At 63.4% G+C, this 56,855-nt stretch carries 48 protein-coding genes, 1 tRNA gene and 3 pseudogenes (1 of these 52 cut by a window edge); 16 read left to right on the top strand and 36 right to left on the bottom strand.

What is annotated here, in order from left to right; genetic code table 11:
• Positions 1-180: 180 nt before the first annotated feature.
• Complete coding sequence (locus NKJ32_RS08515) at positions 181-1,170, top strand: glutathione S-transferase family protein (protein WP_352757403.1); 990 nt, start codon at positions 181-183, stop codon at positions 1,168-1,170.
• A gap of 10 nt (positions 1,171-1,180) precedes the next feature.
• Here the strand turns inward: NKJ32_RS08515 and NKJ32_RS08520 are convergent, their stop codons facing one another.
• Positions 1,181-1,654 carry a hypothetical protein gene (locus tag NKJ32_RS08520; RefSeq protein ID WP_352645103.1) on the bottom strand — a complete coding sequence of 158 codons (474 nt, stop codon included), beginning with the start codon at positions 1,652-1,654 and terminating at the stop codon, positions 1,181-1,183.
• Between the two features lie 91 nt (positions 1,655-1,745).
• Entirely contained in the window at positions 1,746-2,246 is a 501-nt protein-coding gene (locus NKJ32_RS08525; RefSeq protein WP_352568046.1) for an NUDIX domain-containing protein, read from the bottom strand.
• 53 nt (positions 2,247-2,299) lie between these two features.
• Between NKJ32_RS08525 and NKJ32_RS08530 the strand changes: the two genes are divergently transcribed.
• Entirely contained in the window at positions 2,300-3,244 is a 945-nt protein-coding gene (locus tag NKJ32_RS08530; RefSeq protein WP_352645246.1) for a metallophosphoesterase family protein, read from the top strand.
• 76 nt (positions 3,245-3,320) lie between these two features.
• Here the strand turns inward: NKJ32_RS08530 and NKJ32_RS08535 are convergent, their stop codons facing one another.
• From NKJ32_RS08535 to leuA, 4 genes and pseudogenes are all read right to left on the bottom strand, one after another.
• A complete protein-coding gene (locus tag NKJ32_RS08535; RefSeq protein ID WP_352620484.1) occupies positions 3,321-3,938 on the bottom strand; it encodes a hypothetical protein in 618 nt (205 codons plus the stop codon).
• A gap of 134 nt (positions 3,939-4,072) precedes the next feature.
• Positions 4,073-4,875, bottom strand: a pseudogene (locus NKJ32_RS08540) (alpha/beta fold hydrolase).
• A gap of 226 nt (positions 4,876-5,101) precedes the next feature.
• On the bottom strand, positions 5,102-6,889 hold the full coding sequence (locus tag NKJ32_RS08545; protein WP_352645101.1) for a tetratricopeptide repeat protein: 1,788 nt from the start codon (positions 6,887-6,889) through the stop codon (positions 5,102-5,104).
• Positions 6,890-7,031: 142 nt separating this feature from the next.
• Positions 7,032-8,768, bottom strand: coding sequence for a 2-isopropylmalate synthase (gene leuA, locus NKJ32_RS08550; protein WP_352568042.1), 1,737 nt, complete (start codon positions 8,766-8,768; stop codon positions 7,032-7,034).
• A gap of 810 nt (positions 8,769-9,578) precedes the next feature.
• On the opposite strand from leuA, the gene NKJ32_RS08555 reads away from it, so the two are divergent.
• Positions 9,579-10,745 (top strand): ATP-grasp domain-containing protein, encoded by a 1,167-nt coding sequence (locus tag NKJ32_RS08555; protein WP_352568041.1) that lies wholly within the window; start codon positions 9,579-9,581, stop codon positions 10,743-10,745.
• A gap of 4 nt (positions 10,746-10,749) precedes the next feature.
• A complete protein-coding gene (locus NKJ32_RS08560) occupies positions 10,750-11,526 on the top strand; it encodes an esterase family protein (RefSeq protein ID WP_352568040.1) in 777 nt (258 codons plus the stop codon).
• A 30-nt stretch (positions 11,527-11,556) separates the two neighbouring features.
• Here the strand turns inward: NKJ32_RS08560 and NKJ32_RS08565 are convergent.
• A pseudogene (locus tag NKJ32_RS08565) lies at positions 11,557-11,676 on the bottom strand (IS5/IS1182 family transposase); the annotation flags it as partial.
• Positions 11,677-11,754: 78 nt separating this feature from the next.
• Between NKJ32_RS08565 and NKJ32_RS08570 the strand changes: the two are divergent.
• Together NKJ32_RS08570 and NKJ32_RS08575 are read left to right on the top strand one after the other, a co-directional pair.
• Positions 11,755-11,840: transfer RNA gene (locus NKJ32_RS08570), tRNA-OTHER, on the top strand.
• A 204-nt stretch (positions 11,841-12,044) separates the two neighbouring features.
• Positions 12,045-13,121 (top strand): siderophore-interacting protein, encoded by a 1,077-nt coding sequence (locus NKJ32_RS08575; protein WP_352568039.1) that lies wholly within the window; start codon positions 12,045-12,047, stop codon positions 13,119-13,121.
• A gap of 257 nt (positions 13,122-13,378) precedes the next feature.
• Here the strand turns inward: NKJ32_RS08575 and NKJ32_RS08580 are convergent, their stop codons facing one another.
• The 6 genes from NKJ32_RS08580 to NKJ32_RS08605 all read right to left on the bottom strand — a co-directional run bounded on the left by NKJ32_RS08580 (position 13,379) and on the right by NKJ32_RS08605 (position 20,013).
• Positions 13,379-14,593 carry an MFS transporter gene (locus tag NKJ32_RS08580; protein ID WP_352568038.1) on the bottom strand — a complete coding sequence of 405 codons (1,215 nt, stop codon included), beginning with the start codon at positions 14,591-14,593 and terminating at the stop codon, positions 13,379-13,381.
• Complete coding sequence (locus tag NKJ32_RS08585; protein ID WP_352827341.1) at positions 14,593-16,680, bottom strand: TonB-dependent siderophore receptor; 2,088 nt, start codon at positions 16,678-16,680, stop codon at positions 14,593-14,595. Before NKJ32_RS08585 ends, NKJ32_RS08580 begins: the two co-directional genes overlap by 1 nt.
• Before the next feature lie 186 nt (positions 16,681-16,866).
• Complete coding sequence (locus tag NKJ32_RS08590) at positions 16,867-17,955, bottom strand: AbrB family transcriptional regulator (RefSeq protein WP_352568036.1); 1,089 nt, start codon at positions 17,953-17,955, stop codon at positions 16,867-16,869.
• Positions 17,956-18,227: 272 nt separating this feature from the next.
• Positions 18,228-18,536, bottom strand: coding sequence for a putative quinol monooxygenase (locus tag NKJ32_RS08595; protein WP_352450553.1), 309 nt, complete (start codon positions 18,534-18,536; stop codon positions 18,228-18,230).
• A gap of 49 nt (positions 18,537-18,585) precedes the next feature.
• Complete coding sequence (locus NKJ32_RS08600; RefSeq protein ID WP_352568035.1) at positions 18,586-19,383, bottom strand: SDR family NAD(P)-dependent oxidoreductase; 798 nt, start codon at positions 19,381-19,383, stop codon at positions 18,586-18,588.
• Positions 19,384-19,554: 171 nt separating this feature from the next.
• The gene (locus NKJ32_RS08605) at positions 19,555-20,013 is read right to left on the bottom strand and encodes a DsrE family protein (protein WP_352456435.1); all 459 of its coding nucleotides are present in this window, start codon (positions 20,011-20,013) and stop codon (positions 19,555-19,557) included.
• A 101-nt stretch (positions 20,014-20,114) separates the two neighbouring features.
• Between NKJ32_RS08605 and NKJ32_RS08610 the strand changes: the two genes are divergently transcribed.
• Positions 20,115-21,197, top strand: coding sequence for a hypothetical protein (locus NKJ32_RS08610; RefSeq protein WP_352568034.1), 1,083 nt, complete (start codon positions 20,115-20,117; stop codon positions 21,195-21,197).
• Positions 21,198-21,427: 230 nt separating this feature from the next.
• Here NKJ32_RS08610 and NKJ32_RS08615 read toward each other — a convergent pair whose 3' ends face one another.
• Complete coding sequence (locus tag NKJ32_RS08615) at positions 21,428-22,357, bottom strand: cation diffusion facilitator family transporter (protein WP_502894484.1); 930 nt, start codon at positions 22,355-22,357, stop codon at positions 21,428-21,430.
• 32 nt (positions 22,358-22,389) lie between these two features.
• Complete coding sequence (locus NKJ32_RS08620; protein WP_352568033.1) at positions 22,390-24,579, bottom strand: anthranilate synthase; 2,190 nt, start codon at positions 24,577-24,579, stop codon at positions 22,390-22,392.
• Between the two features lie 320 nt (positions 24,580-24,899).
• Here NKJ32_RS08620 and NKJ32_RS08625 point away from each other — a divergent pair.
• A pseudogene (locus NKJ32_RS08625) lies at positions 24,900-25,669 on the top strand (isocitrate lyase/PEP mutase family protein).
• A 14-nt stretch (positions 25,670-25,683) separates the two neighbouring features.
• Here the strand turns inward: NKJ32_RS08625 and NKJ32_RS08630 are convergent.
• The 3 genes from NKJ32_RS08630 to NKJ32_RS08640 all read right to left on the bottom strand — a co-directional run bounded on the left by NKJ32_RS08630 (position 25,684) and on the right by NKJ32_RS08640 (position 28,669).
• Positions 25,684-26,733 (bottom strand): M14 family metallopeptidase, encoded by a 1,050-nt coding sequence (locus NKJ32_RS08630; RefSeq protein ID WP_352568030.1) that lies wholly within the window; start codon positions 26,731-26,733, stop codon positions 25,684-25,686.
• A 101-nt stretch (positions 26,734-26,834) separates the two neighbouring features.
• Entirely contained in the window at positions 26,835-28,211 is a 1,377-nt protein-coding gene (locus tag NKJ32_RS08635) for an FAD-containing oxidoreductase (RefSeq protein ID WP_352568029.1), read from the bottom strand.
• Entirely contained in the window at positions 28,208-28,669 is a 462-nt protein-coding gene (locus NKJ32_RS08640; protein ID WP_023679520.1) for a membrane protein, read from the bottom strand. The genes NKJ32_RS08635 and NKJ32_RS08640 overlap by 4 nt, the downstream gene beginning before the upstream one ends.
• 147 nt (positions 28,670-28,816) lie before the next feature.
• On the opposite strand from NKJ32_RS08640, the gene NKJ32_RS08645 reads away from it, so the two are divergent.
• On the top strand, positions 28,817-29,374 hold the full coding sequence (locus NKJ32_RS08645) for a sugar O-acetyltransferase (protein ID WP_023679519.1): 558 nt from the start codon (positions 28,817-28,819) through the stop codon (positions 29,372-29,374).
• Positions 29,375-29,432: 58 nt separating this feature from the next.
• Here the strand turns inward: NKJ32_RS08645 and NKJ32_RS08650 are convergent, their stop codons facing one another.
• The 3 genes from NKJ32_RS08650 to NKJ32_RS08660 all read right to left on the bottom strand — a co-directional run bounded on the left by NKJ32_RS08650 (position 29,433) and on the right by NKJ32_RS08660 (position 31,595).
• Positions 29,433-29,942 (bottom strand): RES family NAD+ phosphorylase, encoded by a 510-nt coding sequence (locus NKJ32_RS08650; RefSeq protein WP_023679518.1) that lies wholly within the window; start codon positions 29,940-29,942, stop codon positions 29,433-29,435.
• On the bottom strand, positions 29,939-30,418 hold the full coding sequence (gene parS / locus NKJ32_RS08655; RefSeq protein WP_352638288.1) for a type II RES/Xre toxin-antitoxin system antitoxin: 480 nt from the start codon (positions 30,416-30,418) through the stop codon (positions 29,939-29,941). Before parS ends, NKJ32_RS08650 begins: the two co-directional genes overlap by 4 nt.
• A gap of 187 nt (positions 30,419-30,605) precedes the next feature.
• Positions 30,606-31,595, bottom strand: a complete 990-nt coding sequence (locus NKJ32_RS08660; RefSeq protein ID WP_352690594.1) for a helix-turn-helix domain-containing protein — start codon at positions 31,593-31,595, stop codon at positions 30,606-30,608.
• Positions 31,596-31,722: 127 nt separating this feature from the next.
• Here NKJ32_RS08660 and NKJ32_RS08665 point away from each other — a divergent pair, with 127 nt between their 5' ends.
• Positions 31,723-32,370, top strand: a complete 648-nt coding sequence (locus tag NKJ32_RS08665; protein ID WP_023679515.1) for a cysteine hydrolase family protein — start codon at positions 31,723-31,725, stop codon at positions 32,368-32,370.
• A gap of 77 nt (positions 32,371-32,447) precedes the next feature.
• Here NKJ32_RS08665 and NKJ32_RS08670 read toward each other — a convergent pair whose 3' ends face one another.
• The 9 genes from NKJ32_RS08670 to NKJ32_RS08710 all read right to left on the bottom strand — a co-directional run bounded on the left by NKJ32_RS08670 (position 32,448) and on the right by NKJ32_RS08710 (position 43,091).
• The gene (locus NKJ32_RS08670) at positions 32,448-34,127 is read right to left on the bottom strand and encodes a formate--tetrahydrofolate ligase (protein WP_023679514.1); all 1,680 of its coding nucleotides are present in this window, start codon (positions 34,125-34,127) and stop codon (positions 32,448-32,450) included.
• Between the two features lie 307 nt (positions 34,128-34,434).
• Positions 34,435-35,559, bottom strand: coding sequence for a DUF2333 family protein (locus tag NKJ32_RS08675; protein ID WP_023679513.1), 1,125 nt, complete (start codon positions 35,557-35,559; stop codon positions 34,435-34,437).
• Positions 35,560-35,574: 15 nt separating this feature from the next.
• Positions 35,575-36,879: a DUF6638 family protein gene (locus NKJ32_RS08680; protein WP_352575756.1), complete on the bottom strand. Its 1,305-nt coding sequence runs from the start codon at positions 36,877-36,879 to the stop codon at positions 35,575-35,577.
• A 109-nt stretch (positions 36,880-36,988) separates the two neighbouring features.
• Positions 36,989-37,405: an endonuclease domain-containing protein gene (locus NKJ32_RS08685; RefSeq protein WP_352568022.1), complete on the bottom strand. Its 417-nt coding sequence runs from the start codon at positions 37,403-37,405 to the stop codon at positions 36,989-36,991.
• Between the two features lie 137 nt (positions 37,406-37,542).
• A complete protein-coding gene (locus NKJ32_RS08690) occupies positions 37,543-39,453 on the bottom strand; it encodes an AAA family ATPase (RefSeq protein ID WP_352706081.1) in 1,911 nt (636 codons plus the stop codon).
• A 24-nt stretch (positions 39,454-39,477) separates the two neighbouring features.
• Positions 39,478-40,623 (bottom strand): hypothetical protein, encoded by a 1,146-nt coding sequence (locus NKJ32_RS08695; RefSeq protein ID WP_023679509.1) that lies wholly within the window; start codon positions 40,621-40,623, stop codon positions 39,478-39,480.
• 35 nt (positions 40,624-40,658) lie between these two features.
• A complete protein-coding gene (locus NKJ32_RS08700; RefSeq protein WP_023679508.1) occupies positions 40,659-41,747 on the bottom strand; it encodes a hypothetical protein in 1,089 nt (362 codons plus the stop codon).
• Between the two features lie 215 nt (positions 41,748-41,962).
• A complete protein-coding gene (locus tag NKJ32_RS08705) occupies positions 41,963-42,352 on the bottom strand; it encodes a c-type cytochrome (RefSeq protein WP_023679507.1) in 390 nt (129 codons plus the stop codon).
• Positions 42,353-42,479: 127 nt separating this feature from the next.
• Positions 42,480-43,091 (bottom strand): thymidine kinase, encoded by a 612-nt coding sequence (locus NKJ32_RS08710; RefSeq protein ID WP_023679506.1) that lies wholly within the window; start codon positions 43,089-43,091, stop codon positions 42,480-42,482.
• Between the two features lie 237 nt (positions 43,092-43,328).
• On the opposite strand from NKJ32_RS08710, the gene NKJ32_RS08715 reads away from it, so the two are divergent.
• The 3 genes from NKJ32_RS08715 (at position 43,329) to choV (ending at position 46,415) form a co-directional block, all read left to right on the top strand.
• On the top strand, positions 43,329-44,264 hold the full coding sequence (locus NKJ32_RS08715; RefSeq protein WP_023679505.1) for a choline ABC transporter substrate-binding protein: 936 nt from the start codon (positions 43,329-43,331) through the stop codon (positions 44,262-44,264).
• A 118-nt stretch (positions 44,265-44,382) separates the two neighbouring features.
• Complete coding sequence (choW, locus tag NKJ32_RS08720; RefSeq protein ID WP_254819158.1) at positions 44,383-45,237, top strand: choline ABC transporter permease subunit; 855 nt, start codon at positions 44,383-44,385, stop codon at positions 45,235-45,237.
• Positions 45,234-46,415, top strand: coding sequence for a choline ABC transporter ATP-binding protein (gene choV / locus NKJ32_RS08725; protein ID WP_023679503.1), 1,182 nt, complete (start codon positions 45,234-45,236; stop codon positions 46,413-46,415). The genes choW and choV overlap by 4 nt, the downstream gene beginning before the upstream one ends.
• A 236-nt stretch (positions 46,416-46,651) precedes the next feature.
• Here the strand turns inward: choV and NKJ32_RS08730 are convergent, their stop codons facing one another.
• Together NKJ32_RS08730 and NKJ32_RS08735 are read right to left on the bottom strand one after the other, a co-directional pair.
• On the bottom strand, positions 46,652-48,061 hold the full coding sequence (locus NKJ32_RS08730; protein WP_023679502.1) for an ATP-binding protein: 1,410 nt from the start codon (positions 48,059-48,061) through the stop codon (positions 46,652-46,654).
• Positions 48,058-48,774, bottom strand: coding sequence for a response regulator (locus NKJ32_RS08735; RefSeq protein ID WP_352568020.1), 717 nt, complete (start codon positions 48,772-48,774; stop codon positions 48,058-48,060). Before NKJ32_RS08735 ends, NKJ32_RS08730 begins: the two co-directional genes overlap by 4 nt.
• 237 nt (positions 48,775-49,011) lie before the next feature.
• On the opposite strand from NKJ32_RS08735, the gene NKJ32_RS08740 reads away from it, so the two are divergent.
• The 3 genes from NKJ32_RS08740 (at position 49,012) to clpS (ending at position 50,169) form a co-directional block, all read left to right on the top strand.
• Complete coding sequence (locus NKJ32_RS08740; protein WP_023679500.1) at positions 49,012-49,356, top strand: hypothetical protein; 345 nt, start codon at positions 49,012-49,014, stop codon at positions 49,354-49,356.
• 34 nt (positions 49,357-49,390) lie between these two features.
• Positions 49,391-49,606 carry a hypothetical protein gene (locus tag NKJ32_RS08745; protein WP_352456451.1) on the top strand — a complete coding sequence of 72 codons (216 nt, stop codon included), beginning with the start codon at positions 49,391-49,393 and terminating at the stop codon, positions 49,604-49,606.
• 257 nt (positions 49,607-49,863) lie between these two features.
• On the top strand, positions 49,864-50,169 hold the full coding sequence (gene clpS, locus NKJ32_RS08750) for an ATP-dependent Clp protease adapter ClpS (RefSeq protein ID WP_023679498.1): 306 nt from the start codon (positions 49,864-49,866) through the stop codon (positions 50,167-50,169).
• Positions 50,170-50,341: 172 nt separating this feature from the next.
• Here clpS and NKJ32_RS08755 read toward each other — a convergent pair whose 3' ends face one another.
• The 4 genes in view from NKJ32_RS08755 to NKJ32_RS08770 are tightly spaced (at most 3 nt apart) and all read right to left on the bottom strand, a layout consistent with a single transcriptional unit that may run on beyond the window.
• Positions 50,342-52,429, bottom strand: coding sequence for a hypothetical protein (locus NKJ32_RS08755; RefSeq protein WP_352456452.1), 2,088 nt, complete (start codon positions 52,427-52,429; stop codon positions 50,342-50,344).
• A 3-nt stretch (positions 52,430-52,432) separates the two neighbouring features.
• Positions 52,433-55,255, bottom strand: coding sequence for a DUF4159 domain-containing protein (locus NKJ32_RS08760; protein WP_352568019.1), 2,823 nt, complete (start codon positions 55,253-55,255; stop codon positions 52,433-52,435).
• Positions 55,252-56,166, bottom strand: a complete 915-nt coding sequence (locus NKJ32_RS08765; RefSeq protein WP_352568018.1) for a DUF58 domain-containing protein — start codon at positions 56,164-56,166, stop codon at positions 55,252-55,254. Before NKJ32_RS08765 ends, NKJ32_RS08760 begins: the two co-directional genes overlap by 4 nt.
• Positions 56,166-56,855 carry the 3' portion of an AAA family ATPase gene (locus NKJ32_RS08770; RefSeq protein ID WP_023679494.1) on the bottom strand. 315 nt of this gene lie beyond the right edge of the window, so the window shows 690 of its 1,005 coding nt (coding positions 316-1,005); its start codon lies beyond the right edge, outside the window — the gene reads right to left on this strand; its stop codon occupies positions 56,166-56,168. The genes NKJ32_RS08765 and NKJ32_RS08770 overlap by 1 nt, the downstream gene beginning before the upstream one ends.

A 56,855-nucleotide genomic window follows, 5' to 3' on the forward strand; every position in this document is an offset into this window, starting at 1 on the left:
ACCGGATCATGGCAAAGTCGAACATGCGGATGTCCGCTAGCACCAATTTTCAGCCGCCGCAATCGGCCGGCGCAGCCGACCGCACTCGACGACGCAGCCGTTGACGATCTGTTCAGCGTCGGGGATTTCCGCGGCGCCGCTTGGTGCCCTACATCGGGTAGGAACTCGAAAGGATATTGCATGGGATTGCTAGTCGAAGGCCAATGGCAGGACCGCCGGTACGATAGCGGGGAGAGCGGCGGCAAGTTCGTGCGCGCGCAGTCGCAGTGGCGCGACTGGGTGACCCGCGACGGCGCGCCGGCCGAAGGGCGAAAACGCGGCTTCAAGGCCGAGCCCGGCCGCTATCACCTCTATGTCTCGCTCGCCTGCCCGTGGGCGCATCGGACGCTGATCTTTCGCGTGCTCAAAAAACTCGAGGACGTGATTTCCGTCTCGGTCGTCCATCATTTCATGGGCGCCGACGGCTGGACGTTCCTGGCCGAGGACGGCGCCACCGGCGACACGCTCTACGGCCTTGATTTCCTGCACCAGATCTACACCAGGGCCGATCCCGGCTATTCGGGCCGGGTCACCGTTCCCGTGCTGTGGGACAAACGCGAGCAGACCATCGTTTCCAACGAATCCGCCGAGATTGTCCGCATGCTCAATTCGGCGTTCGACGAATGGGGAGATGCCAGGCTCGATTTCTATCCGCAACCGCTGCGCGGTGAGATCGATGCGGTCAACGCGCTGGTCTATCCCGCGGTCAACAACGGCGTTTACCGTGCCGGCTTCGCCACCACGCAGGCGGCCTACGAGGAGGCGTTCGGCGAATTGTTCTCGGCGCTCGACATGCTGGAGGACCGTCTGTCAAGGCAGCGCTATCTCATCGGCGGCCGCATCACCGAGGCGGACTGGCGGCTGTTCACGACACTGGTCCGCTTCGACCCGGTCTATGTCGGCCATTTCAAGTGCAATCTGCGCCGCATCGCCGACTATCCGAACCTGTCGAATTACCTGCGCGATCTCTACCAGGTGCCGGGCGTCGCCGGCACGGTGAATTTGCACCACATCAAGTCGCATTATTACGGCAGCCACGAGACGATCAACCCGACGCGCATCGTGCCGGTCGGGCCAGAGCTCGACTATTCCGCGCCGCACGACCGCGCGCGCTTCAGGAAGGCTGCGTGAGACCGGCGACCTAGCGGAAGGTTTCGGAGTCCATCTTTGCCCTTCTAACGAGTTCAGCTTTCAATATGGTATTTCCAAATCGATTGGAGTAGCCGAGCGACGTTGCAAGGAACGCAACGATGCCGCCGATCATGACGGCCAGGACCGACGTCTGGGGCGGGATTGCGCGTAACAATCCCGACGGCAGAAGCACAGCCATTCCCAAAATCATTTCTATCAGGGTTGAGAAGCCGACCATTTTCCAGAATTCAGTGCGAGTAAAAAGCTGAGCATGTCGCTTTATAAAAACCAAATATGTCACGAATGCCGCAACTAATTGTATTGAGAATTGGATAAATCTTCCAATTTTTGCTAACATATATGGATCTATCGCAAGAACTATTGTAGAAATTAAGGCTACCACAGAAAATGTTATCACATAAATTCCCGTGTACAGTGATACATAGAGCGCGATTCTAAATCTATCGTTTTGGCTGTGTGGCATTTTTTCTCCTCATCGCTCAGCATTTATCTCTCTGAGAACAATGGATGCTGCCGGTCTATACCGACGCAGCCAAAGCTGTTGAAGAGATGATCTACCAGTAAGGCGATGCCGAATTCCCCTCAAAAACTTCGGCAATCCGCCGCAGCGTCGCCGGTGTCGTGCCTTCCGGCAAGCGGTCGAGCGGGAAGAAGCCGGCTTCGGCGATCTCGCGGTCGGGCAGCTTGGGTGCTGGCTGGTCGAACTCCTCGACCAGATAGAGGCCGACATGGTCGCGCCGGCTGGCGCGGTGGTTGAAATGCAGGGATTTCAGCACCGGCGGTCCGGTCAGCGCGATGTTGCCTTCCTCGAACAGTTCGCGCGTCAGCGCTTCGATCATCGTCTCGCCCAACTCGACGCCACCGCCGGGCAGGTGCCAGCCCGGGACATAGGTGTGGCGGATGAGGAAGACGGAATTGGAGCGGCGGTCGTGGATCAAGCCGCGCACGCCGAGCGTCATCGGCCGGCGCAGTACGAAGTACAGGTGAAACAGCCTTGCCCTGAAGCCCGGCCAGCCGGTCTGGCGCAGGGCTTGCTCCGGATCCGGCGTCGTCATCGTCCGCGAAACCGTGAGTGGAAAGCCGCGCGCGCCTCGCCTATGAAGAAAAGATGTTCAGGCTCGCGCATATTTCCGATGTCCATCTGGGGCCGCTTCCCGATGTAACCTATCGCGATCTCGCCTCCAAGCGCGTGGTCGGTTACGTCAATTGGCAGCGCAACCGCCGCCGCTACATGCATGATGCAGTCATCGACACCATCGTCGCCGACATGAAGGCCAGCGGGCCGGACCATCTCGCCATCACCGGTGATCTTGTCAATCTGGCGCTCGATGGTGAGATCGAGATGACCAAGCACTGGCTGGAGACGCTGGGCTCGCCCAACGACGTGTCGGTCGTGCCGGGAAACCATGACGCCTATGTGCCGGGCGCCTTCGACAAGACCTGCCGGTCGTGGGCGGCGTGGATGACCGGCGACGGCGTCAATACGCCGGTCGACCGCAACACCTTTCCCTATTTGCGCGTACGCGGCAATGTTGCGCTGGTCGGCGTCACGACGGCGCGCGCCACGGCTCCATTCATGGCCAACGGCTTCTTTCTGGAGGGCCAGGCGGAACGGCTGCGCGACATGCTCGACGCCACAGGCAAGCGCGGCCTGTTCCGGGTGATCATGATCCACCACCCGCCGGTGCGCGGCGCCGTTTCGCAGAACAAGCGGCTGTTCGGCATCTCGCGCTTCCACAAGGTTCTTCACCGGCACGGCGCCGAGCTTGTGCTGCACGGCCATTCGCATGTGCCGTCGCTCTTCTTCATCGGCGCCCGCAAGGCCAAAATCCCGGTGGTCGGGGTCGCCGCCGCCGGGCAGGCGCCCGGCAGTTCGCATGCGCCGGCGCAATACAATCTGCTCGACATCGACGGTGATAAGGACAATTGGCGGATCAGGCTGACGCGCCGCGGCCTGACCGGGCCGGCATTGCCGCCCAGCGACCTGCAGACAATGGAGCTTGGCGTCGAGGCCGAGGCGTCGATGGCTAGAGCAATTCCAGGAAAAGTGTGAAACGGTTTTCCGTCCGGAATTGCGTCAAAACAAAGAGATAGTGCGGTTCAGCGTTTCCGTGAAACGCTGAACCGCACTAGAAGCTGATTTTCATTGCAACGATGCGGTCCCAGAACAACACGAGCGAAATCGCCAGGCCGACCAGGGCGCCGGCGGCGATCAGGCCGAGGCCCGAGAAGAACGCCGACCAGCCGTTGCTGCGCCCAGGGACATGCAGCGGCGGCTCAGCCTCCGCCACCAGGGCGCGTTTAAGGCCGGCGACGGCTTGCTCGATGCCGCCTTCCATCATCCTCTGGCGTTCGACGACGCGCTCGGCGACATAGCGCGTCACCTGGTCGGCAACGACCTTCATCTCTGTCGACTCGGCGAGCACGACGCGGCCGATGCGCGTGTCCTTGAGAAAGCGATAGGTGCGGCGGTCGCGTCCCATGGCGACATGGCTGATCGCGTCGATCCACAGCCGTGGCTGCAGGCCGGACGAGACGGCGAAGTCGAAACTGTCCATATCGGTGGGTACGTCGCCGAAGACCGGCGCGAGTTCGGCGGCAAGCAGATCGAGCCGCATGCGATGCGCTTCGCGCATCTCGACGACGACGTCGTCGCGGTCGGCGAAGGCGTTCTTGACGTCGCGAATGGCATCGGACAGTTTTCGCGACTGATCGATCTGGGTGATGTTCTCGCCTGCGTCCTTCATCGGCGTTGCCTCGCGGGGTTTGGTTAACACCGAATTAACACAGCGGCCGGCAAATTGCACTTGCGAGATCGATGAGCGGGCAAGGATTCGCTGGAGCAGCACCAGTGCCGCCGCCGTGCCTGCGCGAAGACCGATCAGCTCGCCGCAGCGGCGAATCCCGGACGAAGCCGCCTGCTGCGGCGTCGCATATTGCGACGGACGGCCTCGACGATCAGGCCGGGCGCTTCCTCGACCAGCATATGGCCGGCTTCCAGCACGTGGTGCAGATGAAAATGCTTCGGCACGCCGTCCGCCTGGCTGACGGGCAGCATCGCGTCGTCGGTCCCCAAACCACCATGATTGGCATATTCAGCGTTTCCAGCCCCTCGTTCGGGATGACGCCTTGCCGATCATCCCTGGTCATGGCGGCTGCGAGCTCGACAAGTGTCCGCAACTGGCCGGGACGCTGGCGCATCTCGTTGACGAGTTCGACCCTATGCTGCGGCAGCCGGCTTTGCGGTCCCGACATGGCGGCAAGACAGGCGCGGATTTCATCCGTGCCGGCAGCGGCGGCGTAGCGACGCAGCAGCGGACCATTGATCTCAGGACCGAAACCGCCCGGCGCCAGCAGCGTCAGCGACGCCATTCTTTCGGGCTCGCTCAATGCCATCAAGGCGGCCACGGCGCCACCCATCGAATGACCGACGAGATGAGCCCGCTTTATCCCGCGAGCGGAAAGATCGGCAAGGACGGCACTGGCTGCAATCCTGGCCGGACCGCCGCCCGGAAAATCGAGCGACAGCCCATGTCCCGGCAGATCATAGGCCAGGGTCCGCGCGCCGGGCGCCAGAGACTCGGCCACATCGCGCCAGTCGTCGTGGCAGCCACCGAAACCATGCAGGAAGGCAATCGTTGTCGGGCCGGTGCCCCGTTCGGCAGCGTAAAGGGATGGGGTCATGCAAACTTTATGGCTTGGTGCCGGGATCAGTCAGGATGCCGGGGGCGGTCTTATGCGGATCAGTCTTGCGGGAGGTCAGACTTATGCGGAGATCAGTCTTATGCGGGATCAGACCTATGTGGGATCAGATTGGCCGGTTCAAATTGTGTCTGAATTGCGCTTTGGCCGTCCGGATGGCCAGTAAAATCTTCGCGATCACCTGACGTCGTGCACGCGCCGGGAGACGTCAGCTGGCGCCGCCAAGGCCGGCGGCGCGCAGGGCTTCCACCAGCCGGTTGGTCAGATCGGCGGGATATCTTCGTTCGACGAAAGTTGCGCGCGGATCGGCTGCGAATTTCGGGAATTTGGCGGTCAGTTCCTGCAGCAGCCTGCTCGCCAGCTTCTCGCGGCCGGCAGCCTTGGCGCCGATCAGCCGCGCCGCCAGATAATGCGATTTCATTTCCGTCGTTCGCAAGCCGTCGCTGGCGAGCGTGGCCTTGTTCATGTCGCCCATCATGAACTCTCCGGCGAACAGCCCGTAATCCCACCATGTCGGATGGGCGCTGGCGATGTCCACCGCGTGAGCGATGATCGGGGTGCCCTCGCTGTACCTGCCGGCGAAAACCAGCCCGTAGCCATAGGCGGCGGCCATTGCGAGATCGTAGGGATTGAGCTCATAGGCCTTGCGCATCCAGCGGATCGATTCCGCGGAATCGCCCATGCGCGAATTGAGATAACCAAGGGCGCGGTGCGCATAGGGGCTGGTCGGGCCCATCTGGATGGCGCGATGGGCAAACGTCATGGCTTTGTCGATCGTCGCGTCGGCGGGGTAGGGATAGTGGTCGGTGACCGCTTCGAGATGCAAGGAAGCGAGTTCCGAATAGACGAGCGACGACTTCGCCTCCCGGTTGGCAAGATCTTCGAGGCAGCGGTAAGCGGCTTCGTGCGTCTGGGCGTTCTGGTCGAGATAATATTTGCCGTTGAGCACCAGACACGCCGTCAGCCCGGTCTGGATGCCGCTCTGCTCGATGTAGTTGTAGATCGTGCCCGAGGCGGGAAGAGCCGAGCTCAAAATGCCGGAGATCTGGTCCTCGATGGCGGTGTTCGCGCTGTCGCCGGCGGTCAGGTTGCGTGAGAGCAGCACGCGGCCGGTCGCCACGCTTTGCAGCTCGAGCATGATATCACCGCTACGCGGCCCGGGCAGGACATCGAATACGAAGCTGGCGGCGTCGGTCACTGGATCGGGCGGGCTGTCGGCATCACGGCCGATGAAATTGATGGTATCGAAGCCGCTGAGGCCGGCGCGCAGCGATGCGGCGACACGGCGAGCCAGGTCGCTGTCGGCCTTTATGGCGATGTAGACCTGGGGGAGGTTTTCAACCGGAGGCGCTGCAATGCTGCCGGTAGCCACCGCGGTCTCGACCGCCGTGTCGCCGCCGGTCAGCAACACCACGCTACCCTGGCGAAGGATCAGCACACCCAGCATGAGAATGACCAGCGCGATCGCCAGCCAGAAGAACTGCAAATGCCGCTGCAGCGAAGGAGCAGCAGGGGCGACGGCTGGAACGCTCAGCAATGCAGCCGGATGTGCCCGGTTGCGGGCATCTTCCGGCGATCCGGGCGGGGCGGTCGCCGCCTCCTCTGTCGCCGGCTGCGGCTTGTTCTCTGCCTCAGCCTCTGCCGGCAAGCGAATGGCGTTGAGTTCGTAGGACGGAACATAGCCGCCGCGCGGAATGGCGATGCGGACCGGTTCGGCAACGCCCTCATTGGCGAAATACTGCTGCAGAAGCTCGCGCAGCCTGCCGGCCTGCACCCGCACCACCGCATCGGTCGACGGATCGAAATCGCCGTCCTTGCCGAAGACGTCCATCGCTATGGAGAAGCCCTTGAGCCTGTCGGCTTCGCCTGCCTGCTCGCGCTCGACCAGGTAGCGGAGCAGCTTGCGCGCGCGCTCGGATCGTCCGAACGTTTCGCTGGCAAGCAATCGCTCCAACGTTTCGCGCACTGCGGGGGCGGCAGGCGTGGTATGCTGCAAGTGTCGATCCCTTCGAATTCGGCACAGGTTGAGGTACAATCATATCGCGCTGGCGGCGCCTTACAAGCATGTGCTTATGGTGCGATAGCGTACCCACCGGATAAATTCCGGTGGGCCGATGGCGGGAGCCTGACCGTTTCGGCTAGCCGCGCTTTCGGCCGACGATGCGGTTGGCGGCAGAAACCACGGCTTCTAGCGAGGCGGCGACGATGTTGGTGTTGATGCCGGCGCCGAACAGCTTGCCGCCCGGATGTTCCATCTCGACATAGGAAATGGCCGAGGCATTCGAGCCGCGCTGCATGGAATGCTCGGAATAATCCAGCACCGACATCGGCACCCCGACATGGCGCGACAGCGCATCGACGAAGCCGTCGATCGGGCCGGTGCCGGTGCCTGATATGGTCACCTCCTTGCCTTTGTCGAGGATCACCGCTTCGACCACGCGCCGGCCCTTGACCTCGGTGTCGGGATAGGTGTGGTGGTCGAGGAACTTCAGCCGCGCGCCGGGCTGGTCGACATAGGTGTCGAGAAAGCGCTCGTAGATGCGCTTGACCGGCACCTCCTTGCCTTCGGCGTCGGTGATCGCCTGGATAGCCTGGCTGAACTCGATCTGCAGGTTGCGCGGCAGGTTGAGGCCGTAATCCGCATGCAGCACATAGGCGATGCCGCCCTTACCGGACTGCGAGTTGATGCGGATGATGGCTTCGTAGCTGCGGCCGACATCGGCCGGGTCGATCGGCAGATAGGGCACCTCCCAATGCGGCGTGTTGGCCTTGCGCAGCGCCTTCATGCCCTTGTTGATGGCATCCTGGTGCGAGCCGGAAAAGGCGGTGTAGACGAGCTCGCCGACATAAGGGTGGCGCTCCGGGATCTTCAGCTGGTTGGAGTATTCGTAGACGTCCTTCATGCGGTTGATGTCGGAGCAGTCGAGCCCGGGATCGACACCTTGCGTGTACATGTTGAGCGCCAGCGTGACGATGTCGACATTGCCGGTGCGCTCGCCATTGCCGAACAGCGTGCCTTCGACGCGGTCGGCGCCTGCCATCAGGCCGAGTTCGGTGGTGGCGATGCCGGTGCCGCGGTCATTGTGCGGATGCAGCGAGATCAACAGGTTCTCGCGATCGTCGAGGTTGCGGCACATCCATTCGATGCGGTCGGCATAGATGTTGGGCGTCGACATCTCGACCGTAGAGGGCAGGTTGATGATCAGCTTGTTTTCCGCCGTCGGCTTGACGATCTCGGTGACGGCGTTGCAGATCTCCAGCGCCACTTCGAGCTCGGTGCCGGTAAAGCTCTCCGGCGAATATTCGAAACGGTAGCCGCCGCCGGCTTTCGCCGCCATGTCGGTGATCATCTTGGCCGCATCTGTGGCGATGCGCTTGATCCCGGCGACGTCCTTCTCGAAGACGACGCGGCGCTGCAATTCGCTGGTCGAGTTGTAGAAATGGACGATCGGGTTGGTGGCGCCCTTCAGCGCCTCGAAGGTGCGGGTGATCAGTTCCGGCCGGCACTGCACCAGCACCTGCAGCGAGACGTCGGCGGGCACGTTGCCCTGTTCGATGCACCAGCGGGCGAAATCGAAGTCGGTCTGCGAGGCCGACGGAAAGCCGATCTCGATCTCCTTGAAGCCCATGTCGAGCAGCAGGGCGAACATGCGCGCCTTGCGTTCCTGGCCCATCGGATCGATCAGCGCCTGGTTGCCGTCGCGCAGGTCGACCGAGCACCAGATCGGCGCCTTGTCGATCACTTTCGAAGGCCAGGTGCGATCGGCAAGGCCGACGGTCGGATAGGGTTGGTATTTGCGGGCAGCGTCCGGCATGCCCCTCGCGGGCCTGGCGGTTTCCTCTACATTCAGACGGATATCTTCTCGTGCGTTCATCGTCTTTTCTCCCGGCGGCTCGCGGATCCAGCTTCAGGCAGATTGGTGGCGAGCGGCGCCTTTACCAGAATTTCGTTCGCTTGATGTGACGTGCCAATTTGTGACTGGCCAAGGAGCGTGCGCGTGAGCGGCAATTCGACCGCCGGGCGCTCCTTCAGCGAACCCGGCGATCGCCGATAAGGCCGAGAAGCAGCAGGGTCGAGGCGAGCGCGCGGACGGTCTGGCCGGCAATGCCGGTCGGACGGGACGCAAAAGAGGTGGCGCGCGGGCTCATGGCGGATTTCATACAGGAGCGGGCAAAGCGAGGCAAGTGGGAGCATTGGAGGTGGGTGAAGCTGCCGATCCAGCCTCTCAAGACCTGGGTTCCTCGCCCCGCGAAGCGGGGGAGAGGTGGCCGCCCACGGGTCTTGCCTTCGGCAAGCCCGAGGACAGGCTCCGCGGCCGGAGAGGGGGCGTTCGTAGGGCGCAGTCCCCTCTCCGTCTCGGCTTCGCCGAGCCACCTCTCCCCACTTTCGTGGGGCGAGGAACCCAAGCTGCAATGAAGGCGCGGCGCCGACATGAAGCGATTTTTCCTGATTACAGCAACTTTGTTCTTGCTTTGTGCCGGCAGCTATGCTACTAATTTGGGTATGGTGCTGACTGGCGCCGAGGACCCGCCGTCGAGGCGGGTTTTTTATTTCACGGTTTTGGCGTCACCTTTCGCGGACCCAGCCGCTCACCTGATCCAGTTGCTCTTCCCCGAGCCCGGCAAATGCGCCAGAGTCGATTGTCGGCGGGGGTGCAATGGCTCGCCGCCGGGAGGGATCGTCCATGAACTTCGTGTTCTTCTCGCCGCATTTTCCAGCCAATGGCGCCGATTTCTGCGACCGGCTGAAGAAGGCCGGCGCCACCGTGCTCGGCATTGGCGACGCGCCGTTCGATGCGCTGGACGGCAAATTGAAGGCAGCCCTTTCGGAATATTACCGCATCGACGACATGGAGGAGTACGAGCCGGTGTTCCGGGCGATCGGCCATTTCATCCACAAATGGGGCCGCGTCGACCGGTTCGAATCGCTCAACGAGCATTGGCTGGAGCTGGAAGCCAATATCCGCACCGACTTCAACATCTTCGGCACCAAGCTCGACTTCGTGAAGAATTTGAAACGCAAGAGCCGCATGCGGGCGTTCTTCCGCAAGAGCGGCGTCGAAACCATCCCGCAACGCAAGTGCTCCGACCGCGCCGGCGCCATGACCTTCATCCGCCGTGTCGGCTATCCCGTGGTGGTGAAGCCGGATTCCGGCTCCGGCGCCTCGAACACTTTCAAAATCTCCAACGCCGGCGAACTCGACAGCTTCTTCAGGGACAAGCCGGAAGGCGTCAGCTTCGTCATGGAGCAATTCATCGAAGGGCTGGTGGTGACCTATGACGGGCTGGTCAACCGCGACGGCGAGGTGGTGCTGGCCGCCAGCCACCGCTACGACCAGAGCGTCATGGAGGTGGTCAACCGCGACCGCCATATGAGCTATGTCTGTTTTCCCGAGATCAGCCGGGCGGTCGAGGAGGCCGGCAGGAAAATCCTCAAGGCGTTCGACGTGCGCGAGCGCTTCTTCCACATCGAGCTGTTCGAAACCAGGGACGACCGGGTCATCGCGCTGGAGGTCAACATGCGGCCGCCTGGCGCCTGGATGACCGATGCCATCAATTACACCTTCGATATCGATGTCTATGCCGCCTGGGCCGACATGGTGGTCAAGGACGCCGCCGGCGGCCCTTACAGGGGCAAGTATTTCACCGCCTATGCCAGCCGCAAGCGGCACCTCAACTATATGCACAGCCATGCCGACGTGCTGGCCGCCCATGGCGGCATGATCGTCCATCATCACGCCATTGAGGAGGTTTTCAGCCGCGCCATGGGAAACTACGCCTATCAGCTGCGCTCCACCGACCCGAAGGCGCTGCGCCGGGCGGTCGACTACATCCATGCGGAAAAGGCGTGAGGCGATGGACGTTTCCTACCACAAGGGTTTTGGCCGCAACCTCGGCCGCGACATGGAATACAAGCGCTACGGCCATGCCGGCCGACCCGTGGTTGTGTTCCCGACTTCGCAAGGGCGGTTCTACCAGTTCGAGGATTCCGGCGCGGTCTCGGCTCTCGCCGAGTTCGTCGACACCGGTCGCATCCAGTTGTTCACGCTGGACGGCATCGATGCGGAATCCTTCTTCGACCGCCATGCCGAGCCGGCCCATCGCATCGCCCGGCATGAAGCGTATTTCCGCTATGTGCGCGAAGAGGCGCTGCCGGAACTCCTGTCTGTCGCGGCCGAGGCCAATGGCGGGCGTACGCTGAAGCCGCTGTTTTGCGGCTGCTCGATGGGCGGATATCATTCGTCGAATTTCGTCTTCCGCTTTCCGGAGCTGGCCAGCGGCGTCATCGCGCTGTCGGGGGTTTACTCGACCCACGATTTCTTCGGCAGCGCGCTCGACGGACAGATTTTCTTCAACTCGCCGCTCGACTACCTGCCCGGTATCGTCGATCCGGGGCTGCTCGTCAGGCTGAAGGCGCTGCGGCTGATCTTCTGCTGCGGGCAGGGTGCCTGGGAGGAACGGATGCTGGCCGATACGCAGGCGCTGGAACAGATCCTGCGTGACAAGTCGATTCCGGCCTGGGTCGACTATTGGGGCGGCGATGTCGCCCATGAATGGCCGTGGTGGCACAAGCAACTGGTCTATTTCTTCGCCCGCTGGCTGGACGACGATCTGATGCACCGGCTGGATTAGGCCGTAGACTCATAAGCGCAGCCACAGTCGCCTTGAGAAGATGTCGTTCAGCACGCGGCGGTCATCCACACGCGGCACGCCTGGCGGCTTGTTGGGCAGGAGCGGCTCGATCACGCGCCACTCGAAGTCGGGCAGGTCGTATCGGCTCATGCCGACGCTGAATCGGCTCGGACGCCACAAGAGAAGCCTCGAATGGCGATCCGCGCAAATTTGCGCTACGAGGCAGGTGCCAGCGTGACGGAATTGGTAAACGTATCACCACAGTGATCCTGAGCCTCTTGGCTCAGGTGCGGGTTCGATCCCTGCCGCTGGCGACGCCCCGCTTTACGAGTTCACGACCTAGAGCATGTCGATATTTAGGTGATGCGGCCTGCAAATGGACTTCCCTTCAGCCTGATTTAAAAACATGACTATACTTATCATCTTTTAGTGGAAACAGCGGGCCGGCTGTGGCATTCCGGCGTGGCGAGGACGCCGTATGGCGAGCTCGGGTTCAAATGGCACCGAAAGGCTGAGCGATGGAGCAATTGAGTGCGCAAACCCGGATCAGCGGTGCCGTCATCCGGTCGGTGATGGACAGGCTGCGCGCCGAGCACGGCGAATCCGAGATCGATACCGGCCTTGCCGATCATTGGGAATTTCGCACGCACTACGGCTCGTTGAAAGCGACGCTCGGTGACGACAACGTGCTGATCCGCGTCGCGGCCGAGGATGAAACCTGCCTGTCCTACATGAAGATGGCGGTCGCCGGCCATTTTTCGCAACATCTCGGCACGACCAGGGGCATCGCCTGGCAGGGCGACGGCAGTGATGCCGGCACGCCGGTGTTCTTCCGCGAGATCACGGTGCTGTCCTCGACGCGGATTTCTCCGCATATGCAGCGCGTCCGCTTCACCGGCAACGATCTCGGCCGCTTTGGCCGTGGCGGCCTGCATGTGCGGCTGCTGCTGCCGCCGCGCGGCAGGCTGCCGGTGTGGCCGTCGATGGGCGCCGACGGCCTGATGGTCTGGCCGTCGGGCGAGGACGCGCTTGTCGTTCGCGTCTACACGATCCGGGCGCTGGACGCCGCAAGTGGCTGGCTGGATGTCGATTTCGTCCTCCACCCCGGTATGGATACGCCGGCGGCCGCTTTCGCCGAAAAGGCGGTTGCCGGCGAGGTCATCGGCATGATCGGACCGGGTGGGGGCGGCGTGCCCGAGGCGCAAAACCTGCTGCTGCTCGGCGACGACACCGCGCTTCCGGCGATCGGCAGGATGCTGGAGCAGCTTTCGCCGTCAACCCGCGCCGAAGCGTTCATTGAGGTCGACGGCCCGGACGACCGGATCGCGCTGGCCGCGGGCGAGACCGTTGCCGTCACCTGGCTATATCGGCATGGGCGCGAGGCTGGCACAGCCAGCCTGTTGCCGGCGGTGCTGCGGCAGCGGAGCCGGACCTCGCTTGCCGACAATCTCTATGTCTGGGCCGGATGCGAGTTCGGCGATTTCCGCGAGATCCGCAGGATCGTCCGCAAGGAATGGTGTGTGCCGCGCGACCGGCATCTGGTCACCGCCTACTGGCGCCGCGGGACGCAAGCGGCGGACGGCGGCGAAGAATAGTGCACCGCCCCTCGGGGGCAGAGGATCGCATATGGATTCTTGCGAAGAAGACCCCCACCCCTAACCCCTCCCCACAAGGGGGAGGGGAACTTTTGCGGCAGCGCCACTCAGCGGCAAACTTCGACGATTCTAGCCGAAACAGCAGCGGCATCGTCCCCCACCCCCTTGTGGGGAGGGGTTAGGGGTGGGGGTACGCGGCCTGGCAAATGCCCCAAACTTCCATATGCGATTCCCCTGCTGCACAAGGGCGGGCGGGGTCACCGGCGGTCGGATACGAAGGCGATCGCCGGGGCGGCCAGAAGCGCGACGAGGCCGGCGCCTGCGAAGAACGCGCCATAGCCGAAATACTGCGCGGCGTAGCCGGCCGCGATCCCGCCGGCCATGCTCACCAGTGCGTCCATGCACTGGAACAGCGTGAAGTCGACGCCCGCCTGTCTTGGATCTGACCAGCGCATGAACTGCGCGTAAAGCGCGACGAAACCGAGAGCCATGAAGCCGGACGAACTGAGCACCGCGATGGCCATCAAAGCGGTGGTCGAGAAGCCACCAAGAAAATCGAAGACCGAAAAGAAGAACAGCGATCCGGCCTGCAGGAAAAGCGCCAGGACGAGCACGTTGCGCGGGCCGAACCATTTGACGAGAGCGCCGCCGGCGAGTGCGGCAGCCAGGCCGACGAACATGCTGCCGACGCCGTTGACAAGTCCGACCATCGAGAGGTCGAGCCCGGCGTCGATCAGGAATGGTCCGAGCATGGCGAGTGCCGCCTTCTGGGCCAGGACATAGATGGCCGACGCTGCCAGGCCGCGCCGAATTTCGTGACGCTTCAACGCGTCGAGGAGGCTGGGAACATGCTCGCGCGTCTCCTCGCGCGCGCGGTTGGCCACGCCAAGCAGGAAGGGCAGGCCGAGCGGCAGGAGCAGCAAAGCCATCGCCCAAACGGCGATGCGCCAGCCATAAGCGTCGACCAGAAACAGAAACAGGCCGGCGCCGATGGCCGAGCCGAGATAGGCGCCGCCGACCTGCGCGGCATTGCCCCAGCCGTGGTTTTCCTTAGCCAGGCTCTGCACGGCGAAACCATCGCAGGCAATGTCGACCGTCGAGGCGGCGAAGGCGACGATGGTCAGGCAGGCCAGAACCGGCCACCAGGCCTCCGGGCCGAGCGCGCCGACGGCCCACAGCCCGGCGATGGACACGAGCCCACCGGCGGCTACGATCGTGCCGGTGCGGTTCTTGCCGACCGGCGGCAGCCGATAGCGCTCGACGGCCGGCGCCCATAGAAACTTGAGCGCCCATGGCAGCGCGATCAGCGAGACCAGGCCGATCCGGTCGAGCGGCAGGCCCTGGTCGCGCATCACCGCCGGCAGGCCCGCCCAGGTGATGCCGCCGATCACGCTCTGCGCGACATAGAGCCCGCCGATCGCCAGGACGATCGCGACAGGCGTCGATGCCCGGCTGGAAACGGCGATCGACATCAGAAGCGGTAGCGCAGGCTAGCGAACAGCGAGCGGCCCTCGTCGCGGTAGCAATAGCCGGCCGAGCAGATGGATTTTTGAGTGTCGAACAGGTTCTTGGCGTTCACCTGCAGCTTCACGCCCTCGAGTTTGGGATTGCGGTAGCCGAAATCGTAGGAGAGCGAGGCGTCGACGAAGGCGCGCGCGTCGTTCTTGAAGGTGTTGGTGTCATCGCCATAGCTCGAGCCGGCGACGCGAACGCCGCTGCCCAGCCCGAGCCCCTGCAGCGTGCCGTCCTCGAACTGGTACTGCCCCCAGAGCGACAGGATGTGATTTGGCGTCGCCGACAGTTCCTTGCCTGCGGTTCCCGTGGCGCCGCGTTCGATTTTCACGCGCAGATAGGTGTAGGAGGCGAGTATGCTGAGACCGTTGTCGAGCGAAGCGCTGGCTTCCAGCTCGACGCCGCGCGAGTTCAGGTCGAGCTGGCGCTGCTTGTTAATACCGGTCGAGGCGTCGAAGACGACGCCATCCTTCTGGTCGATGTCGAACAGAGCGGCGCTGACGGCGGCGTTATAGTCGGCAAATTCGTATTTGACGCCGATTTCCTTCTGCGTCGCAATGGTCGGACGGGCGACGCGACCGACAGGGCTGCTGACATCGTCATAGACGAAGCCGATATTGGGCGAGAACGACGTCGAATAGTTGATATAGGGCGTGATGCCCCATTCGGTCTGGTAAGACAGGCCGAGCCGGCCGGACAAGGCACTGTCGTCCTGCTTGGACTTGGTGAAGTCGGCGGCGGTCGAGGTGGTGTCGGCCCAGTCGTAGCGACCGCTGGCGAACAGGGTGAAATCGTTCCACTCCATCTGGTCATGCAGGTAGGCGCCGAGCTGGTTCATCTCCTGCCCGCCATAGTAAGGAACCGGAGCAGCCTTGATGTCGTCGACGGAGACATAGGAGATACCGCTGCCGGCGTCATAATTGGACCAGGCGTAGTCGATGCCGGCTACCGCCGTGTGCCTGACTTGGCCGGTATCGAATTCGAACTGCGCCATGTTGTCGACGACGAAGTTCTTCATGGTCTCGGTGTAGTGGCCCCAGTAGCGTTTCAGATCCGGGCCGTCCGGGTAATGGCCGCTGTACTCGATGTCGCTGTCGACGGCGCTGTAGCGAAGGTTCTGCCGGACGGTCAGCACGTCGTTGAAACGGTGCTCGAACTCGTAACCGATACGGCCGTGGGTCTGGTCGAAGTCGTTCCAGGCGGGATCGCCCTCGTAGAGGTTCGTTAGAGCGCCACCTGAATTGTAGAAGGCAGCGGTGCCGCCGGTGACGGATTTCGAATATTCCCCGAGGATGGTCAGCTTGGTGTCCTCATCCGGCTTGAAGGTGACTGCCGGCGCCAGATAGATCTTGTCGTCGGGATAACCGGGCAGGTCGGTATCGCTGGTGCGGCCGAGGCTGGTGAAGCGATAGAGGATGCTGCCGTCTTCGTTCACCGGGCCGGAAGCGTCGAGTGCGGCCTGGAAGCGATTGTGTGCGCCGAGCAGCATTTCGACTTCGCGGAACTGTTCTTCCTTGGGGCGCTTGGTGACCAGATTGACGATGCCGCCCGGACCGCTGATGCCGTAAAGCGAGGAGGCCGGACCCTTCAGGATGGTGACGCCTTCGATGCCGTAGGGCTCGGTCTTGAACCAGGCCGAGGGGCCGTTGTACTGGCGCAGCCCGTCGCGGAACATACCGTTGTAAAAGGCCTGGAAGCCGCGCAGGAAGAAGGCATCATAGCGGGTGTCGAAGCCGAAGCTGTTCGGATTGGCGCTGGCGACATAGCCGAGCGATTCGTTCAGCGTGCGTGGCTTCTGGTCCTCGATCTGCTTTTGCGTCACAACCGAAACCGCTTGCGGAATCTTGACTATCGGCGTGTCGGTCTTGGTGCCGATGCGGTCCTTCTTGGCGACGTAGCCGTCTTGCACGAGGATCTCGTCGCTCTCGGCATCGACCTCGATCTTGTTGAGAACGGTGACGCCGCCCTGGTCCTGGGCGTGAGCCGGCGCGGACAGGCCGAGCAGGGTCATGCTGCCCGGCAATGATATCCCCAGGAGCCATGTCATCGTCCGTATCCGCATCAACTCGTCTCCACTCTTCCGTACAACATTGACGGAAGGGGGCTCTCAAATCTGAGTATTTGAGTCAAGTTATTTTTTGAGCTCGTGCGCGTGCTGGCCCGATACGGTCGGCGGCAGCAAAGTGCGACCGGTTTCAGGAAAACCGGCTGCGAATCAAGGAGAGGCAAGCTGCTATGGTTTGAGGCTTCTCGCCACCAGCCGCGCCACGCTTGGGCCGACCAGAAGCACGATCAGGAAGCGTGCCGATTGCAGCGCCATGACGAAGGAGATGTCGACATGCTGCGCGGCGGCGGCGATGATGGCGACGCTGTCCATGCCGCCGGGGCTGGTTGCCAGATAGGCGGTCAGCGGATCGATGCCGAGGAGGCGGCTGATCAGGAAGGCGAGGCCGCCGCAAAAGACGATCAGGGCAATGATCGAGCCGACGATCTGCGGCAGCGCGCGGGCCGCGTGGCGCAAAATGGCCCTGGTGAAATTCAGGCCGATGCTCCAGCCGATCATCGTATAGCTCAAGGCAAGCAGCCAGGGTGGCAACTGCATGGTCACGCCGAGCCCGAGATGGATCACGGTGCCGAAAATGAAGGTGCCGAGGAAAAACGGCGACGGCAGCCGGAAAAGCTTTCCGGCGAGGCCGCCGACCAGCGCCACGCCGAATGTTGCGGCCAAGCTCTGCGGATCGACCGGCGGGAACCAGACGATGGCCGGCACCTCGATGCCTGAGGTGTCGACCCAAAGCTTGGCCACCAGGGCTGCCGTCATCGAGACGCAGATGACGCGCAGATACAGCATGAAGGCGACGAGGCGCTGGTCGGCGCCGAAGGCACCGGCCATCAGCACCATGGCGGTGGCGGCGCCCGGCGACGAGCCCCAGACCGCGGTGGTGCCGGGCAGGATGCGCCAGCGGCTAATCAGCCAGCCGAGCAGGCTGGATGCCGCGACCGTCGCCATCACGACGCCAAGGAACAGCGGCCATTCCTTGTAGAAGACGGGAAAGATATCGGCCGAGATGGAACTGGCGACCAAGCAGCCGACGACCGCCTGGGCTGAGCCGAACAGAACCCGCGGCACGCGCACCGTGGCGCCGTTGGTGCCGGCAGCGATGGCCGCCAGCATCGGTCCGATCAAGAGCGCGGCGGGCAGGGCAGCGAGTTCCAGCGCGCCGGCAAACAGCACCGAGACCACCACCAGGACCGGCCACTGCCAGGCCCTGTGGATCCGCGCCAGGTGCTCGATGGCCGGCGGGTTCGGGGAAGAATCCATAGATGGGGCTCTTAGACCGGTGGCGAAAAAATGCGAACCCCTTTTTGCGCGGAAAAGGGCTTGGGTGGTAATGGCACCAACCATCCGTAGCGATCCTTCGCGCCCCCCTCTGTCCTGCCGGACATCTCCCCCTCGAGTGGGGAGATTGGCAGCTTCGTCGACAGCGCTCTTCTTTGAAGATTGGCGAAGGCCGAAGTGACATTCAATCTCCCCACTTGAGGGGGAGATGGCCGGCAGGCCAGAGGGGGGCGCTGTCCTGCCGGCCTCTCCCTCTATCCCGCCTTCACCGCCGGCAACCCGAACCCGCCAACAGGATGCGTCTCCACCTGGAACTCGAAGCCGGCGATGATCGGCCGTGCCTTGGCGATTGCCGCCTGGACTTCGGGCAGCTGCAGCGAAGCCTTGTGGCTTTCGGCGTCGGTCCACACTTCGGTCACCCAGATCGCGTCGGCATCGGCCGGGTCGGTGGCGATGATGTAGTTCAGGCAGCCGGGCATGGCGCCGGTGCTGGCGAGCAGGATATCCATCATTGCGTCACGCTGGCCGCGCATCGCCCGCATCTTGCCGATCAGTCCGTACATTCGCTTTGCTCCGTTGAGATGACGCAACCAGGAGTATGCAGTTCGTCGCCTACGGCATCAACTGGCCGCCATTGACCTCGATCACCTGGCCGATGATGTAGCCGCTCAACAGATCGGAGGAGAGGAACAGATAGGCGCCGACGCAGTCCTCGGCGGTGCCGGCGCGGCCCTGCGGGATGGTGGCGATCATGCCTTTCATCTGGTCGTCGGTCGAGTAGCGCTCGTGGAAAGGTGTCGCGATCGTGCCGGGCGCCACCGCGTTGACGCGGATGTTGAAACCGATCAGCTCCTTGGCCATGCCGCGCGTGACGTTGGAGACGAAGGCCTTGGCCGAGCCGTAAAGGCCGGCGCCGCCACCGGCGCCGTTGCGCGCGGCGATCGAGGAGGTGTTGACGATGAAGCCGCCCTGCCGCTTCAGCCATGGGATTGCTTTGCGCGAAGCTGTCAGCACGGAACGCGCGTTGAGGTCCATCACCGCGTCGTAATGCGCCTCGGTCTGCCCGGCATAGGGCACGCGGCCGAGCATGCCGCCGGCATTGTTGACGAGGCCGTCGAGCCGGCCGAAATGTTGCGCACTGTCCTCGACGACGCGCTCGACATCGGCGGGGATCGAGAAATCGCCCTGGGCGAGGAACACGTCGCCGCCGCCGTTGCGAATGGTCGCGGCCAGGTTTTCGGCAGCCGCGCGGCTCGAATTGTAATGCAGCGCGACGCGGCATTTCTGCGCGGCGTAGGCGAGTGCGAGCGCCGCGCCGATGCCCGTCGAGGCGCCGGTGACCAGGACCGCCTTTCCGGCAAGGTCGGGGATGACCAGAGAGGGGCTGACAAGGGTGGTGGTGGCTGGCACGTCTATTCCTCCGGGGACTCTGCCTGCTCTTCGTAGGCCCTCGCAGTCCTCGCGTTCAAGTCCGTAAAAGTTTAGAGCGGTTCACCGTTTCACGGAAACGGCGAACCGCTCCCTCTTTGTCTTGACGCAATTCCGGACGGAAAACCGTTTCACACTTTTCCTGGAATTGCCTTATGGCCTGAGATAGGCGTAGCCCTGGCGTTGCAATTCGGCGAGCTTGACGACGCCGCCCCTGTCGGCTGCATGGAAGCCGTCGAGCAGGTCGGCCAGGCCGATATCCATGCCGTGCATGGTGTTGGCGCAAGCGTGCGGGCTAAGCCCATCCTGGACAAGGCCGGCGAACCGCCCGGAAATGGCGGCCGATATGCCCTTCGACTTGAAGGCGGCAAGTGCTGGGCCGTGCACGACAAGCGCGATGTCGACCTTGCCGTCGGTGCCTTCGAAGTGGTTCTTGATGTTGCCGAGCACGAAATTGACCTTGTCGAGGTCGCTGAGATGATAGGCGACCTTTTGCCTTTCCTCTTCGGCAGCCGCCGGCTTGACTTCACTAGCTGCGGCCTTGATGGGGCGCAGCCCGAAAAGCCCGGCGGCCCCGGCAAGACCGACGCGGAAAATATCGCGGCGTCGCATGGCTTCATCTCCCATTTATCCGGCCGGCGCAAATTGCGTGGCCTCGGCCTCAATCCTAGCATAAATTGAAGCCACGTCTTGTCGGGGCAGGGGGAGCCAGCATGATATCAAGGACCGTGATGGGCGCCGGAGTTGGGGTTGCCTTGCTTGCCGCCGTCGCCGGTGCTGCTTTCGCCGACGACACGCTCAAACTCACCGAGCTCAGCCCCGACGGCAAGGACGCTTGCTTCGGCCGCGTCTATGACGCCGCGCATCTCAAGTCGCATCCGCAGCAGAAGGTGACGCGCATCTTCTTCTATTACGGCCGCGATCCGGTCAGCCGGCCAAACGAGGAGCCAAGCGCCGGCATCGATTCCTCCTACAATGGCTTCATGGCGACGACGGTGCGCGGCGCCGAGGCGCCTGAATGGCTCGGCGGCTGGTGCAGTCATGAGTCGGAGGACGGCAAGACCGGCCCGATCCGCTGCGGCATGGACTGCGATCGCACCATGGCTTCGCTGAAGGTCGACGACAAAGGCCGGCTGATCGTCTCGGACGTGCAGCCCGACCTCTATCTCGACGCCGGATCGGAAGACGAGCTCGGCAAGGCGGAGTACGAAAGGCAGGCGCTGGGCAAGGACGACAACGGCTTCAGGCTCGACCCGATGCCGGCCGCCACCTGCAAGGCGGAGTTCGCGCGCATCGACCCGATCGACCCGGCCCTTGGCCCGCCATTGCGCGAGCGGCTGAAGCCGGACCAGCCCTTCTGCTACGGACGCGACTACGACGCCGCGCATCTCGGCTCGCATCCAGACCAACTGACCCAGTCGATCAGGGTGTTCCGCGGACCGGTCGAGCTGGCGTCTTTCGCCAAGGAGGGCGATCCGGCCAATTGGCCAAGCGGCGCCGATATCGCCGTTTCGGTTACCACGCGGCAGAAATCGGCCAAGGTCACGCAGGTCTACAACTGCCAGGGCGAGGGCGACCAATGGCGCTGCGCGGCGAGCGCGAAGACGGGTGCTGCCTCCTGCGATATCGCGCAAAAGGAGGTCTTCCTTCGCCGCGGCGCCAACGGCACGATGATGCTGGCCAACCCGAACAGCGGCCTGCCGATCATCGATTTGTGCTCGGCGGAGGACGACACCAGCTCCGACGACAAGGTCTACCGGCTGGAGCCGATGCCGCAGGCTGCCTGCGGGCTTTAGCAGTTCAGAGACGCGATGCCGGCGAGACAGCACCCCCCCTCTGTCCTGCCGGACATCTCCCCCTCAAGGGGGGAGATCGGCAGCTTCACCGACAGCGTTCTTCTTTGAAGATTGGCGAAAGCCAAAGCGACATCCAATCTCCACCCTTGAGGGGGAGATGTCCGGCAGGACAGAGGGGGGTGCTGTCCCGCCGATCTCAAGGTTTTGGATGGCGGCGTCCCGCCGCCACCTCACGCAAAGGGCACGGCCGTCGTGCCCTTGGGCAGTTTCGCCTCGTCGTCGGGCTCGACATGGATGATGACGCGGACGGAAGGGATCTCTGCCTGCAGCGCGTCCTCGATGCGGTCGCAGATGACGTGGCTGGCGCCGACCGACATGTCGGCGTCGACGACCAGGTGGAACTCGATGAAGGTGGCGCGGCCGGCGATGCGCGTCTTCAGGTCGTGGACCTCGAGCGCGCCCTTGCAATTGGCCGAGATGATGTCGCGTATGCGGATATGTTCCTGGGTGTCGACGGCGCGGTCCATCAGCCCGTTCATCGACGAGCCGATGACGTGCCAGCCCTGCCACAGAATGTTCAGCGCCACGATCACCGCAAGAGCTGGATCGAGAACCTGCCAGCCGGTCAGTACGGCGCCGACCAGGCCGATGAACACACCGACCGAGGTCGCCACGTCGGTCATGATGTGCCTGCCGTCGGCAACGAGAGCCGGCGATTTTTCGCTTCGGCCGGTGCGGATCAGCGTCAAGGCCCAGACGGCGTTGATGACCGTTGCGACGCCATTGACGGCAAGGCCGGTCCATGGCTGTTCCAGCGGCGCAGGATGCTGCCAGGACCACCAGACCTCATTGAGGATCAGCAAGGCGGCAAGCACGATCAGCACGCCTTCGAGGACGGCCGAGAAATACTCGGCCTTGTGGTGGCCGAACGGATGGTCCTGGTCGGCTGGCTTGTAGCTGACCTGGATCGCCCAATAGGCGGCGGCCGAGGCAATGACGTTGACGATCGATTCCAGCGCGTCCGAATAAAGCGCGACCGAACCGGTGACGTACCAGGCCACCAGCTTCAGGCCGAGCACGACGCAGGCGACGACGATCGACCAGAAGGCGAGGCTGGCGACCTTCTGCCTGGCGGCGGCTTTGATTTCTGCCGCGGTCACTGGGGAAAAGATCCCAACGCTGAGCCCTCGAATTAAGCGGCCTTTTCCTTGGCCTTGCGCGGCAGGTGCGCGACAATGTTCTCGATGATGCGCATGCCGGCATTGTGGCCGAGCGTCATGATCGACTCCGGGTGGAACTGCACTGCGGCGATCGGCTCCTTGCGGTGCTCGAAGGCCATGATGATGCCGTCCTCGGTCTCGGCGGTGACGACAAAACCATCGGGCAGCCGCACCGGATCTGCAAAGATCGAATGATAGCGGCCGACCGTCACCTCCTTGGGCAGGCCGGAGAAGATGATGCCCGGCTTCGACACGCGGATGCGCGACGGCTTGCCATGCATCGGGATGTGCAGTTGGCGCAGCTCGCCGCCATAGGCCTCGGCCAGCGCCTGCAGCCCGAGGCAGACGCCGAAGATCGGCAGGTCGCGCGCACGGGCCCGCTTGATGGTGGCGGCGCAGTCGAAGTCCTTCGGCGTGCCGGGGCCGGGCGACAGCACGACCAGGTTTGGCTTCAGCCGGTCGAAGATCTCGTCCGGCACCGGCGTGCGCACCGTCGAGACGTTGGCGCCGGTCTGGCGGAAATAGTTGGCGAGCGTATGGACGAAACTGTCCTCGTGGTCGACCAGCAGGATGTTGACGCCGTCGCCGACACGCGCGGTGCTGCGTTCGGTGCTGGCGGCATTGCCTGATTTGGCGTCGCGGATGGCGGAGAGCATGGCGGATGCCTTCAGTTCGGTTTCGGCTTCTTCTTCCTCGGGAATGCTGTCGAAGAGCAGCGTGGCGCCGGCGCGCACCTCGGCGATGCCGTCCTTGATGCGAATGGTGCGAAGCGTCAGGCCGGTGTTCATGTCACCGTTGAAATTGACCATGCCGATCGCCCCGCCATACCAGGCGCGCGGGCTCTTCTCGTTCTGCTCGATGAAGCGCATGGCCCATAATTTCGGCGCGCCGGTGACGGTGACCGCCCAGGCATGCGACAGAAAGGCGTCGAAGGCGTCCATGCCTTCGCGCAGCCGCCCCTCGATGTGGTCGACGGTGTGGATCAGGCGGGAGTACATTTCGATCTGGCGGCGGCCGATGACGCGCACCGAGCCCGGCTCGCAGACCCTCGACTTGTCGTTGCGGTCGACGTCCGAGCACATGGTGAGTTCGGATTCGTCCTTCTTCGAATTGAGCAGCTTCAGGATCTGCTCGCTGTCGGAGATGGCGTCGTCGCCGCGCTTGATGGTACCGGAGATCGGGCAGGTCTCGACGCGGCGGCCGTTGACGCGCACGAACATTTCCGGCGAGGCGCCGATCAGATATTCGCCCTCGCCGAGATTGATGAAGAAGGAATAGGGCGAAGGGTTGATGCTCTTCAGCTTGCGGGAAATCTCGGAGGGCTGGGTTTCGCAGCGTTCGTAGAACATCTGCCCCGGCACCACTTCGAACAGGTCGCCGCGCTCGAAGCTCTTCATCGCCTTGCGCACCAGCTTGGCATATTCGCCGGGCTCGTGGTCGCCGCGCGGCGGGATGCGGTCGGCGGTCCTGAACGGCTCGACGATTTCGTCGCGCGGCAGGCCTTCGGTCGAGAAGCCATCGCCGGAATAGTCGTAGCGGTCGGTCCAGGCCTTGGTCGAATAATGGTCGACGACGAGGATCTCGTCGGGCAGGAACAGCACGAGGTCGCGCTGGCTTGGCTTGCGCTCGAGCTTGTAGTCGACCGGATCGAACTGGAAGGCGAGATCGTAGCCGAAGGCGCCATAGAGGCCGAGATTGGCGTCTTCCTCGGTCTTGAACAAAGCGGTGATGGCGCGCAGCACGGTGAAGACGGAGGGAACGCGGCTGCGTTCCTCTTCGGTGAAGACACGGCCGGGCCTGGCGACCTCGAGGCGGATGAGTTTATTCGACGTCTCGGCGATCGTGACATCGTCAAGGCCGGCAAGCACCGTGCCGATCACCGGCAAAAGCACCTCGCCGCGGCGGTTCAGCGCCTCGATGCGCATGGCGCGGCCGCGTGCCGAGATCACCAGCGGCGGATCGATGATGGCGGTATCCCAGCGCGTATAGCGGCCAGGATATTCGTAATTCGAGGAGAACACGGCGCCGCGGCGCGAATTCAGGCCATCGACATAGCCGTCGATCGCCCCCTCGTAAGGCCGGTCATGGCGCTGGCGGGTAATCGCCACGCCACCCGCCGTGACGAAGCGCTCGGCGCCATTCTCCAGAATTTTCGTCGTCATTGCCGTCTCCATCAGCGTCTTTGGGGCAACGGACCCGGGAATGGCTTGAAAAAACAAATGGCCGCCCGGACATTCCGCTGCGGCCACCCTCTATTGTCACGCGAACGCGTTCGAACAGGCCGCTGTCAGCGAGCCCACCACCAAATGGTCTTGATCGAACGCATATTCATGGCGAAATCCATAGCCGCGAAAAGCGGTATGCGCAACAGGTTTGAAAGTCTGTGGGGTGGCTGCCGCTTTCGCAACCCATGGCACATGGCCAAGACCGGCAGTCCTGCCTAGACTCTGCATCAAACAGCAGGAAGACGGGAAAACATCAAATGACCCAGCAGTTCGACCGCGCACGGACGTTCCATTCCCTCCATGTCAAGGGAAACCCGATTGTCCTCTACAATGCCTGGGACCCAGGCTCCGCCAAGATCATCGAGAAAGCAGGGGCCAAGGCCATCGCCACCGGAAGCTGGCCGGTCGCGGCCGCTTTCGGATTCGCCGATGGCGAGAAAATCCCGTTGGAACTGGCGCTCGAAAACATCAAACGCATCGTTGCGGCGGTGGATGTGCCGGTAACCATGGACCTCGAGGGGGTTACGGGGTCGCTCCGGAGGTTGTCGCCCGCAGCGTGACGCTCGCCGTGCAGGCTGGAGCCGTCGGCTTTAATTTCGAGGATCAGATCGTCGGCGGCAGTGGGCTGCACGACATCGCCATACAGGTGAGGCGGATCGAAGCGGCTGCAGCGGCGGTGAAGACGTCGGGTATTCCGGCCTTCATTAACACCCGAACCGACATTTTCCTGAAGACTAAACCGAGTGCGCACGACAAGGCTCTTCTCGATCAGGCGATCGAGCGGGCGCACGCCTACGAAAGGGCCGGAGCGCATGGCTTCTTTGCGCCTGGGCTTGCCGATGAAGGCCTGATCGAGGCGCTCTGCGAGGCAACGGCATTGCCGGTCAACATCATTGCCCTGGCGCATGTGCCGCCGCGCCAGAGGCTTGCCGAACTCGGCGTCGCCCGCGTGAGCCATGGTCCGGTGCCGTACCGGCAGATGGCCGAATGGCTGGAGGCCAAGGCGCGACAGGCGATTTCGGGGTAGCCTGGCGGGGTGCGTCAGTCGTCCAGCGTTCCCGACCTTGCATCGGCGCTCGTCCCGTCGCCGACCAGCTTCAAGAGGTCTTCGCCGGCGCGGATGATGCGGCGGGAACGCCGCGTCAGGATGAGGCCAGCCTGCGGCGCCAACACTTCCGTGCGGCCGTCGGGCTCGCCGGGCGCGTGGACGATGGTGGCAAGGCGCGCACCCTTGGCGACGCGGTCGCCCGGCTTCACGTCGTAAAGGATCGCGCCCGAGCGGGGCGCCGGCATCATCTCGATGTTTTCGAGCGGCGCGACGAGCCCAACGAAGCTGCCAGGCGCGGGCAGCGCCTGGTCCTGGATGACGCCGCGCGCCACCAGCAGCCGGTAGAGCCCTTCGGCATCGGCGCCGGCGTGGGCGCCGTCGACATCGAGTATGCCGCGATATTCGACGGTGGTGGCGACGCGCCGGTCGAGGCACGCGACGTCGGCGGGAACGTTCTGATACGGCATGATCGAGGCGCCTTCGAAGGTGCCGTCGGGGTCTTCGTCCCACAGCATCACCGCATCGACGCCCATGGCCGCTGCACAATCCGCCATGGCCGGCCACAGGCTGGTGTGGACGTAAAGATAGGCGAGGCCCTCATCGTCGCAATGCAGGTCGAGCACGATGTCGTGGCCGATGGAGAGCTGCAGCAGCCGCGTTTTCAGCCGCTGGTCGACCGTGCCGTGCGCCGGCAGCAGCGTGAGGTCGGGCGCGGCGAGCCGCGGAAAGCCGCGATTGAAATTGGTGCGCGTGCCTAGATGAAAGCGGCCCTGATGGTCGCCGTAAAGATATTGCGCGCGGCCGATCGGATTAGCCCAGGGCACGATGGTCATATTGCCGGTGATGCGGCCTTCGGCTTCCGCCTTGCTGAGCATCGGCATCAGCGTGTCGATGGCGACGACGCCCGGCAATTCGCCGGCATGAAGTGCCGCCTGCAGATAGACGGAAGGCGCCGTCTTGTCCGTTCCGGCGAAGCGGAAGACGGGGAATTCGTAGGAAACGCCTTCGCTGTCGCCGGCGACGCGTTCGATGGACTTCTGCATGGGATGCCTCCGGGAGAAGAGGCGGAACACATGCCCTTTTGCCGCTGGGCTGTCGATTGGTCCAGCCGGCGCCGCCATGGGCGCACGATTCTACCCGGCCGTCACACCAGCGGCTTGAGTTCCTGGGCGATGGTCGGCAGAAGCTCCGAGACATTCGGGTGGATGTGCACGGCGCGCGCCAGCGTGCTGACCGGCGCCTTGGCATACATCAGGTCGAGCACGCAGTGCACCGCCTCGTCGCCGCCCGGGCCGAGCACCGAACAGCCGAGGATCTCGTTGGTGTCGGCATCGACCAGGATCTTCATGAAGCCTTGCGTCTCACCTTTTTCGACTGCACGGCTGACGCGGGTCATTGGCCGCTGGCCGACCAAGGCGCGGCGGCCGGATTTCCTTACCGCGGCTTCGGTCATGCCGCAGCGGCCGAGTGGTGGGTCGATATAGAGCGCATAGGCCTCGATGCGGTCGCTGACCTTGCGCGGATCGTTGTCGAGCAGGTTGGCGGCGACGATCTCGTAATCGTTGTACGAGGTGTGGGTGAAGGCGCCCTTGCCGTTGCAGTCGCCCATCGCCCAGATGCCGGGCACGCTGGTGCGCAACTGGTCGTCGACGACGATGAAGCCGCGTTTGTCGACCTCGACGCCGGCTTTGTCGAGGCCGAGATCGTCGGTGTTTGGCGTGCGGCCGAGCGCCAGCAGCACATGCGAGCCGACCGCAGCCGCCTTGCCTGGCGAGAAGGTCACGGCGATTTCGTTGCCTCGCCTGGCGAAGCGGATGTCGTCGGCGCCGAGATGGACGGCAATGGCTTCGTTTTCGAGGATCGACAAAATGGCGTCCGAGACATCCTCGTCCTCGCGACCGATCAGACGCGGGCTTTTTTCGATGACCGTGACTTCGGAACCGAAGCGGCGGAACATCTGCGCGAATTCGAGCGAGACATAGCTGCCGCCGACAACGATGAGATGGCGCGGCAGCACGTCGAGATCCATCATCGAGGAATTGGTCAGGTAAGAAATGCCGTCGATGCCGGGCAGGTCGGGCACCGAGGCGCGGCCGCCGGTGTTGAGGAATATCTTTTCGGCGCTCAGCAGATCGTCGCCGACGCGCACCGTGTTGGCGCTTACGAAGCGCGCATGGCCGCGATAGAGCGTGCATTTGTCCATGCCGGCAATCCAGTCTTCGAGATTGCCGCGGGCGTCGTTGGAGACCTTGTCCTTGCGCGCCTTGATCGCCTTGTAGTTTACGCCGACGGGACCGGATAGCGTCACCCCGTAATCCGCGGCGGAGCGGGCGAGATGCGCGGCATAAGCGCTTGCCACCATCGTTTTGGTCGGCGTGCAGCCGGTGTTGACGCAAGTGCCGCCGACCAGCTTTCGCTCGATCAGCGCCACGCTCATGCCGGCCGCATTCAGCCTGCCGGCGAGCGGTGGGCCGGCCTGCCCGGCACCGACGATAATGGCGTCGAATGTCTTTGCCGTCATGCCACCGCCGCCACGATCAGAAGCCCGCCGACGATCGCCACAGCGTCCTCGATGAAGGCGGCCGGCGGGTCCTTGCCGAAGGCGGCGGCCAGGCGTTTACGCGCCTCGGCGCCGCCCAGCGTGCCGATCACCGCGCCAACGGCGCCGGCGATCAGGCCGCCGATGATGGCGCCACCGGTGGCGCCGATCACCGCGCCGGTGAAAGCGCCCAAGACGATACGCGTGCCGAATTGCTGCGGCACCTTGCGGCTCGGCGCCGAGGGCAGCTGGTCGGTGACCAGTTCGGCGATGGCCAGGATGGTGAAGATGCCGACGGCGATCCAGTGGCCCATGAAGCTCGCCCAGGTGTCCGCGACCGGCAACCAGCCAAGCCAGGCGCCCCAGGCGACGGCGGCGGGCGCGGTCATGGCGCGAAGCCCGGCAACGATGCCAATCAGGAGTGCAAAAATGTACAGCATGATTGATCCCCTCGATGGCCGGCTTGGGACAGGTCCGAGAGGGCAAGCTACCATAGGTCCGGTATTTGACCAGAGGTGGTGTCGCCGCCGGCGCTTCCGTTTTTTCACCACTTGTGCTTTGGCAAAGTTGAAACTGGAGTTGCAGCCATGGCCGGAAGCGAACGCATGAAAATGGCGGCGGGCGAGTGGTATTGCTGCCTCGATCCGGAACTGGAGGCGTTGCGCATCACGGCGCGAGACGCGGTGTTCGAGCACAACAGCCTGCCACCCCGGCAGCGTGGCGATATCGGGCCTGGATTGCGGACGCTGCTCGGCGCTGCGGGCGAGGGCGCCCGGATCGAGGCGCAGTTCCACTGCGCCTATGGCTTCAACATCTTTCTCGGCGACCGCGTTTTTCTCAATGCCGGCTGCATCATTCTCGACACGGCGCCAGTGCGCATCGGCAAGGGAACGCTGCTCGGCCCGAATGTGCAGATCTATTGCGCCGAGCACCACAAGGAGGCTGCCGGGCGACGGACAGGGCTGGAGATCGCCAAGCCGGTCGAGATCGGCGACAATGCCTGGATCGGCGGCAGTGCCGTCATCCTCGGCGGAGTCAGGATCGGCGATGGCGCCATCGTCGGCGCCGGTGCTGTGGTGACGCGCGACGTGGCGGCGAACACCACGGTGGTCGGCAATCCGGCACGGGTAATCAGCAACAACTGAGCACCGTGCTTCTGTCGCCGGTCACGTCCTCGTTCTGATGGACATGGGGGCGGCTATGTCACTTGGCCGGAGGTGGATGCAACCGTGTGTCGAGCGCAAACGCCTCCTGGGTCTTCATGGCGTATGCCCCTCTGGCGAGGCTCGCGTCGAAGATCAGGTTCCAGCTACGCTGCGATACCGCGCTCGGAATCACCACGAACCGGTGCCGTTGCAGAAGATCGTCGCCAAACGCCTGTTGCCCGGAGCTCGGAATGCCCGGGCGCAACCAGTTGGGGTTGGGCACGGCGGCGGGGTCGACGATATGCACATCCGCGACATCGCTGACGATCGCTGCCGTCATGACATGCGCTATCGTGTCGAGCGCCCTGAAGCCCTTATGAACCGCAACCTCGAGGATCGCAGTCGACGGATCGATCGAGCAGTAGACGGCGCGCACGCCCTTGCTGTTCCAGCGTCCGCCCACCCTGTATGCGCCCTCGCCACTGTCCCATGTAGGCGCAAACGCGGCTTGATCGAGGCGCCATCCGATGAGGTCGGAGCCACCAAGCGCCGCCGGCAGCGGCGTCATGCATAAACGCCATATTCAAGCCGTTCCAGATAGTCTTCTACAAGCTCGATCCCCGCCGGCGTCGCCAGAAGGTCGATTGGACGACGCTGGTCGAGCCCAATCGCCGGGCGCTCCAGCCATTGCTCTGCCTCCGCCTGCGAACCGAACACGTCGGTCGCTTTCGACAGGATCTCCGCGAACTTCCAGGTGCGTCCGCTCTGGTCCTGACTGAGAGGCTTGGACGGAGCATCCTTGCGGCGCTGGTAGGTGCGCAGGCTCATGCCGACGGCCTTCTCCAGCGAATCGGTCTTCTGGATGAAGACGAGTTGCCCGATAAGATGGTCCAGCGCTGAAGCCGGCAGGCCGTGCAGAAGCAACTCGTGGGCATCCAAAGCGCTGCTGAGGCGCCTTGCCAGAATGCGGCTGCCGCCTAGCAATTTCGCCACCTTCTGAAGTTCATTGTTTTTTGCTGCTGGCGCAGCCTTTTCCAATGCCATCGCCACGGCGAGCCCTCTTCGCGTCATCTGTCGCTTTAATATATGACAGATGACGCAGAGCCTTTCAAGCACGACAGGATCGAGAGCAGGGCAATCGCTTCGAGAGAAAAGATAGCCTACTCGGGCCAGATGGCAGTCCAACGTCGGCACTGAAGCGATTGCCCTGGAATCGAGCGCGAGCCGAATTTCACCTCGGCATGTGCGCCACGCGCTCCTCCTGAGCACTCTTCGAGAATTCGCGCCGGTACTGCGCCGGCGAGGTTCTGAGGCGCGCTGCGAAATGCTGGCGCAGCGAGGTAGCGCTGCCGAAGCCGGCCTCGAAGGCAACCGTGTCCATCGATTTTTCCGTTGCTTCCAGCAGCCGTTGCGCCAGCTGGACGCGCTGGTCGGTCAGCCAGTCGCCGAAACTGGTGCCGATCGTTTTCTGGAAACGGCGCGTGAACGTCCGGCGGGTGAGGCCGGCGTGACCGGCAACGCTGTCCAGACTGTGCGGCTCACCCAGGGTTTTGCGCACCGCTTCGAGAGCTTGGGTGAAGCGGTCCGCATTGCCGGTCCTGGCGATGGGACGTTCGATGAATTGCGCCTGCCCGCCCTGCCTGTGCGGAGAAAGCACGATCTGCCGGGCAAGGCGAAGTGCCGCCTCCGCGCCGTAACGAGCCCGTACGACGTGCAGGCAGCAGTCGAGCCCGGCGGCGACGCCGGCGGATGTCACGACATCGCCATTGTCGATGTAGAGCACTTCCGGTTCGACGAGAATGTCGGGATAGAGTTCCTGCAGCTGATCCGCGTAGGCCCAGTGCGTCGCCGCTCGCCGCCCCGAAAGCAGTCCGGTCGCCGCAACAGCGAACGTTCCCAAGCACAGTCCGACGATCAGCGCGCCGCGCTCGTGCGCGCCAAGCAACGCGTCGATCAATGCCGCTGGAGGCGAGCTCCCGAGATCTTTCCAGCTTGGCACGATGACGATGTCGGCGTCATCGAGCGCGGAAAGCCCGTGCGGGACGCTGATGGTCAGCCTGGCATCGGTGCGGATCGGCCCGTCCTCAATCGCGCAGACCCGGAAGTCGAAGCGCGGCAGGCCGAGCTCCGTGCGATCCGCGCCGAACACGAGACACGGCACGGAGAGATGAAACGGGCTGATGCCATCGAAGGCGATGGCGGCAACGGCAGGATCGGTCATGGGAGCTCCAGCAACGGGTGAGGCCGATTGTCCCAATTCTTTCGAATAATGTCAATCGGGACACTTTTTGCAATCCGGTGCCGAGCTTATCGTCCACCCATCAATGTCCAACGGGAAAGGAAACCCCATGTCGCAACCAGCCAAAGGCAAAGCTCCACGCCGCGCCCTCATCGTCATCGATGTTCAAAACGACTATGACGGCGGCAATCTCGCCATCCAGCATCCGCCCTTCCGCGACAGCGTCGTCAATGTGGCGCGAGCGATGGATGCGGCCACCGAGGCAGGCGTCAAGGTGGTGGTCATCAAACAGTTGGCGCCGGAAACCTCACCGGTCTTCGCCAAGGGCAGCCATGGCGCCGAGTTGCACCCGGAAATCGCCAGGCGAAACCGTGACCACTACATCGAAAAGAACTTGCCCAGCGCCTTCACCGGCACGGACCTCGAGGAGTGGCTGCGCGCCAACTCTATCGATACGATCACGGTCATCGGCTACATGACGCATAATTGCGACCTGTCGACGGTCATCCACGCCGTGCATATGGGTTTTGAGGTCGAGTTCCTGTCGGACGCAACGGGGTCATTGCCGTACGCCAACAGCGCCGGCTACGCTTCGGGGGAGGAAATCCATCGCGTGGTGACGATCGTCCTGCAGTCGCGCTTCGCGGCCGTTCTCAAGACCGCCGAGTGGATCGATTGTCTGAAGACCGGCGTGGTACCCCAGCACGACACACCCTATGCCTCCAACCAGCGCGCGCTGGCGCGAAGCGCGGCTTAGGGACGAGCTCGTCGCGAAGTCGCCAAAAGGGCGCCGCAGCGTTGCGGCGCCCTTTGCCGTTCAAGCGTTGATTATCCCTAAAACAGGCCTTCGATCTGGCCCATTTCGTTCAGGAAAATCTTTTCCGAGGATGGCGCTTTGGGCAGGCCGGGCATGGTCATCACCTCGCCGCAGATGATGACGACGAAGCCGGCGCCGGCAGACAGCCTGACCTCGCGCACCGGTACGGTGTGGCCGGTCGGCGCGCCGCGCAGATTCGGATCGGTGGAGAAGGAATATTGCGTCTTGGCCATGCAGACCGGCAAATGACCGTAGCCGGCGTGCTCCCAGGCGTGGAGTTGGTCGCGCACCGATTTGTCGGCGATCGCTTCGGAACCGCGATAGATGCGCTGGACGATGGTGTTGATCTTCTCGAACAGCGGCATGGCGTCGGGATAGAGCGGGGCGAATTGCGACGCGCCGGATTCGGCCAACGCCACGACTCTTTTGGCCAGTTCCTCGATGCCGGCCGATCCCTGAGCCCAGTGCTTGCACAGGATCGCCTCTTCGCCCATCGAGGCAACGTAGTCCTTCATCGCCTGGATCTCGGCCTCTGTGTCGGAGTAGAAATGGTTGATGGCGACCACAGCCGGCACACCGAACTGACGGATGTTCTCGATGTGGCGGCCGAGATTGGCGCAGCCCTTCTTGACCGCCTCGACGTTCTCCTTGCCGAGGTCCTCCTTCTTGACGCCGCCATTCATCTTCATGGCGCGAACCGTGGCGACGATGACCGCCGCGGCGGGCCTCAGGCCGGCCTTGCGGCATTTGATGTCGAAGAACTTTTCGGCACCGAGATCGGCGCCGAAACCGGCTTCGGTGACGACGTAGTCGGCAAGCTTCAGCGCCGTCGTCGTGGCAACGACGGAGTTGCAGCCATGCGCGATGTTGGCGAAGGGGCCGCCATGCACGAACGCCGGGTTGTTCTCCAGCGTCTGCACGAGATTGGGCTGCATGGCATCCTTCAAGAGTACGGCCATGGCGCCGTCGGCCTTGAGGTCGCGCGCATAGACGGCCGACTTGTCGCGACGATAGGCGACGATGATGTCGCCGAGGCGCTTTTCCAGGTCCTTCAGGTCGGTCGACAGGCACAGGATGGCCATGACTTCCGAGGCGACTGTGATGTCGAAACCGGCCTCGCGCGGGAAACCGTTGGCGACGCCGCCGAGCGAACAGATGATCTCGCGCAGCGACCGGTCGTTCATGTCCATAACGCGGCGCCAGACGACACGGCGGGTGTCGATGCCGAGCTCGTTGCCCCAATAGATGTGGTTGTCGATCAGCGCCGACAGCAGATTATGCGCGGTGGTGATGGCGTGGAAATCGCCGGTGAAGTGGAGGTTCATGTCCTCCATCGGCACGACCTGCGCGTAGCCACCGCCGGCGGCACCGCCCTTGACGCCGAAATTCGGTCCGAGCGAAGCCTCACGGATGCAGACGATGGCCTTCTTGCCGAGGCGGTTGAGGCCATCGCCCAAGCCCACCGTCGTCGTCGTCTTGCCTTCGCCGGCCGGTGTCGGGTTGATGGCGGTGACGAGGATCAGCTTGCCATCCTTGTTGCCCTTCACCGACTTGATGAACTCGGCCGAGATCTTCGCCTTGTCGTGGCCGTAGGGCAGAAGATGTTCGCTCGGAATGCCGATCTTCTGGCCGATCTCCTGGATCTGCTTCTTCCTGGCGCCGCGCGCGATCTCGATGTCGGACTTCACTTCGGCCATGGACGACTTCCCTCTGAATTGGACGGATTTGACTAGTGTGGTCGCAAGAATAGCCCGGCATTGCAGGCGCGGGCATGTTCTACCCCTGTCGCTGCCGCGGCGTCAACTTTCATGCAACTATGTTTCCTACGAAGAAAATGCCTCTGCGGCCGGCTGCCCTGCTACAGGTTCTTTTCGCGCCGGTTGCCGCGCCGTATAGAAGCCAGAGCAGGCGCGGTTCCGCCGTCTCAAAACAGCCGCGTAATACGCGAAAAGCGACAGAAGCAACGGCGCAAATTCACCAGCGCCGGCTGTGCGGGACGATCCGCTACTGCGTCAGCACGTTGCTGATCTCGACCATGTTCGAGCGCACCCTGAGTATGTAAAACCCCATCGTCGTCAGATGTGTCGGCAACAGCCAGCCGTCCTCGCGGCCATTGGCGATGATGAAGGGCTGGATGCGCAGCGCCGAGACGAATTGCGCGTCCATCGTATCCCACAGGTTCTGCAGGTGCTTTTCCTTGATGACGTCCTCGAAGTCGGCCTGTGCGCCCTTCATCAGCCCGTAATAGGCATAGAGCTGGCCATAGGCGAACCAGAAGCGGTCGTCGGCGCGTGTGTCGAACCAGCCATTATTGTGGTTTTCGGCACGCTCCTTGAGGATCGCCGAGGTGGAACCGATATCGGACGAAATGCGGTCGATATACTGCTTGAGATTGTCGGCGCGGGCATCGAATGTCGCCTGGCAGGCTGCGAGGCGGGCGTTGAAGGAACGCAGCTTGCGCACCGCGTCGCGATAGTAGCTCGGCGTCGGCGTCTTGGGCCCGAACGGGTTCAAGCCGAAATACCAGGTTTCCTCATCGAACTGCAGATTGCCGCGGGCGTCCTGCAGGTCGGCGTCGATCTGCGAGGTGGTGCGGACGCGGCCGAGATTGTCGGCAAGCTCGGTCGCCGTGCGCCGCACCGCCTGGTTGATGCCGCGCTGGAACGACGCCTTGTTGTCCATGAACGGCGTGTGGTCCCAGTCGATGCCGAACAGGCCGAGCTTGTAGAGGATCATCGACGACACCCAGGCATTCTGGTTGACGTTGAAGTCGGTCAGGTCGGCAGCGACCTGGGCAATGGCTGAATTTCCGCAGGTCTTGGCCGTGTCGGTGCCGGCGCCGGCGGAAACCTGTTCACCGGCGGAGCTGTTGCGTTTTTCGAACGTGTATTTGTCGACGTAATTCGGGTCGAAATTGTTCCACCACTGGGTGGCGTAGAAGAAGTTGACATAGAGACCGATCAGCACGAGCACAGCCAGGCCGAGCACCGCCTTCAGGATCCAGCCGCGTTGCGTGTACCAGCGCCCCGCCCACAGGAACGGCCACAGGATCGCGCCGATGAGCAGGCCGATGCCGCGGCCAATCCACTGGAAAATCCGGGTGAAGAAATTCACGATCGGATCAAGCATGGCGATGTCACCCCCTCAGTCAGTCAAGCCGTAGAGGCGTGTGCGAAACGCCACCTTGTCCTTCAGATATGTGGTTTTCAGAACGTCCACAACATGCGATCGCCAGGCGTCGCTGAAGCCTTCATAGTCCCTGTAGAAGCCCGGCTTGTTGAAGACGTAACGCGAAACGAAGTCCTGCGGCACGAAGTCCGAGATCAGCTGGTTGGTCAGCCAGGCGTCGGGATGGTCCGGCTTGGCGCGGATGACCAGGAAGCGCTGCTGCGGGAACACGTCCTCGATCTTGAGATGGCCGAGCTGGGCGATCTCGCGCTTGGCGGCGTTGAGGAAGGGAAAATTGCCGTCCCTGGTGATCAGATCGGTATGGCCGTGGATCCAGGTCTGCAGCCAGACCTTGTCGACGTCGGTCAGATTGCGGTCGGGATCGGCGTCGCGGATCAGCGCGCGCACCACCATTTCGGCGCGATGCTCGAGATAACCGGAGGTTTCGATCCATGAGGCGCGCGGCAACTCGAGGCGGCCGGTCGAGGCGAGGAACTTGAATACCTTGTCGGCGTCGTGGATCGAAAGGTAGCTCACCTGCCATGGCCGCGAGCGGCGGAAGCCCGGCGCTGCCGGGTCGCTGATCACCGTCGTCACGTCGGGATCGACGAACACATAAAGTCCGCCGAAATGGCTGGTCCAATAGGCATTGTGGCGGAAGATCACCTGGTCCGGCACCAGCGCATTCTCGCGGATGTCGCCGCAGATCTTCGCCAGCTCGACCATGTGGGCAAGCATGGCGTTGTCGCGCCAGGCATCCGGTTCCTGCTTCAGCCGGTCGACCAGCTTGCCGAGTTCAGCGGCCTTGCCGAGCACATCCTCGGCCGACAGCACCTTGAATTCGACCTGATTGATCGACAGCAGGTCCTCGATGTCGTCGACCTTGGGGACCGAATCCTCGATCTCGCCGTAGATGACGTCCTTGATCGTCAGCGCATCGATGGCGCGCTGGTTCTTGGACATGAACTCGTACATCAGCAGCGAAGTGTTGGAGAACGCCGTGTGCACCACCGGCAGGTCGATCTGCGACGGCGTCAGGATGATGAAGCGACGGTTGACCTCGTTCGGATCGAGGTAGCTGTAGTCGCCGCATTCCTCGGCGACCTGCGGCGAGAAGCCAGTGCGATCGATCTCGAAGCTTTTCAACTTGGTCGGCTTCAAGCCGAACGCGACCATCGCCTTGTTGTAGCGCTGGATCAGGTGCGGCTCGTCGATCGTCAGCAGCCGGCCGTAGATCAGCTCGTTGTCGCGCAACAGATCGGGTTTCTTGGCGGGGCTCATGTGCGCGATACCAATGGATCTTGCGCTGGAGGATCGAGCTCCAGCGGTGACGCCCCCCTCTCCCCGTTCTTCACGGGGAGAGGGTAAGGGTGAGGGGCGGCGCGAACGGTCAAGGACATGTCTCTCCATACCCTTTGGCGGCGACAAATCGAAGATCATGCGTTTCGATATGGCGTTCGAGGCGTCCTTCGATCGCAGCCAATATTGTCTCAAGGACTGCTTCCCGGTCCTTCAATACGTCGACGTTCCAAAAGCGCAGCATGGACCAGCCATTCGAGACGATGAAGCGATCCCGGATTCGATCATATTGGCTGCCGACATGCTGACTGCCATCGACTTCGACGACCAGCTGGCAGTCTCTGCAGGCGAAATCGGCGAAGTAAGAGCCTATCGGCAACTGCCGTACGAATTTATGGCCGTTCAGTCTGCGGTCGCGCAACTCCATCCAGAGCGCGGTTTCTGCATCGTTGTCGGATTGACGCAGGCGCCTTGCGCGCTTGGTTATGTCTATTTCTGGTCCACGCATGCGCTGCCCCTCACCCTTACCCTCTCCCCGTGAAGAACGGGGAGAGGGGGGCGTCAGCTTTTGAGCCACGTCTTTCAGCGTTGCTGTGGGAGCTTATGCAGCGCACCAGGGGCAGTGGTATCCGGCGAGAAGAAACCTCACGCATTCCACAGCCCCTTTTTCTTCAACTCCTCGATCTCGCGGACGGCACGCTCCCGCAGACGGGTGTCGCGGATCATCTTGGTCACCGCCGCATCATCGGACTTGTCGGAATAGCGGAACTCGGAATCCGCGTAGCGGTTGATCTCCTGCATGACCATGTCCATCGAGAATGGCCCGCGCAGCTCCTCGATCATGGCTTTCTTGTCGTCGTAACCCTTGTGCATGAAGGCTTCCGGCTTTTCGAACCACTCGTCCGGCAATTCGATGTCCATGGCGCGCATCTTGATGGCATCGGTGACGTTCTTGATGGCGCGACCGGTAAAGCGCGGCTCGGCATCCTTGATCATATGCAGATAAGTGCCGATGTCGGCCATCGTCTTTGGCGCGCCATTCTCCTTCATGTAGCGCTCATAGACCTTCATCAACCCGTCTTCCTGTGGCTTCTCATGCTCCTCGTAAGCTTCCATCACCGCGCGCTGGATCTCTTGCGCCACATAGAGCTTGTGGTCGCCGAGCGGGATCTTGTGGTTCTTGCCGGCGAGCAGAACGAAGATGTCGATGTAGTCGTCGCGGCTCTGCGGGCCGTCGACCAGCCAGCGCGCGCCGGCGCGCTGGCGTAGCGCGTCGTCGACGTTTTCGGGATAGTTGGAGAACATGCCGAACGAGCAGTTGCCGCGCACCACGGTCGCCGCACCTCCAAAGGCGTCCATCAGGACGCCGGTGATTTCCTGCTGGCCGGCCGAGGCGCGGTCGTCGGACCGGCGTGCCGCCACCTGGTCGATATCGTCGATGGTGCCGAAGCCGATGACGCGCGGGTTCAGCACATTGTTGATGAACTGGCGGCAGTTCTGGCCGGACTTGCCCTGGTAGGAGGAGATCTGGTCGACGCCGAAATTCTCGTAGGCGAAGGGATAACCGGCGACCTGGCAATAACCATTGAGAAGACCGGCGATCATCTGGATCAAGGTTGTCTTGCCGGTGCCGGGCGCGCCATCGCCGATAAAAGTGAACAGGAAGCCGCCGAGCTCGACGAACGGGTTCAGCTCGCGCTCGAAGTCATAGGCCATCAGCATCTTGGCAAGCTTGACCGACTGGTATTTGGCGATGTGGTTGCCGACGACCTCTTCCGGTTTTTTGAAGGTCATCACCAGCGGCTTTGCCCGCTTACCCGGCGCGACGTCGAAGCCGTCAAGGGTAAAATCGTCGACGTCGATGCGGATATGCGCGTTCTCGAACGGACCGATGCCGTCGAAGCGGCCCTTTCGCGCCAACAGCCCGTCGATGGCGACGCGGGCAAAGGCGCGGGCGCGGGTCATCAGGTCGGCATCGTCCTTCGAACCCGCTATCGCCCTGTCGAGCCCGGCCACGATCGACTTCACCGCATCCTGTGGCGTGTCGAACAGAAAGTCCGGCTCGGGCGTGTCGTTCGGCGCCTCGCCGTCGCTGTCGATCAGCTGGAACAAATAGGAGGCAAGGCTGAAGGCGGAGATGTAGGCAGAGGCCGACAGCAGCTTCTTGAAGGTGGCAGCTTCATCGCCTTCGAGCGGCGCGCGGGCGTTTTTCGCCTGCAGACTTTCGAGGTCCGAGCCCTCGGCGAAGACATCCGATATGGCCAGCGCTATCGCTGTGCCGCGCCGGGCGCGAAACAACAGCGTGTGCTGCGGGATAGTCAGCAACTGGTCGTCGGAATGGACGGCGGCGACGGTTTTGGAGAGCTCGACCTCGCGCGTGCGGCGCACCGAGCCGACCGAGACGGTAGAGACGAAGCGGCGGTTGGTGCCGGCAAGCGCGGTGCCGGACTCGCGCGATGGGTCCTCCAGCACGACGATGCGAGTGATGAAACTTTGCGCAGTGGCACGGTGCTTTTCAATTGCCGCTTCCGGGATGGTGGTCAGGCCGGTGTCCATGGAGGATGCTCCGCGATTTGATGGTCAGACGTCGCTGATGACCTGCCCTTTGGACAGGATGTGGACCTTGTAGCCCGAAAAGATCTTCTGCGCCTCGCCGGCGGCATAGAGCGCCTGATAGGCCTCGTGCGGAATCAACGCATGGTTCTCATAGCTCGACACGCCTTGCCGCGCGGCCTCGAGATCGTCGGTATTGATGAAGAATTCCTGCGTCGTCTTTTCGCTCGAAAACAGCCCCTTGCGGCCTGGCTTTTCGGCCTTGGAAAAGACCTCCTGGATGGTCCAGGTCAGCAGCCAGGCGTTTTCCGGCTTGCGCACCTTGGCCAGCACTTCGCTCACCGTCGAATTGTTGTCGGTAATCCCTGCAGAATAGAACGGGCCGAGCACGACGCGACGCAGTTGCTTGGGATGCAGCGGCTCGAAATCCTTGTCGAGGTTGACCGCGATGGTCGCCGGCGACAGCGCGTAGGCGGAATTCTTCTCGGTGAAATCGTCGAAACGGTGGGCAAGCTCGGGATTGAGCAAGCCGTCGACCGGCAGCGGAATGTCGACCCTCTCATTAAGTTTGCCACTGGAGTCGACAAGCTGCCGGATCATGTCGTCCGAGGAATCCTCGACCGTCACCATATACACAAGCGGCAGGTTGGCGCTGCCGTCGAAGCAGGCCCAGTGGACCAGATAATAGGGGCGCAACGTCTTCGGATTGACCGACACCTTGACCGTCTGGGCCAGCGTGAACGGGCCGAAGGTGGTCTCGCTCTTGACGTCCTCGAGGTAAAGCCGCTCGGCCATCGACTTCTGCAGCGCTTCGGGAAATTCCTTGTGGCGCAGGATGAAGTCCGCCATTTCCTCGCGCAGCTCATCGGCCAGCGGAAGGTTGGCGAGGCGCGCATCGGCCTGGAGCCGGTCGTTCTCCAACTCGAGCAGGTTCTGGAAGACCGGAAAACCGCTTTCGGCGCGCGAGATGCGGAACGTCTCGGTGAAGCCCAGCCGGTTGCGCCAGCACGAGAACGACTTGTCGAGCCGCGCAATATATTCGGCGACGACCTTGGCGACGATGCCGTGCCGATAGAGCGGCGAGCGATCGTCGCGCATGAACACTTCGAGGCCGCCAAGTGCCGCCGTGATCGCCGAGAAATAGCGCGCCGCAGCTTCGTTTTCGGGGGTCATGCTGCCAGCCCTTGGGAGCAGTGCACGTGCAGCAATTACGATTGCACGTAATTTGCCGAATTGTGCTTCTTCATCACATCGTCGAAGCGGCGGGCGAAGGCATCGTCGGCGAGCTTCTTGCGGCGCTGGATGTCGGCGGTGGCGACCATGTTCTTCTCGTGCATTTCAAGCAGATCGCCGATGTGCTTTTGCGAGGCGGCACCAATGCCGGCCATGGTCTCTTCGGCGGTGTTGTCGACCTGGCTGCCCAGCGTGTTGATCTTGTGGGCGACATCCTGTTGGGCGGCGGTCTTCAGCGAATCTTCCAGCGCCTTGTACAGAACGATGCGCTGCTCGGTATCGATGGTCAGCTTGTTGATCAGCGTCGATTGCGCCGCGATCTGGTTGTTGAGCGAATCGACGAAGGTCTGGAACATCGAGGTGTAGCGCTCCAGCGTCTGGCTTTCGGCCAGCAATTCCTGCTCCTTGGCCTGCTTCTCGTTGTATTCCGTGGCCAGTTTCGAGCGTTCGCCTTCCAGTTGCGTGCGCACCTTCTGGCTGGTCGAGGCGGCGATCTTGTTCTCGATGTCGAGCAGCATCGGGTTGAGCTCCTCGATGCGCTTCTGCACGGTCTCGAGATTGGACATGGTGGTCTTGCGGCGCTCGATCACCTGCGACAGGCTGGCCTCGGAGGTCTTGTAGCGCGTGTCGAGAACCTGCTTCTGAGCCTTGAGGATGCCGACGATGGTGTCGGATTTCGCCAGCAGCTCCTGCAGATTGCCGGCCAGCGACATGTTGCGGACGCGGTCGGTGCGCAGGCGCTGCTTGCGCTGGCTGGAGAAGACACCGACGAAATTTTCCCAGCCGGTGTAGTTCTTCATGCTCTCGAATTCGGCGCCGAAGACGTTGGTGGCGTCCTCGAGGCCGATAATCAGGTCGGCGATATTGCCTTCCATCACCTTCTGCTGCTTCAGCACATCCTCAATGCGGGCATTCTCGATGTCGAAATTGGCGTCGCCGATCTTCTTGTCGGCGGTGGCGAGCGTGTCGAGCACAGTACCGGACTGCTCGATCTTGGTGCGCATGTCCTCTACGACCTGCTTGGTCTTGGCAATCTCGGCATCGAAATTCTGCAATGTCGCCATTGGGGCCTCCCGCTTCGGCATCGGTTTCGTTTCGCAAACCGCCGCGAATATATGTGCCGGGTTTGGCGAATGAAAGACGGAAGACATGGGATTACAGGAAAACAAAAGAATTTCAGGAGGCCGACCGCAGGATAGTCAGGCAATGATTACGGTGTAACTGCCGTCCGGTCAGACACCGCTTCAACCGCGGCTGGACTTTAGGTCGGGAGCGACGCTCAGGGCTTGGGATCGGCCTTGAGGTAGGCGATGACATTGGCGATGTCGTCGTCGCTGGTCAGGCCGGAGAAGGCCATTTTGTTGCCGGGGACCTTCTGCCGCGGCGCCCGCAGGTATTCGGCGAGGTTTGCTTCGTCCCAGACCAGGCCGGCGGCGCCGGCGTCCTTCATCCCCTGCGAGTAGCGGCTGAGATAACTGTCCGCGGTGCCGGCGGTGCGGCCGACGACACCCAGCAGATGCGGGCCGACCTTGTCGTGGTCGCTCGTGGCCTCATGACAGGCCATGCATCTGTTGAAGACTTTCTTGCCGAGAGCGGCATCGCCGTCGGCATGCGCGGCAAGAGCGCCGGCGATGAGGAAAGCAGCGGCAGACGAAATGGCTCGAAGCATGGGAACTCCCCGACGGCTCTGGCTGAGAGGTTCTGAAATAGCAAGCAGGCCTTAAACAAGCGCCGCACGATGGCGCGATTGGTGAACGAATGTCGGCCGGGAGGTCGGATGAAAGCAATAGCGCTGGTCAGGTTTTGGTGAAGCCGATGAAATCGTCGGGCACGGCGCGGCCCATTTCTTCTTCCCAATGGCGGCGGCAGAGCGAGACATAGACATCCTTGCCGATCGCCACCTGTTCGCCCTGTTTCGCCACCTTGCCGTCGGCGCCGAGGCGCACCACCATCGTCGCCTTGCGGCCGCAACGGCAGATGGTGCGCACCTCGCGCAGGTCGTCGGCGATTGCCAGCAGGGTGCGCGATCCGGAAAACAGCTTGCCTTGGAAATCGGTGCGCAGGCCGTAGCACATGACCGGGATGTTCAGCCGGTCGGCGATGCGGGCGAGTTGCCAGACCTGCTCCTCTTCGAGGAACTGCGCCTCATCGACGAAGACGCAATGGACCGTGGCGTGGTCGTGATGCTCGGCGACCCGGGCAAACAGATCGTCGCCGTCGCGGAACATCTCGGCTTCCGTCTCCAGGCCGATGCGCGACGAGATCAGCCCGGTATCGCCCTTGCGGTAGTGGCCGGCGATGAACAGCATCGTCGTCATGCCGCGCTCGCGGTAATTATACGAGGCCTGCAACAGCATCGTCGTCTTGCCGGCATTCATCGTCGCATAATGGAAGTACAGCTTGGCCATGCCGTCCTTTTAAGCCGAGTTGCAACAAAGCGGGGAGGGGGAGCGCCTACATTCCACCGGGAAAAGGCGACTTCCATCCGGAAAGCGGCGGGCGTGTCGCTGATCGGCCAGCCTGCGCCGTTGTTCGTGATTGCCTTAGTGCTTGAAACCGCAGCAGAATGATGTTTGGCTGACGGAACAAAGGCGGAGATAAAACCGTCGCTTCGCTTCACCGAGAACTGAAATGGGAGAATTTTCATGTCGCGTATGAGTTCATTCGTCGCCGGCCTCGGCCTGGCGGCTTTTCTATCCACGACTGGGGCCTTCGCCGGCGATCCGGAAAGCTGCAAGACGGTGCGTCTGTCCGATGTCGGCTGGACCGACATCCAGGCGACCACCGGCGTCGCCTCGGTGCTGCTCACGGCGCTCGGCTACGAGCCGCAGGTGATCCAGCTTTCGGTGCCGGTGACCTATGCGTCCCTGAAGAACAAAGATCTCGACGTGTTCCTCGGAAACTGGATGCCGTCGATGACCAACGACATCAAGGACTATGCCGCCGAAGGCTCGGTCGAGACCGTCAGTGAAAATCTCAGCGGTGCCGGCTACGGCATCGTCGTTCCGACCTATGTCGCCGATGCCGGTGTCAAGACGCTGACCGATCTCGGCAAATTCAAGGACAAGTTCGACGGCAAGATCTACGGCATCGAGGCCGGCAATGACGGCAACCGCATCATCCTCGACATGATCAAGGATCCGAAGACCAATCTCGAAGGCTTCGAACTGGTCGAATCTTCCGAGGCCGGCATGCTCACCCAGGCCGACCAGTCGATGAAGAACAATGAATGGATCGCCTTCCTCGGCTGGACGCCGCATCCGGTGATGGGCGCCATGAAGATCACCTATCTCGAGGGGATGGGAGATAGCGGCTTTGGTGCTGCCACCGTGCATACCAATGTACGCAAGGGCTACATGAGCGAATGTCCGAACGCCGGCAAGTTCATCGCCAATCTGAAGTTCAACCTGGACATGGAAGGCGAGATGATGGACGCGATCCTGAAGGGCGGCGACGCCAATACGGTCGCGACCGACTGGCTGAAGAAGCACCCGGACGCGGTCGCTCCCTGGATCGCCGGCGTCACCACCTTCGACGGCGGCGATGCGGCGGCTGCGGTGAAAACGGCGCTCGGAAGCTGACCCGACCATCTGGCATGACGAGACAAGGGGCAGCCACGGTAGAAATGGCTGCCCTTTTTCATATCCTGTGACAAGATGACCGTCCGGCGAAGGACGGCGCCGGTAGAAGAGGGGCTAGATGGATCCGATCTCCAAATTCCTGGTCAGTTACAAGATTCCCATCGGGGCATGGGGGAAGGCGTTTTTCGGCTTTCTCACCGACAATTTCGACACCATCTTCAGGGCTTTTTCCAACAGCCTCAACTTCCTGCTCGACGGCATCGTCGACGGGCTGCTGTTGCTGCCGCCGGTTCTGCTGATCGCGCTGATCGCTCTGCTCGCCTATTTCCTGCAGCGCTCGAAAGGCCTGGCTTTGGCGGTATTCATCGGATTGCTGTTCATCCTCAACCAGAACCTGTGGAAGCAGACGGTGGAGACGCTGGTGCTGGTGGTCGCCGCCGCCGCCGTGTCGATGGCCATCGGCGTGCCGCTCGGCATCTGGGCCGCGCACAAGCCGAAGGTGTATCGCGTCATGCTGCCGGTGCTCGACCTGATGCAGACATTGCCGACCTTCGTCTACCTGATCCCGGTGCTGACCCTGTTCGGCCTCGGCAACGCGCCCGGCCTGATCGTCACCATCATCTTCGTCATCCCGACCTCGGTTCGGCTCACCCATCTCGGCGTCACCTCGGTGCCGAAATCGATCGTCGAGGCGGGCGAGGCGTTCGGCGCCACCAAGCGCCAGCTGCTGTGGAAGGTCGAGCTGCCTTCGGCGCTGCCGACCATCATGGCTGGGCTGACCCAGTCGATCATGCTGTCGCTGTCGATGGTGGTGTTCGCCGCCCTGATCGGCGCCGGCGGCCTCGGTACGGAAATCAACCGGGCGCTCGGTTCGCGCAGGATCGACCTCGGGCTTGAGGCAGGGCTGGCGATCGTCGTGCTCGCCATCGTGCTCGACCGGATGACGCGCATCGGCGTGGGAGGCAAGAAATGACCGTCGCCGTCGATTTCAGGAATGTCGACATCGTCTTCGGCGCCGACCAGGCAGGCTCGCTGGCGCTGATCGACAGTGGTGCCACCCGAGCCGAGATCCTCGAACAGACCGGCAACGTACTGGGCTGCGCCGGCGCCAGCCTCACCGTGAACGAGGGCGAGATCTCGGTGCTGATGGGGCTTTCCGGCTCCGGCAAATCGACGCTGCTCAGAGCCGTCAACCGGCTGAACGTCGTCTCGCGCGGCCAGGTGCTGGTCAAGGACGGCGACGGTACGGTCGACGTCGTCACCTGCGACGAGGCGACGCTTCGGCGGCTGCGGCAGAAGCAGGTGGCGATGGTGTTCCAGCAGTTCGGGCTGCTGCCGTGGCGCACGGTGGAGGAGAATGTCGGCCTTGGCCTCGAGCTCGCCGGCGTACCCGAAGCCGAGCGCAAGGAGCGGGTGAACAGGCAACTGAAGCTGGTTCATCTCGACCAGTGGTCGAAGAAATATGCGCATGAGCTTTCCGGCGGCATGCAGCAGCGCGTCGGCCTGGCGCGCGCCTTTGCCACCGAGGCGCCGATCCTGCTCATGGACGAGCCGTTCTCGGCGCTCGATCCGCTGATCCGGACCAAGCTGCAGGACGAGTTGCTGCAGCTCCAGGCCGAGCTGAAGAAGACCATCATCTTCGTCAGCCACGACCTCGAGGAGGCGCTGAAGATCGGCACCCATATCACCATCATGGAAGGCGGGCGCATCGTGCAAACCGGCGCGCCGGAAGACATCGTGCTGCGGCCCGCCAACGACTATGTCCGCGACTTCATCGCCAATGTGAACCCGCTCTCGGTGCTGACCGCGTGGAACGTCATGCGCGACCGCCGCGACCTCGAACACGGCGAGAACGGCTGGGTGTGGCTCGACCGGCGCAGGACGACGCGTTTCAAGATCGACGAGCATGGGCTGGTGGCGGCGGCCGAGCGCGACGGCAAGCCCGCGGTATGGGTGTCCTGCGCCGATGTCGAAGCCCAGCCGGAGGAGACGGCGCAGGTGTTCTGGGCCAATCCCGGCACCTCGCTGAAGACCGTGATGCTGGCCATGCATCGCTCGCAGACGGCACCGGTGGCGCTGTTCGACGACCAGTCGCGCTTTGTCGGCGCCATCGGCGTCAGGGATGTGCTGAGCGCGGTGTTGAGAAGGTAGTTTTTCTCCTTGGGGAGAGAACCAAGACCAAACGCCGAGTTCTGTCGCGCCCCCCTCTGTTCTGTCGGACATCTCTCCTACTTGGGGGAGATCGGCGGTTTCGCGGACGGCTCTCACATTCCAACGTTTGTAATTGGCGAAATCGGCGACGACGGCCAATCTTCCCACCTGTGGAGGAGGTGTCCAGCAGAACAGAGGGGGCGCGAAGGAACGCCGGCTTAGCCCGATACCGCAAGCTAAACCGCAAGCGGCAGGCGCAGCTCCGTCATCAGGCCGCCATCGGGATGGTTGGACAGGCTGACTTCGCCGCCGGCGCTACGGGCGATGTTGCGGGCGATGGTCAAGCCGAGGCCGAGGCCGCCGGTCTGACGGTTGCGCGACTGTTCCAGGCGCACGAACGAGCCGAACACGGCGTCGAGCTCGGCTTGCGGTATGCCCGGACCCTCGTCATGGATCGCCAGCGTGATTGTCTTGCCTGATTGACGCAGGCTGAGATGCGCCCTCTTGCCATAGGTCACCGCGTTCTGGACGAGGTTGGTGACACAGCGCCGTAGCGCGACCGGCCGCGCGACGCAGATCAGGCCGCGCGAGCGCGCGTCCTCATTGTCGAAGGAGACCTCGTCGAAGCCGTCGGCGATCGATTCTACCAGCGACCAGAAATCGATCCTCTCGCTCTTCTCCTCGGTCACCTCGAAAGTGGCGAAGTCGATGACCGAGCTGGCAATGCCTTCGATGTCGGCGAGGTCGTGCGCCAGTGCGGCGCGCACGGACGAATTCCTCAGCAGTTCGAGGCGCAGCCGCATCCTGGTCAGCGGCGTGCGCAGGTCGTGCGCCAGTGCGGCCGCAAGATGCTCGCGGTCCTCGACGTAGGCGCGCAGCCTCGCCTGCATGGCATTGACCGCCTTTGCCGCGGTACGCACCTCGCGGCTGCCGCTCTCGGCGATCGGCGGGCTTTTCAGGTCCTCGCCGATCCGCTTCACCGCGGTCTCCATCATCCGGTAGGGCGCCGTCAGCCGGCGCAGCGACCAGATCGAGGAAGCCACCACCAGCCCGGCGATCAAGGCATAGAGCGGCAGGCTATCGAAGCTCAGTATCGGTCCGGCCGGTGTGTTCGGCTCGGTGAAGTTCAGCCATTGGCCGTCGGCAAAGCGAAGCGAAGCGGTCAGCTTGTCGCTCTGGGCGAAATCGGCCGCCAGCACCAGCAGGTCGCGCTCGACCTGGCCGATATCGGGACCGGCGACCGTCCCACCGGGAGCGTCGGCTTCGTGCGTTGCCGGGTCGCGGCGGACCCGCGCGTCGGTGATGCCGAACTTCGATAGCCGACCGACCAATATGTCTTCCAATTCGGCCAGTTCGTCGTCGCCGGCTATCGACGAAGTAACGGCGGGCGTGTCGGAGACGGTGAGCGCATAAGTGGCGTTGAACAGGCCGGAGGCCGTCGCCTTGCGCTGTTCCGGCGTAGCATCATGCATCAGCTGCACCAGCGAGAAGGCGCGGTCGTTCAGCCGGTAGAGATCGACGACGTCATTGGCGGCGGCACGGTCGCGCGAAACGATGTAAAGGGTCGCGATCTGGCTGATCAGCAGGCCGGCGATGACGATGAGCAGCACCCAGACCGGCAGCGTTTGCGGCAGGATGCGTCTCATTCGGAGGTCGTCTCAGGCAGGAACTGGTAGCCGCCGCTGCGCACGGTCAGGATCAGCTTCGGCGTTTTCGGGTCGTCCTCCATCTTGCGCCGCAGCCGGCTGACCAGAATGTCGACGCTGCGGTCGAAGCTGTAGCCGCTGTCGCCGCCGGACAGCTCGATCAGCTGCTCGCGGCTCAGTACGCGCTGCGCGCTCTTGACGAAGGTCTGCAGGAGATTGAATTCGGCCATCGTCAGCTCGATCCTGACGTCGCCGGGCGCCATCAGCCGGCGGCGCGAACAGTCCATCGTCCAGCCGGCGAAATGGTAGATCTGCCGCGAGGCGGCGCGTCGCGGTTCGGCGGCGCCATTGCGTCTCAAGACGGCACGAATGCGTGCGAGCAGCTCGCGCGGATCGAAGGGTTTCGGCACGTAGTCGTCGGCGCCCATCTCCAGCCCAACCACGCGGTCGGTAGTTTCGGTAACCGCGGTCAGCATGATGATCGGCGTCGAATAATTGGCGCGCAACTCGCGGCAGAGCTCCAGCCCGCTCTTGCCGGGCAGCATGACGTCCAGGACGATCAGGTCGACCTGGGCGCGGCGCAGGATGGTCTCCATCTCGGTGCCGTCGGCGGCGATCGATGTATGCAGCCCTCGCTTCTGGAAAAATTCCTGAAGCAGGTCGCGAATGCCCTTGTCGTCGTCGACGATCAGTATGTGGGGGTCGGATTTCACCGGGAACCTGTCATTTGTGGATCGCCCAAGCGCTGCTTCGGCCGTCAGCCAGACGATAGAATTCAGGCCATAAGTTGGCCAGTGAAGATCGGCGGCTCGATCCGGGCTGCCCAGAAACAATCCAGAAACAAAATTCTACAATCCGGAAAAACTGCCGAAAAAAATCAAAGGCATAAGTGGTGCCGTGGCGGTCAGGTCATCGGCTGCGACACGCGTTACGGGATTACGGACAGACCAATGCAAAGGTTCTCGATCAGTCTGATGGGTGCGTTGCTTTCCATTTCGCTCGTCACGGCCGCGGTCGAACATGCCGATGCAAAACTGGCCGATGCGAAGGTGGCCAATGCAAAGGCGGCCGATGCAAAGGTGGCGACCACCCGCAGCGAGCGTTGCATCGATCTGAACCGCCAGTTTGACGAAGCCCTCGAAACCCATGCCGCGGCAACGCAGGTCACCGCTGCGAAAGCACTTCAAAGAAAGGGAAACCGGTTCTGCGCCAACAAGAAACAGGCACAGGGAATCCGGATGCTCGCGAATGCTTTGAAGCTGCTTGGAGTGACACCGATCGATCCCGTTCAGTGACACAATCCGATCTGCACAAAAAGGAAGTGAAGCCATGAAAAAGTCCCTCCTCTCCGCCCTCGGTCTCGCCATCGCGCTGGCCGTCTCGATGCCGGTTCTCGGCGCCAGCAGCGCCAATGCCGCGACCACCACCCCGGCTGCGACGACAACGACGACCGCTGCGCCGGCCAAGGCCGTGAAGAAGGTCGCTGCCAAGAAGACCGTCAAGAAGCACAAGAAGCACGCGGTCAAGGCAACTCCGAAGGCCTGATCAAGCGACATCTTTCTACCCTATGAGAAGACCGCTCCAGTTGCGATTTGCCTGGAGCGGTCGTCTTTTTTGTTGCGTGCAGACAGTAGGGCCAGTCCCGGCCCACACCCCCCGTTGAACGCCAGACGGCAGTTCCCACATAGGCACGGACTTTTGAACTGCGCCTGCCGGGAAGCCGATCGCGCGCGGTTGAATGGACGACCGCTTTTGCCCATGTCAAAATGACCGCAAAGCTGTCGTACGCAATTGCCGGTCCAATGCCTGAAATCACGACAAAACCCCGTACCAGCACGAAGCCGAAGGTCGAACGGCCGAAGCTCTACAAGGTCATCCTGGTCAATGACGATTTCACTCCGCGCGAGTTTGTCGTGACGGTGCTGAAGGCCGAGTTCAAGCTCAGCGAAGACCAGGCGCATAGGATAATGATCACCGCGCACCGGCGCGGCGTCTGCGTTGTCGCCGTCTTCACCAGGGATGTCGCCGAGACTAAGGCGGCGCGGGCAACCGATGCCGGCAAGGCCAAGGGCTACCCGCTGATGTTCACGACGGAGCCGGAGGAGTAGGGCGGTTCGCTTTCTTCCTTCTCCCCTTGTGGGAGAAGGTGGCCGAGCGAAGCTCGGTCGGATGAGGGGTGTTCCAGCTTGGCAAGGACGGCACTCCGTCCAGCACCCCTCAACCGTCTTGGCGCTGCGCGCCAATCCACCTTCTCCCACAAGGGGAGAAGGATAAACCGCGTTACCGCCCTTCGCGGTACCACATCGAGCCCATCGCCAGAAGCAGCAGGCCGAGGCCGAGGAAGCCGCCGAACAGCGGCACGCGCGAGACGGCCTTGAGCACGCTGTCGTCGGTGGTGCGCAGGCCGATCCAGTCATTGCCGGAAGCCGCGCCCGAGGAACGGACCGGGACTACGGATGGCAGCGTGACGGTGCTGGTCAGGTTGCCAATGGCCGATGCCGGCGCCAGCCGGCGAACGCTGCCGCCGGTTGCCTCAGCCGGTGGTTTCAGCCGGTTCTCGGTGGAGACGACGTCGGTGAATTCCGGGGCGTTGACCGGCCCGACATGGGCCAATGCCGTCAGGTCGCCATTGCCGACCTGATAGAGACCGATTTCGCTGGTCTCGACGCTGCCGAGGAAGACGCCTGGCTCGGATTTCTCGAGCCTGACGATCAGTGCCTTGCCGGACGGCGTGATGACTTGCGCCGGGCCGGGATCGTCGCTCATCGTCTGGCGGCGGATTTCCAGCACCATGCCGCGGCCGTCGGCGGTCAGCCGCTCTTCCTCGAGTTCGGGCTCCTTCATCAGCCAGTGGGCGATGCGCCGGTAGAGCTGGACGTGCGGGCCGCCGCCCTCGAATCCGCGCGCCCACAGCCAGCCCTGATCGGACAAAAGCATGCCGACGCGGCCTTCGCCCTTGCGATCGAGCAGTAGCAGCGGCCGGTTGTCGGCACCCTTCATCACCACCTCGCCCTCGGGGTTCTCGACGCCGATGGTGCGGAACCAGCGGCTCCAGTGCGGCGGCTCGGTCGCGGAGCCGTCGAGCCCACGCGTTACCGGATGACGCTGGCCGGTATCGGTGAGACGTGGGTAGAAGGCCTTGTCGATGACCTCGCCGGTCGGCATTGCCGGCAGTGCCGACATCAGCGGCGTGCGGGCGATCGAGCTTTCGCCGGCATATTCGGGGCCTGCCGCGATCAGTAGCGCGCCGCCCTTTTCGACATACTCGGAGATGTAGTCGTAATAGAGGATCGGCAGCACGTCGCGGTGCTGATAGCGGTCGAAGATGATCAGGTCGAAATCCTTGATCTTCTCGACGAACAGCTCGCGCGTCGGGAAGGCGATCAGCGACAATTCGTTGATCGGCGTGCCATCCTGCTTTTCCGGCGGGCGCAGGATGGTGAAGTGCACGAGGTCGACCGAAGCGTCGGATTTCAGCAAATTGCGCCAGGTGCGCTCGCCGGCATGCGGTTCGCCGGAAACAAGCAGCACGCGCAGATTTTCGCGGATGCCGTCGATCAGCGCGATGGCGCGGTTGTTGGTGTCGGTGAGTTCGCCCGGCTCGTGGTTGATGGCGAGTTCGACGATGTTGCGCCCGGCGCTGGGAATGGTCACCTGCAGCGGCATCGCCTGGCCGATGTTGGCGTGCTCGACCGATACCTGCTCGCCGTTGACCGATACGCGGACATCGACCGGGCCGGTCTCGTTGTTGGTGGCGATGACACGATACGTCATGTCGAGCGGCTTGCCAACGAGGCCGAAGCGCGGCGCATTCTCGAAGCGGATGCGGCGGTCCTTCTCATGCTCGTTGCCGGTAATCAGCGCGTGCAGCGGGGCATTGAAGTCGGGTGCGCCGGGCGGCGCGTCATGCACCTCGCCATCGGTGATCATGATGGCGCCGCCGATGCGCGACGGCGGCACGTCGCGGAAAGCATTTTCGAGTGAGGAAAACAACCGCGTCTCGGTGCGCTCGTCGGCGGCTTCGGACTTGCCGGCCTCGACGACACGGACGTCGAACTGCTTGAAGCGGCCGAGACGCTGCTGAAGCCCGGCCAACGCCTCATCGGTCTGTTTGGTGCGGTCGCCGATATCCTGGCTCTGGCTGCGATCGACGACGACCGCGACGATGCTTTTCAGCGGCTCGCGCTCTTCGTTGAGAAACACCGGATTGAGCAACGCCGCAGCCAGCGCAATCAGGGCTGTCAGGCGGAAGACCGCGCCGCGCTGGCGAAACCAAAGGCCGGCGAGCGCCAGCAGCAGCAGCGGCACCAGAACCACGGCGAGCAGCGGCCAGGTGATGAGCGGTTCGAAGGCGAGCGACCAGTTCATGGTCTATTGCCCCAGCCGTTCGAGCAGCACCGGGACGTGCACCTGGTCGGATTTGTAGTTGCCGGTCAGCATATACATCATGATGTTGACGCCGGCGCGCAGCGCATAGATGCGCTGCATCGGATCCGACGGCACCGTCGGCAATAGCGGGTCGCCATTCTCGTCGACCGCCCAGGCGCCGGCGAAATCATTGGCGGTGATCATGATCGGCGAAACGCCGTCGCCGGTGCGCACCGGGCGGTTCTCGGTGTTGCTGGCTTCGAGCGATGCCTCGACCCAAAGCGGGCTGCCGGCAAAACGGCCAGGAAACTCCGGAAGGATGTAGAAGGATTTGGTCAGCACGTGGTCCGACGGCACCGGTTCAAGCGGTGGCACGTTGAGGTTGCCGAGGATGTCGCGCAGCCGCTCCGTCGCCGGGCTGGTCGAATCCGCACCAATGCCATTGGCGAACTGGTCGCGGGTGTCGAACAAGACCGTTCCGCCCTGCTGCATGTAGGCGTCGATGCGGGCGATGGCGGCCTCGCTGGGCATCGGGGCCGAGGGATCGATCGGCCAGTAGATCAGCGGATAGAAGGAAAGTTCGTCCTTCGAGATGTCGACGCCGGCCGGTGCTCCGGGTTCGAGCGCGGTTTTTTCGATAAGAAAGCGGGTCAGGCCTTCGAGCCCGGCGCGGCTGATCGAATCGACACCCGGCTCGCCGGTCAGCACATAGGCGATCCGGGTCTTTGAAATGTCCCCGATCGCCTCCGTATCTCCCGGCTTGGCGTCGTCGGCACGCGCGACGTCCGCGTGGCCAATCAAGGCGCCGAGCGCAATCAGCAGGACGGCTGCCGTCGCCGCAGCGCCGGCACGGCGCGGCCGGCGCGACAACAGGCCGCCCATCCAGAATACGGCAAGCGTGTCGAGCACCATCAGCACCAGGGCGGCCGTGACAAGCGGACCTTTGAGGTTGCGCTGTTCGTCGAAGGCATACTGGATGGTGGTGACCGGCACCGTGATATCAGGCCGGGCCAGCGGCGTGAACGCGCTGTCGCCACCGAGCAGATTGTGAGCGAACACTCCCGTTTCCGAGCCGTAGAGGCCGGGCGGGTTTTCCAGCGTCACCGGCAGCGGGCCGGCGCCGGGCACCAGCGGCCTGGCATCCGGCGTCGGCGGCACCAGCGTGCCGTCGGCGGCGATCATGCGATAGGGTGCCAGCGACGTGGCGGCGGCCTCGGCATTGGCGACAGCCGCGCCCTGGTTGCGCGACAATTGCACGATGCGCCGCAGCATCTCGACGAAGCTGCCGGAGATCGGCAGGTTGGACCACGTCGCCTCGGGGGTGACGTGGAACAGCACGAGGGTACCCTTGTCCTTCTTCATCCCGGTCACCAGCGGCGTACCGTCGGCAAGCGTAGCCCAGGTGCGCTCGACGATGTCGGGCGTCGGTTCGGCTAGGACCTGCCTGGTGACGGTGACCTCGGTGGGCGGCGCGAGGTCGGCGAAGGGACCGGTTTTCGGGAATTCGGTGACCGGCTGCGGCGCCGTCCATGACAGCGCGCCGCCAAGCGATCGTTCGCCCGTGCGCAGCCGAACTGGCAGCAGGTCGTCGTCATTGCCGGCAGCGGCCAGCCGCGAACCGGCAAAACGCACCAGCGTGCCGCCCTTGTCGACCCAGTCAACCAGCCTTTGCCGCGCTTGTTCCGGAATGGTGCCGACATCGGCCATGACGATCATCGCCGGCTTCTGGTCGAGCAGTTGCGGGATCGCGTCGGCGAGATCGACGCTCGACGGCTCGACCAGATCGGCGAACGGCTGCAGGGCGCGGCGGATGTAGTAGAGCGGCGACAGCAGCGGTTGCGCCTGGTCGGCCTCGGCCTGCGACAACAGCCCGACGCGGCGGCGTTTTGAGCTCTCATCGAGCACGCGGACGGCACCGGCCTGGCGCTCGCCATCGAGCGCGACGTGGGCGAAGTCGTTGCGCAGTTCGAACGGCACGGCCATCGTGCCGGTGGCGGTGGATCCGCCCGGGGCAAAGGTCAGCGTCGCGTCGGCAATGCGGCGGCCCTTGTCGTCGAAGGCGCCGGCCGTCACCTGTGCAGGTGCCGGATCGCCCGGTGCGCGGATGGCGGTCAGGGCGAAGCCGTCGACCTGGTTGTCGGCGCCGGTCAGGCCGGTCAGCGACAGCCGGTCGGAGACGGCCCAGACAACGCGTGCTGCGTTCTTCGACAACAGCGTGTTGAACGCGGCTTCGTCGCCTTGCGCCGCCAGACCATCGGCGAGCACCGCGACGCTGGCGCCAGGCAGCGACTCCAAGGCTGAAGCGACGCGGGCATAGACGGCGGGGCGGTCGGTCGGGATCGGCCGCGGCTTTGCCGCGCGCAGCCGGTCGAGCGCGGCAGCGGCATCGAAGGGACCGATCTCGGCATTCGGCTTCTCGGCGGTGAAAGCGATGAGCACCGGCACGCCGTTCGAATTGGCATCGGCGATCAGCCGCTCGGCGGTGGCGACGCGCTTGCCCCAGTCGGCGGCACTTGCCCAGTCATTGTCGATCACCAGCGCCAGGGCAGCGCCCTCGGCCGGCAGCTTTTCGCGCGGATTGAAGACCGGTTCGGCAAGTGCTGCCACGACAAGCGCGGCCATCAGCAGCCTAAGCAGCGTCAGCCACCAAGGGCTCTGCTGCGGCGTTTCTTCGCGCCTCAGCACGCGGGCGAGAATCCTGAGCGGCGGAAACACCTCGGCTTGCGGCCTGGGCGGGGTCAGCCGCAGAAGCCACCAGATCACCGGCAGCGCCAGCAGGCCCCACAGCACCATCGGCGCCCCGAAGGAGAGCGGCAGCCAACTCATGCGCGGGCCCTCCCGGCAAAGCTGCCCTCGGCGGTCATCGCCATGTGGATGCGCACCAGCGCCTCGGAGGCAAGGCGATCGGTATGATTGACGGTAAAGCTCCAGCCAAGCCGTTTGCACCAGGCGGCCAGTTCCTGGCGGCGGGCGGCATAAAGCAGGCGATATTCCTCGCCCAGCATTTCGGCGCGGCCGGCGGTCAGCTTGTCGCCTGTCTCAGGATCGGTGAATTCGGTGCGCCCGGCATAGGGGAAGCTTTCCTCGGCCGGATCGGCGACCTCGACCAGATGGGCGCGCACGCCGTGGCGGGCGAGCACGTCCAGCCACGCCATGGTGTCCTCGACCGGGTCGAGGAAATCGCTGACGAGGACGATGTCGCAGAACCGGCGAATGCCGGATAGGTCGGGCTTTGCCGGCAGGTCGGCGGCGTGCATCAGTTGCGCCGCGATGCGCTCGGCGCCATTGCGGGCGGTGAACGGGTCGGTCAGGCCCGGCCAGGCAATGCGCTCGCCGCTGCGCGACAAAAGCTCGGCCATGGCCAGCGCCAGCACCAGGGCGCGCGATTCCTTGGAAACGCTGGCTCCGGTCGATTTGTAGAGCATGGAAGGCGAGGGATCGGCCCAAAGCCACACCGTGTGGGCGGCCTCCCATTCACGGTCGCGGACATAGGTGTGATCGTCGCGGGCGGAACGGCGCCAGTCAATGCGCGAGGAATCGCCTTCGACATAGGGCCGGAACTGCCAGAAATTCTCGCCGATACCGCGCTTGCGGCGGCCATGCCAGCCGGCAATTACCGTGTTGACGATGCGGCGCGCCTCGACCAGCAGGTCCGGCACCAACGAAGCCCGCAACCGGCCTCTGGCGAGCGCATCGCGCGTCGCTGCCGGTGCCTGCGCTTCACCGATGCGCGCCATCAAATCCCTTTCGCGAGCTTCGCCACAACATCGCGAACCGTGGTGCCCTCGGCGCGGGCGGCGAAGGTCAGCGCCATGCGGTGCTGCAGCACCGGCTCGGCGAGCGCGCGGACGTCGTCGACCGACGGCGCCAGCCGGCCGTCATAGAGGGCGCGGGCGCGGGTGCACAGCGTCAGCGCCTGGCTGGCGCGCGGGCCTGGGCCCCAGGCGACGTACTTGTCGGTATCGGCGTTGCCCTGGCCGGGGCGCGCTGAGCGCACCAGCTTGAGGATCGCCTCGACGACGCTTTCCGGCACCGGCATACGGCGGATGAGCGTCTGGATGTCCTTCAGCCGCGCCGGCTGCAGCACGTTTTCAGCCTTGGCATCCTCGATACCGGTGGTTTCCAGCAGGATGCGGCGCTCCGCCTCGATCTCGGGGTAGAGGATATCGACCTGTATCAGGAAGCGGTCGAGCTGCGCTTCCGGCAGCGGATAGGTGCCTTCCTGCTCCAGCGGGTTCTGCGTCGCCAGGACGTGGAACGGTGACGGCAGATCATGGCGCACGCCGGCAATGGTGACGTGGTATTCCTGCATCGACTGCAGCAGCGCCGACTGGGTGCGTGGCGAGGCGCGGTTGATCTCGTCGGCCATCAGCAGTTGCGCAAAGATCGGCCCGGAAATGAAGCGGAAGGAGCGCTTGCCGAATTC

Source organism: Mesorhizobium sp. M0159 (assembly GCF_040322295.1).
GTDB lineage: Bacteria > Pseudomonadota > Alphaproteobacteria > Rhizobiales > Rhizobiaceae > Mesorhizobium.

Bases quoted from the DNA above. Each gene is read 5' to 3' on its own strand.
- NKJ32_RS08515 (WP_352757403.1), top strand. From the start codon at position 181: ATGGGATTGCTAGTCGAAGGCCAATGGCAGGACCGCCGGTACGATAGC.
- NKJ32_RS08520 (WP_352645103.1), bottom strand. From the start codon at position 1,654: ATGCCACACAGCCAAAACGATAGATTTAGAATCGCGCTCTATGTATCA.
- NKJ32_RS08525 (WP_352568046.1), bottom strand. From the start codon at position 2,246: ATGACGACGCCGGATCCGGAGCAAGCCCTGCGCCAGACCGGCTGGCCG.
- NKJ32_RS08530 (WP_352645246.1), top strand. From the start codon at position 2,300: ATGTTCAGGCTCGCGCATATTTCCGATGTCCATCTGGGGCCGCTTCCC.
- NKJ32_RS08535 (WP_352620484.1), bottom strand. From the start codon at position 3,938: ATGAAGGACGCAGGCGAGAACATCACCCAGATCGATCAGTCGCGAAAA.
- leuA (WP_352568042.1), bottom strand. From the start codon at position 8,768: ATGAACGCACGAGAAGATATCCGTCTGAATGTAGAGGAAACCGCCAGG.
- NKJ32_RS08555 (WP_352568041.1), top strand. From the start codon at position 9,579: ATGAACTTCGTGTTCTTCTCGCCGCATTTTCCAGCCAATGGCGCCGAT.
- NKJ32_RS08560 (WP_352568040.1), top strand. From the start codon at position 10,750: ATGGACGTTTCCTACCACAAGGGTTTTGGCCGCAACCTCGGCCGCGAC.
- NKJ32_RS08575 (WP_352568039.1), top strand. From the start codon at position 12,045: ATGGAGCAATTGAGTGCGCAAACCCGGATCAGCGGTGCCGTCATCCGG.
- NKJ32_RS08580 (WP_352568038.1), bottom strand. From the start codon at position 14,593: ATGTCGATCGCCGTTTCCAGCCGGGCATCGACGCCTGTCGCGATCGTC.
- NKJ32_RS08585 (WP_352827341.1), bottom strand. From the start codon at position 16,680: ATGACATGGCTCCTGGGGATATCATTGCCGGGCAGCATGACCCTGCTC.
- NKJ32_RS08590 (WP_352568036.1), bottom strand. From the start codon at position 17,955: ATGGATTCTTCCCCGAACCCGCCGGCCATCGAGCACCTGGCGCGGATC.
- NKJ32_RS08595 (WP_352450553.1), bottom strand. From the start codon at position 18,536: ATGTACGGACTGATCGGCAAGATGCGGGCGATGCGCGGCCAGCGTGAC.
- NKJ32_RS08605 (WP_352456435.1), bottom strand. From the start codon at position 20,013: ATGCGACGCCGCGATATTTTCCGCGTCGGTCTTGCCGGGGCCGCCGGG.
- NKJ32_RS08610 (WP_352568034.1), top strand. From the start codon at position 20,115: ATGATATCAAGGACCGTGATGGGCGCCGGAGTTGGGGTTGCCTTGCTT.
- NKJ32_RS08620 (WP_352568033.1), bottom strand. From the start codon at position 24,579: ATGACGACGAAAATTCTGGAGAATGGCGCCGAGCGCTTCGTCACGGCG.
- NKJ32_RS08630 (WP_352568030.1), bottom strand. From the start codon at position 26,733: ATGCAGAAGTCCATCGAACGCGTCGCCGGCGACAGCGAAGGCGTTTCC.
- NKJ32_RS08635 (WP_352568029.1), bottom strand. From the start codon at position 28,211: ATGACGGCAAAGACATTCGACGCCATTATCGTCGGTGCCGGGCAGGCC.
- NKJ32_RS08640 (WP_023679520.1), bottom strand. From the start codon at position 28,669: ATGCTGTACATTTTTGCACTCCTGATTGGCATCGTTGCCGGGCTTCGC.
- NKJ32_RS08645 (WP_023679519.1), top strand. From the start codon at position 28,817: ATGGCCGGAAGCGAACGCATGAAAATGGCGGCGGGCGAGTGGTATTGC.
- NKJ32_RS08650 (WP_023679518.1), bottom strand. From the start codon at position 29,942: ATGACGCCGCTGCCGGCGGCGCTTGGTGGCTCCGACCTCATCGGATGG.
- parS (WP_352638288.1), bottom strand. From the start codon at position 30,418: ATGGCATTGGAAAAGGCTGCGCCAGCAGCAAAAAACAATGAACTTCAG.
- NKJ32_RS08660 (WP_352690594.1), bottom strand. From the start codon at position 31,595: ATGACCGATCCTGCCGTTGCCGCCATCGCCTTCGATGGCATCAGCCCG.
- NKJ32_RS08665 (WP_023679515.1), top strand. From the start codon at position 31,723: ATGTCGCAACCAGCCAAAGGCAAAGCTCCACGCCGCGCCCTCATCGTC.
- NKJ32_RS08670 (WP_023679514.1), bottom strand. From the start codon at position 34,127: ATGGCCGAAGTGAAGTCCGACATCGAGATCGCGCGCGGCGCCAGGAAG.
- NKJ32_RS08675 (WP_023679513.1), bottom strand. From the start codon at position 35,559: ATGCTTGATCCGATCGTGAATTTCTTCACCCGGATTTTCCAGTGGATT.
- NKJ32_RS08680 (WP_352575756.1), bottom strand. From the start codon at position 36,879: ATGAGCCCCGCCAAGAAACCCGATCTGTTGCGCGACAACGAGCTGATC.
- NKJ32_RS08685 (WP_352568022.1), bottom strand. From the start codon at position 37,405: ATGCGTGGACCAGAAATAGACATAACCAAGCGCGCAAGGCGCCTGCGT.
- NKJ32_RS08690 (WP_352706081.1), bottom strand. From the start codon at position 39,453: ATGGACACCGGCCTGACCACCATCCCGGAAGCGGCAATTGAAAAGCAC.
- NKJ32_RS08695 (WP_023679509.1), bottom strand. From the start codon at position 40,623: ATGACCCCCGAAAACGAAGCTGCGGCGCGCTATTTCTCGGCGATCACG.
- NKJ32_RS08700 (WP_023679508.1), bottom strand. From the start codon at position 41,747: ATGGCGACATTGCAGAATTTCGATGCCGAGATTGCCAAGACCAAGCAG.
- NKJ32_RS08705 (WP_023679507.1), bottom strand. From the start codon at position 42,352: ATGCTTCGAGCCATTTCGTCTGCCGCTGCTTTCCTCATCGCCGGCGCT.
- NKJ32_RS08710 (WP_023679506.1), bottom strand. From the start codon at position 43,091: ATGGCCAAGCTGTACTTCCATTATGCGACGATGAATGCCGGCAAGACG.
- NKJ32_RS08715 (WP_023679505.1), top strand. From the start codon at position 43,329: ATGTCGCGTATGAGTTCATTCGTCGCCGGCCTCGGCCTGGCGGCTTTT.
- choW (WP_254819158.1), top strand. From the start codon at position 44,383: ATGGATCCGATCTCCAAATTCCTGGTCAGTTACAAGATTCCCATCGGG.
- choV (WP_023679503.1), top strand. From the start codon at position 45,234: ATGACCGTCGCCGTCGATTTCAGGAATGTCGACATCGTCTTCGGCGCC.
- NKJ32_RS08730 (WP_023679502.1), bottom strand. From the start codon at position 48,061: ATGAGACGCATCCTGCCGCAAACGCTGCCGGTCTGGGTGCTGCTCATC.
- NKJ32_RS08740 (WP_023679500.1), top strand. From the start codon at position 49,012: ATGCAAAGGTTCTCGATCAGTCTGATGGGTGCGTTGCTTTCCATTTCG.
- NKJ32_RS08745 (WP_352456451.1), top strand. From the start codon at position 49,391: ATGAAAAAGTCCCTCCTCTCCGCCCTCGGTCTCGCCATCGCGCTGGCC.
- clpS (WP_023679498.1), top strand. From the start codon at position 49,864: ATGCCTGAAATCACGACAAAACCCCGTACCAGCACGAAGCCGAAGGTC.
- NKJ32_RS08755 (WP_352456452.1), bottom strand. From the start codon at position 52,429: ATGAACTGGTCGCTCGCCTTCGAACCGCTCATCACCTGGCCGCTGCTC.
- NKJ32_RS08760 (WP_352568019.1), bottom strand. From the start codon at position 55,255: ATGAGTTGGCTGCCGCTCTCCTTCGGGGCGCCGATGGTGCTGTGGGGC.
- NKJ32_RS08765 (WP_352568018.1), bottom strand. From the start codon at position 56,166: ATGGCGCGCATCGGTGAAGCGCAGGCACCGGCAGCGACGCGCGATGCG.